Origin of the sequence: Thalassolituus marinus, assembly GCF_020320395.1 — a bacterium.
Classification (GTDB): domain Bacteria; phylum Pseudomonadota; class Gammaproteobacteria; order Pseudomonadales; family Oceanobacteraceae; genus Venatoribacter; species Venatoribacter marinus.
Genome location: NZ_JAEDAH010000102.1, coordinates 14,390 through 58,727 on the forward strand (window position 1 = coordinate 14,390; position 44,338 = coordinate 58,727).

The following is a 44,338-nucleotide window of genomic DNA, read 5'->3' on the forward strand; positions in this document are numbered from 1 at the left end:
CGGTAAGCTTCAGCCATAAAAAAACCGCGAATCTTTGCAGAATCGCGGTTTTAGAATAAGTGGCGGTGGTCGGGATGTAACGGCCTCCGGCCTCAGCAACAAGTTGCTGTATGTCGCTGCGCTCGGTGCGAACCCACGAGGGTTCGGCACCCTCCTCTCACCGCCATCAGGTCTGGTAAGCTTCAGCCATAAAAAAAACCGCGAATCTTTGCAGAATCGCGGTTTTTAAAATTAGTGGCCGCTACAGGGAAGCGGAGGGATATCCCGACTACGCCGCCAGAGGAGCACGGTCGGGATGAACGCCGTCGCAAGCTCCGGTCGTTTGTCGCTACGCTCGGTACGAACCCACGAGGGTTCTCACCCTCCTCTCACCGCCATTTGGCGCTAAGCTCCAGACATAAAAAAAGCCGCGAATCTTTGCAGAGTCGCGGCTTTTTAAGAATTAGTGGCGGTGAGGGAGGGATTCGAACCCTCGATACCTTTCGGTATACACACTTTCCAGGCGTGCTCCTTCGACCACTCGGACACCTCACCAAACTGAGTGCAACTCAGAGGCCGCGTAATATACGCAGACTCATTATGATCGTCAACCCATTATTCCGTAATTCGTTGTTTTTATGATGTTTTTGCCGTCCAGTCGGTTACAAAATCATCAATATTGAGCTCAGGCAAAGGCTTCAGCGAGCTGTTAATCTGGCCAACATATATAAAACCAACAATCTCTTCACATTCATCAAGCCCCAACGCCTCTGCGACTTTAGGGTTTACCGCCAGATCTCCCGTGCGCCAGATCGCTCCCAACCCCAGAGCAAAGGCCGCATTCAGAATATTCTGCACGCCAGCCCCCGTAGACAACAACTGTTCGTCGCGCGGCACCTTCTGATGCTCTGTAATCCTGCATACGGCGACAATAATCAACGGAGCCCGCATGGGCATATTGAGCAATTTATTCTTTTTGTCCTCTGCCAAACCCTGCCAATTATCAGAAGACTCAAGAAAAACACGCCCCAGAGTTTCACGAGCATCCCCTCTGACCGTAAGATAGCGACTCGGTCTCAACCACGCATGATCCGGTGCCCGCAGCGCCGCCGTCAGCATCAATCGCTGCTGTTCAGCTGTCGGCTCTGGCCCTGTTAACTGGGCAACGGATACTCTTTGCGTCAATGCCTCAATTGCATTCATAAGGTTACTCATATCAATGTAATTATCATTCGCGTATTGTAAGGTTCAGGCCAACGAAATAAAGCCTGACAAACCAGCCAGCGACTTGCTGTAACGAATTATTCTGGGTATATAGATGCTGTTGCTCGCGCCTATCGAAACGATCGTGCCACACGTTACAACAATAACAACAATAAAGAGCCTCGATCATGTCTAGCCTTCAGGACCCGTCTCACTTTTCTGAGACGACACTGCCAAAACAGGACTACATGGCCCGCATACTGGGTTATGGGGTAGCTGCCGTCACCGTTACGGTTGGCGTCCTCATGGGGTATTTTGAACAAAGCACAATGGCTGTCACCGTCATAGCCATTCTGTACCCACATCTGGTCTACGTACTCAGCCGCCCCTTCCGGGTGCGCCGCGCCTACACCACCCGCCAGTTCCTGATCCATGGCGATGCGATTCTGTGTGGTGTATTCCTCGGTTACATCCAGCTCCCGATCGAGCTGACAGTACTGTTTATGATCATGATCAACAGTAGCTTCATTATCGTCGGCAGCTTCACCGCATGGGCTTTCTGTATCATTTCCATGATCTCCGGTACTGCCGCCTCTGTGCTGGTGTTCGGCCACGAGACGCCGCCACCGGTTCCACTGGAACTGTTCCTCACCTGCGGCTTTGGCGTCGGCATGCACCTTGCGATTTCAGCATTCAACTCCAATCGCCAGGCACGCGATCTGATTCTCCTCAAGCAGAAGTTCCAGGGACAGGTTGAACGTTTCCAGGCATTGTCGCATCAGGTGTCCAAATACGTAGCACCACAGGTATGGGAATCCATCTTCAGTGGTCGCCGTCAGGCCAAGCTGGAAACCCAGCGCAAGAAACTGGTTATCTTCTTTTCAGATATCGTTGGCTTCTCCTCTTTATCCGAGCAGATGGAGGCTGAAGCTTTCACCGACCTGCTCAACCAATACCTGACCGATATGTCACGCATCGCCCTTAAATACGGCGGCACCATCGATAAATTTATCGGCGATGGCATGATGATTTTCTTTGGTGACCCGAAAAGCAAAGGCACCAAGCGTGATGCTCTCGCCTGCGTGTCTATGGCGATTGAAATGCGTCGCCACATGCTGAAACTGCGCAAACAATGGGCAGAGCATGGCATGACCGCCCCACTGCAGATTCGCATGGGCATCAACACCGGATACTGCACCGTCGGTAACTTCGGTACCGAAAGCCGCATGGACTACACAATCATCGGTAAAGAAGTAAACCTTGCAAGCCGACTCGAAAGCGAAGCTGAGCCGGGCGAAATTCTGGTGTCTCATGAAACGTACGCACTGATCAAAGACAAAATCATCTGCCGTCAACGGGGCAGCGCAATGGTAAAAGGCTTCCGCGACCCGGTACCTCTGTATCAGGTTATGGACTACCGTCGCGACCTGGGCTCAAACCCAAGCTTTATGAATCACGAATCAGAGGGGTTCTCGCTGTATCTGGAAAGCGACAAGGTACGTGATGAAGACAGGGATAAAGTGGCGGACGCCTTAGAGAAAGCGGCCACCAAACTACGCAGCCAGGGCATCGTACAGAAGCCGATCGCCAAGGCTGCAGACCTTCACTGACGAGACAGACGGAAGTTAACCGCCTTTTCACCGCACACGGATGTGCGGAACGGATTGATATCCAACCCTCCACGACGCACATAACGTGCATACACTACCAACTCCTCCGGATGACAGCGCAACGAGATATCCCGATAGGTGCGTTCCACACATTGCTCATGAAAATCCTGATGCTGACGCAAAGACACCACGTAAGCCAGTAGCCCTGCCTCATCTATCTTCGGCCCGCGGTAACGGATATACAATGAACCCCAGTCCGGCTGACCGGTTACCGGGCAGTTTGACTTGAGCAGATGACTGACCAACCAGCCATCGAACACTTCCCCATCCACCGTTGCCAGCAGAGACGGATCCGGAGAATAGCTAACCAGCTCCACATCCAGATCATCAATACACAGCGCATCCGGCGCCTGCGGATAACTGGCATCAACCGGATGAAACTCGACAGACACCTCACCACCGGCAGCCGAACTCAGATCCCTGACCATGGTCTCGCGCACAACATCTGCCGAATCAAAACGAGACTGGTTAAACGAGTTGAGATACAACTTAAAGGACTTGGATTCAATCAGAAAACGCGTGGTCGCTGGCAGACGAAATTCCGCCATGCAGACAATCGGCTTTCCACGACTGTTCAGCCAGGAAATTTCGTAACCGTTCCAGATATCCTCGCCATAAAACGCCACTTCATTGCGATCGAGACCATGAACCTTCCAGCTTTCTTCCCGTTCAATAGGGAACAGCAATGATGGATCATACTGGTCTTTGTAGTCCGAGCTTTTGCCCAGAGGGTTATGTTCGCTATTTACCGAACCCATACATTTTCCTGCCAATAATTAATGACGTAAGCCTTTACCCTGGCGCAACAACCACAGACTGAACGCGCCGAGCAACACAATAAAGAACACCAGCATACCCAGTGAAAACCAGACATTGACGTCTGAAATTCCGAGAATCCCGTAACGGAATGTATTTACCATATATAGAATAGGATTAAAGCGAGACACTGCCTGCCAGAACTCAGGAAGCAGTCCGATCGAATAGAAAACACCACCCAGATAGGTCAGCGGTGTAATGACAAATGTCGGTATGATCGAAATATCATCAAATTTTGTCGCATACACGGCGTTAATAAAACCACCCAGCGAAAACAGGATGGCCGACAGCAGAATAACGGTAATCACAACCAGCAGTGAATGAATCTGCAGATGAGTAAAATACAGTGACAACAGGGTCACGATAATGCCGACACCAACGCCACGAGCAACACCACCGGCAACGAAGCCTGCAAGAATGGTAATCGGCCGAATAGGCGCCACCATCATCTCTTCGACGCTGCGCTGAAACTTATTGCTGAAAAATGACGATGACACATTGGCGTAAGCATTAGTGATGACACTCATCATAATCAGGCCCGGCACAATAAACGCCATATAACCAACGCCATCCATTTCGCCAATGCGCGAACCAATCAGCTGCCCGAAAATAACGAAATACAGCGTCATCGTTATCGCAGGTGGCAACAGCGTCTGCTGCCATATGCGCATAAAACGCCGGATTTCCTTGGTAACAATCGTAGAGAACGCCACCCACTGGATTCTTGCCGGACTCATTTGGCACTCCCCCTGACCAGACTGACAAACAACTCTTCCAGACGATTCGATTTTGTACGCATGCTACGCACCTGCACATTACTCGCCGTCAACTGCGTAAAAACATCATTGATGCTTTGCCCCTTGGTAACGTCAACCTCAAGGGCGTCCAAGCCCGCGAGACGAACGGCATAGCCGTTAAGAAGCGGTGCAGCGTCAAGCGACTCATTCAGATCCAGAATGAAAGTTTCGGTATTCAGCTGTGACAGCAAACCGCGAACGCTGGTGTTCTGGACAATTTCACCGTGATTGATAATGGCCACGTTGCGACACAACTGCTCGGCTTCTTCGAGATAATGTGTTGTCAGAATAATGGTTGTTCCGGCGGCGTTAAGATCTTTCATAAAGGCCCACATAGAACGCCGCAGCTCAATATCAACGCCAGCCGTAGGCTCATCGAGTATGAGCACCTTCGGACCATGAATCAGAGCCCGGGCAATCATCAGGCGGCGCTTCATTCCACCCGACAACAGACGCGACTGCTGATCACGTTTTTCCCAAAGGTCGAGCGCTCGCAACAGCTCTTCCGCTCGCGGCGCCGCTTCCGCCTGAGTCATGCCAAAGTAGCCAGCCTGGGTAATGACAATGTCGATCACCTTCTCAAACTGGTTAAAGTTGAATTCCTGCGGCACAACCCCAAGGTACCGACGGGCGTTGAAGGCGTCGGCATTGACGTCTGCGCCCATTACTTCGGCACTGCCTGAAGTTTTCTGAACGAGCCCCGACAGAATGCCCAACGTGGTAGACTTACCCGCACCATTGGGGCCCAACAGGGCGAAGAAGTCCCCCTGCTCGACAGACAGGCTGATACCTTTCAGAGCCTGAAAGCCATTGTCGTACGTCTTGGTGAGATTCTGCACCACCAGAGCAGGTACCTTCATCTGACAACCTTTATTAGGAATTTCCGAACTATGAATGATCGACTCAACCTCCACATTAACATGCTTGAAAGCGTTAAAAGTCGCCTTGAGAACGCAGGCAAACAAGCTGAGGAGCTGGTCAGTGAAGAGATTCTACACCAGCTTGGCCAGGTAATTGACCAGCTCAGGGAACATTCTGATTCAGCGTACGACAGTGGACAGGACTGGTTGGCAGCTCTGTTTACCCACCACCCACAGCTTGCCCCCGCTGTAAACCGGGATCTGCTGTGGTTCTTTGGCGGTGAATGTCTGCATTTTCTGACCGATGCTGAGATCGACCAGTTTCAGCAACTGGATGAACTGGAGGCTCTTGCAAACGCACAAGGAGAGCCGTTTGACCGGGCGCTTACGCTGCAGACACTTAAAACCGGCGATCAGCAGCCATCCTGAATAAAAAGGGCCGGAAGTCGCGGCCCTAGCCTCCCCCAGCCATCAGCGCCTGCAGAATAACGACGATCAGAAGAATCAGGCTGATTCCTTGCCACACCAGCACAGGGTTACGCTCAGCAAGTGGCCGCTGCCGGTAGCGCTCCAGCAAGTGATCATTCGGGCGCGACAGGTCCATCTGAAACTCAGAGTATGACTCGTAGCGCAAACCGGCCTCTGGCGCGCAGGCTTTAGCCAGCGCAAGATCCAGCCACGGCGGAATATCCTCACGCAGCCCGGTCAAAGACCTGTAGCGCCACTCACTGATACTGCGTCCACCACGACGATGAACATGGGTCATATCGTAAGGCAATTTGCCGCCCAGCATCTCATACAGAATGACCGCCAGTGAAAACTGATCCGACGCCATGCCAAAGCTCTTGCTTACTACTGCCTCCGGGGCAACATAGTCTACGCTGCCTGGCGGGCACTCTTCATCAAATGCCGGGCGGATATCGGCCAGTCCTTTTATATAGACGGCACCGTAATCAATCAGCTTGATACTGCCATCCGCTAACAACATCACATTCTCTGGCTTCAGATCGCGATGCCACACACCCTGTCGCTGCAATGCGCGCAGCCCTCCGATAATTCCGGCAGCAATACGGCGCATATCCTGCAATGACGCCTGAGGATGATCGAACATCCACTGTCGCAGACTTATGCCATCCAGCCACTCACTGACATGGTAAAGAAAACGACTCTGCTCAAGGGCCGGATAGATTCTCATCAGATTCTCATGCTGTACCCGAGAACCAATCCACTGCTCACGATAGAATGCCTCAAGATAGATGAGATCATCCTCAAAGGATGCGGACGGCGCTTTCAGCACACACAATTCATCATTCCGCCGATTGCGACACAGATAAACATGGCTACGCACCCCCGAAAACAGCACTTTCTCGACCTGATAATGATCAATGGTATTACCCGGCTGCAGTACAGGCGGAATAACACGTACCTGCAGTTCCTTACGAGCTTCAGCAATATCCGGCGCAGCGACCGACTCCACCTTAACAAAACACAGGGTCAGGTTATCATCACTGCCCCGTGACATTGCTTCAGCAACAAGTTCCGTTGCCAGCTTTTCCAGCCGAAACTGATCGAACGCTTCTGCTGCAACCTTTTGCATGGCCGTGTTAAGTGCCTGCTCATCAATCCAGCCATGCAATCCATCGGTACTCAGAACAAATACGTCGCCCGGCTGAACAGCCACTTCCTGGTAATCGACATCCACTCGCAGGTCCATACCCATCGCCCTGCTCAGCATTTCGCGTCCACCAAAGTGGCGATGAACATGGTCGCGACTTATTTGCTCAAACTCCCCCTGGCGATACAGATAAACGCGTGAGTCTCCAACGTGACATACATGAGCGGTAGCAGAGCGCAGAATGAGCCCGCTAAAGGTCGAAACCAGACTATTATTCTGTGCACTGGCCTGCTGACCATGGTGATACAGCCAGGCATTGAGGGACGACAGGACCTTACCCGCTGCCGTTTTCACATCCCAGCTATCGGGCGTGCTGTAATAGTCCTGAATAAAATTGGTAACACAGGTCGCACTCGCCTGCTGAGCCTTTTCACTGCAGCTCACGCCGTCTGCCACACAGACAGCCACGCCCTTGTATTTCGCTTCTGAAGTCGTCGGCTGACAGGCTGCAAACGCATCCTGATTTTCATCCTTCACGCCAGCGGAAGAAAAGCCACCAATAACAACTGAGAGTTTAGGTTCCACCGTGCAGTCCACCTTGGATAGAGACATCAAGAGTACAGGGAGAAAAAAACTGTGTGAATGGCTATAACGTGACGGCACGTTATCAAAACAAGCCAGTGATGCCGGGGGAATGATCACTGAATTGCGCAGATACCCTGTAATGTAGTTATAGCTTCAGGAGAGAAAGCTGGTATCTGATTCTGATTTTTAACCTGGGCCAGTTCACACAGTGCACAGAGAGATAAAAAGGAGTCCCTGAAAATCCTAAAATTACTGATGAAGGAAAATTCAGGAGTGCAGCGATCAGAGACTCCAAACTTTGGTGCCCGCAGGCACCGGTATTATTATCCGACGGTAATCATCTCGACACTTCCGTCTTCATTCACTTCCGCAATATGACCTTTCGGCTCTTCCATAAACAGCAGAGCAACAAAGCCAACCACCGCAGTAGCCGCAATAACCATAAAGAAAGTTGAATAATCGACCAGCGACAGCACCGTCAGATAAGTCACAGCACCAACATTACCGTAAGCGCCAGTCATACCTGCAATCTGGCCCGTAAGGCGACGTTTGATCAGCGGCACCACTGCAAACACGGCGCCCTCACCCGACTGCACAAAGAATGAACAGGCCATTGCCGCCACAACTGCCAGCCACAGCGGCCAGCTGCCATCTACCAGAGACATTGCAAAGTAACCAACCGCCAGGCCTGCAGTCAGAATCAGTAGCGTCGGCTTGCGACCGAACTTATCTGATAACCAGCCACCGCCTGGACGTGACATCAGGTTCATAAAGGCATAGGCAGAAGCCACCATCCCGGCTATAACTGGCGTCAATTCAAAGGTTTCGGCAAAAAACAGCGGCAACATAGAAACAACCGCCAATTCAGAACCGAATGTAGCGAAATACAGTACATTCAGTACCGCAACCTGCTTGAACTTATAGCGGTGCATTTCTTCTACAGGCTGTTTAAATACCGTCTTATTTACCTTCCATACATGTGACACTTCGTACACATACAACAGTACCAGACCGGCATAACACATCATGGCCGTCGTTTCAGATAGCATCTTTACGCCAGCCGGAGACAGTTTCCAGGTAAGCAATGCCAATGCGGCATACATTGGAATTTTCATCAGTAACAGGAAGAAAAAGTCGCCCTTACTGGTTACTTCCATCGCACCAATGTGCTTTGGTTTGAAATAGGTAGAGCCTTTCGGGGTATCAGAAATATTCAGGTAGAAAACCACACTGAAGAGCAGACTCAGCACACCGGTAATACCGATGGCATAGCGCCAGCCATCGTCACCGCCAAATATCAGAGCCACCACGGGCAGAGAAAATGCGGCCGCAGCTGAGCCAAAATTACCCCAGCCACCATAGATGCCTTCAGCAGTACCCAGCTCATTAGCCGGAAACCATTCACTCACCAGGCGAATACCAATAACAAAACCGGCGCCAATAAAACCGAGCAGAAAACGCGCAATCGCAGCCTGTACGAAGTCATCAGCCAGCGCGAACATAAAACACGGAATGGAACAGACCGCCAGCAGTGCTGAGTAAACAATACGAGGCCCGAAGCGATCGGTCAGCATACCGATAATGACTCGCGCAGGAATGGTCAGCGCCACATTAAGAATCAGCAGCGTCTTCACCTCCGCTGGCGCCAGCCCGAGTGACGCGGCAATGGCCTGAAGCAAAGGAGCATGATTGAACCACACAACAAAGGTGATAAAAAAGGCAATCCAGCTCAGGTGCAGTGTTTTCATTTTTCCTTTAAAAGAAAAAATATTAAAAGCATCACTCATTCGTTTCTTTCCGTGTTTAATGCAAAGCAGTTTACAGGGTGGCATACACCACCCTTATTTATTATTTCAGGCAGCACCAAGCGCTACGACTCCGGCCTCCACTCTAACCGGATACACTTTGATAGATTTTTCAGTGTCTTCAAGACACTCACCGGTAGAAAGATCGAAGTGTTGTTTATACAAAGGCGACGCAACAACCGGACGTTCTCCAACTGAACCGATCAGACCGCGAGACAGTACATTGGCCTTACCGAACGGATCGAAATTGTTGATTGCGTAAACCGTATCGCTGTTACCCCAGCGAAACAGTGCAACCTGTTCACCGTTGAGCAAAGCACATACACCGGTATCAGGATCAATATCGGATAAATTACAAACAGAAATCCAGGTAGTCATATTAAAACCCTTTAGAAACTCAGATATTGGGGAGTAAAGGCTGCTTAATCAGCAGCCGTTTCCAGATTAACCAACTCAATTCGCTCCTGCTCAGTCGCAGGACGGCGCTGACCACGTTCGCGCACATACAGAAGATTATTATCTTCGTCAGTTGCGTTAATGTAGTGGCTGAAACGTTTGAGTTTCTCCGGTGTTTCGATGGTGGTTTTCCATTCGCACTGGTAAGTATCAACCACTTTGGTCATACCCGCTTCCAGTTCGTCACAGATTCCCAGCTTGTCATTGATAACCACGTCTTTCAGGTAGTCCAGGCCACCTTCAAGATTCTCCATCCATACCGACGTACGCTGCAGACGATCTGCGGTACGTACGTAGAACATCAGGACGCGGTCAATGTATTTAACCAGTGTTTCATCATCCAGATCGGTAGCAAACAGATCAGCATGACGCGGGCGCATACCACCGTTACCACACACATACAGGTTCCAGCCGTTTTCAGTGGCGATCACACCAATGTCTTTACCCTGTGCTTCTGCACATTCACGGGTACAACCGGATACCGCAAATTTAATCTTATGGGGTGCACGCAGGCCCTTGTAACGGTTTTCAAGTGCAATAGCCATGGATACGGAATCCAGCACGCCGTAACGACACCAGGTCGAACCAACACAGGATTTCACCGTACGCAGGGATTTACCGTAGGCGTGACCGGTTTCAAAGCCGGCATCCACCAGCTTCTTCCAGATATCCGGTAACTGGTGCAACTGAGCACCAAACAGGTCGATACGCTGACCACCGGTGATCTTGGTATAGAGGTCGTACTCTTTCGCCACTTCACCCAGCACGATCAGTTTTTCCGGAGTAATTTCACCACCCGCGATACGTGGCACGATGGAATATGTGCCGTCTTTCTGCATGTTACCAAGGAAAATATCGTTGGTATCCTGCAGGCTGATCAGCTCGTCTTTCAGAACATACTCATTGTTGAACGATGCCAGAATGGAACCAATGGTTGGCTTACAGATTTCACAACCATGACCACTACCATGATTCTCCAGCAGCTCACTGAAGGTGGTGTAACCCTTAACACGAACAATATCGGCCAGTTCAGCACGGGTGAAGGCAAAGTGCTCACACAGATTATTGTTTACTTCCACGCCCAGGGCAGTAAGTTCCGCATCCATAACCTGCTTAACCAGTGCAGCACAGCCACCGCAGCCTGTTGATGCTTTGGTTGCATCTTTGATGTCACCCATTGAACAACAGCCGCCCTGCACTGCATTGGCGATATCACCTTTGCTAACGTCGTAACAGGAACAGATCTGTGCCGTTTCTGGCAGTGCAGACACGCCCAGACCAACCGGCTCAGAACCATCGGAAACCGGCAGAATCAGATTCGCCGGATTACCAGGAATATCCATGTCATTCAGCTTGAGTTGCAGCAGCGTACCATAGGCTTCTACATCACCCACCAGCACAGCACCCACCAGCTTCTTACCGTCTGCCGATACAATCAGACGCTTATAAACCTGTTCAACATCGTCATTAAACACATAGCTCTGACTTCCCGCAGTATGACCGTGAGCATCACCAATGGAAGCCACATCGACACCCAGCAGTTTCAGTTTGGTGCTCATATCAGCGCCCTGGAACGAAGCCGCGGGTTCTTCATGAGTCAGTAAAGAACTGACGATGTGCTCGATCGCCACCTTGGCCATCTGGTAGCCAGGCGCTACCAGACCATAAATTTTGTTGTCCCACAGAGCGCATTCACCAATAGCATAAATGTCGGCTTCTGAAGTCTGGCAGTAATCGTTAATCACAATACCGCCACGCTCTCCCACATCCAGACCAAACTGACGCGCCAGTTCATCCTGAGGACGAATACCAGCAGAGAACAGAATCATATCGGTTTCAAGGAAAGAACCATCGGCGAAATTCATGCGATAGCGGCATTCTTCACCAGCAACAATTTCAGTGGTCGCTTTTTCGGTGTGAACAGATACACCCAGCTCTTCAATTTTACGACGCAGCAGCTTACCGCCGCCTTCATCCAGCTGAACAGCCATCAGGCGTGGAGCAAATTCAACAACATGGGTTTCCAGACCTGCCTGCTTCAGCGCATTAGCAGCTTCCAGACCCAACAGACCACCACCGACTACCACACCGGTTTTACTCACGGCAGCAGAGGCGGATATGGCTTCTAAATCTTCGATGGTGCGGTATACCAGACAATGGTCCTGATCTTTACCAGGAATCGGTGGCACAAACGGGAAAGAACCGGTAGCAAGCACAAGCTTGTCGTAACCTTCCACCCGACCACTGGCAGTTGTTACGGTTTTGGCGTGACTATCAATGGCAACGACTTTTTCGTTGAGCGTGTAAATAATGCCTTGTTTCTGATAGTCAGCTTCTGTGGTCAGTGCGAGGTCTTCGGCGGAGGCGCCGGAAAAGTATTTACTGAGCTGAACACGGTCATAAGCCAGACGGGCTTCTTCAGCAAAGGTGATGATATCAAACTGGGAAGCACACTCAGCGTTTGCCAGTGTGTCGATGAAATTGTGTCCCACCATGCCGTTACCAACGACAATAATGCGCTTTTTGCTCATGGGAATCTCTCTCTATGCTATGTGGTCATTTACGGGTTTTCTCCTGTTTGTGCATCGTTGCGCTTCTTCTGACCGCGCCGTTGCAGTCAAAAGCATCACATCCCACATAGCAAAGCAGATGCCAACTACGGCCAACCAAGCTACAACCCCCGAACCTAAAGGGCCTCCACCGCTTGCAGGGCATAAAAAAGGCGTCATTACCGGGTAATGACGCCACCTCATAGTGCACCGAAAACGCTAACCGCCGGCCGCATTTGCCTGCTTATGGTGCAGAATCCTCATCTTCCGAACTTACCACCACGCAGTTGCGCCCCTCTGCCTTGGCTCGATACAAAGCCCTGTCCGCCAGTTCAAGTACCGTATCCAGCCTCATACCCGGCTCGCAACGAGCGAGACCGCCGGAGAAGGTATAAACGAAACGCTCATCCGGCTGATTCTCAGCAAGAAACTCAGCCACCCGTGCCACGACCCTTTCGGCAACCACCAGCGTGGTTTCAGGAAACACGATCAGGTATTCCTCTCCACCCAGGCGACCAACCACATCGCCATCGCGTAACTTCGACTTCATCATCAGGGCAAAATGGCGAATTACCCGATCACCGACTGCATGCCCCCAGTTATCATTAATTCGTTTAAAATGATCCAGATCCACCAGCGCAACCGCCAGCTTGTTGCCATAACGCTGACAACGCAGCACCTCCTCTTCCAGTCGGCGCAGAGTCTCGCGCCGATTCCATAAGGAAGTCAGTGGATCCCGGGTTACCAGATTCCGAACAGCACGCCCCCTGCGGATGCGCGACTCAACGGCATACAGCAAGTCTTCAGGCTTCACCGGTTTGCACAGAAAAACGTCAGCACCGGTGACCATGGCCTGCACCTGAACATTCTGACTGCGTTCATTAGAGAGAAAGACGATGGGCACACTGAGCAAGCTTTCCTGTTGACGAATAACACCAGCCAACTCCTGCCCATTAAGACCGGGCATATACAGATCGAGCAGAATGAGATCAGGAATATTGTTCTGCAGGTAGGTCATCAACTCTGCAACCGGGTCAGTAATAATATCCGTACTGAATCCGGATTCCTGCAGCGCCTGGGCCAGGTAGCTGGCAACCGATTTCTGGTCTTCAATAATCAGCACACGGTACGGATCAGCCTCATAACGCTCAGTCAGCGAGATCAGCTCGCTGAGTACCTGATCATCGTTTATCGGCGTAGTAATAAAGGCGGTGGCCCCCCATACGAATGGCATCAATCCGTTCTTCGAGTGTCGATTGCGTACTGATAGCAATAACAGGCAGCTGCATCGTCTGACTCGCAAGCTGTAACATCCGTTATCGCTGCTTATCGGTAATAACATCAAGGTTAATTATCAGCGCACAGGTGTTGTTCCCCTCGTGAGTAAGCAGATGAGAAATACTTTCCACCGCTTTAAGGCGAAACCCGGCTTTTTCTATCCGCTGCCCCAGACTCGCCGGAACTGACTCAGTACCAAAGGTGAGAATGGTAATAGGCTTACCAGGAACAAAGTTCGGTATACGCCTACTCATGAGAGGGATCTCACTAAGAAGGCGCTGGATACCCGGATTATTCAATTCATCGTCCTGCATCGCATTACAACTTATTAGGCCTTTAGCAAAGTGTAGCAATGATTACAGGTTTGCCATGACGACCTTGGTAATGGCCAGGCCAGAACCAAAACAGTGCACATCAACGCCCGCATGCCCCACCCTCAGGCAATTCAATCAACAAATCAGACGATAAACGCCCTGAACAAAGGATTAAGAAGTTGGCACCAATCTTGATAGACCTATATCGAAAGGTGCACTCCTTCCTGTACCTCTCAGGCATCAGTGTTGATGCCATTATTGTCGTGTTGTGCAAAACAGAGCATTGGCGCTCACAGGTTCAGCCTGTGAGCGCTTTTTTTTTGCCAGCAACAGAGATCGGATGCTGAGGCCGGAACCATGAACAACAAAGCGCTAACCACAACTCAAACGACCTGCCCCTACTGCGGTGTTGGCTGTGGCGTTGACATCAACAGCGATGGATCACAGGTTGAACCGGTCTCAGGCACAGCAGCACATCCTGCGAATTTTGGCCGCCTGTGTGTCAAAGGATCCTCCCTGCACGAAACACTCAGTGAAGAAGGCCGCTTGCTGCACCCCACGCTTAACGGTAAGCGTGCCAGCTGGGATAAAACCCTCAGCCTGATCAGCGATAAAATCCAGCAGGTACTGAACACCCACGGCCCTGAAGCCATCGCATTTTACGGTGCAGGCCAGATGCTGACCGAAGACTACTACGTTGCCAACAAACTGATGAAAGGCTTCATTGGCAGCGCCAACATGGATACCAACTCACGTCTGTGCATGGCATCCGCGGTGGTATCACACAAACGCGCCTTTGGTGCCGACATTGTCGCTGGTTGCTACGAAGACCTTGAGTTGGCGGATCTGGTTGTGCTGGTTGGCTCCAATGCGGCCTGGGCACACCCAATCGCCTACCAGCGCATTGTCGCCGCCAAACAGCAACGCCCCGATATGAAAGTGGTGGTGATCGACCCCCGCCGCACGGCCACCTGTGACATTGCAGATATTCACCTGGCCATCCGTCCGGGGAGCGATGGTTTTCTGTTTGCCACTCTGCTCGCTTATCTCGAAGAGAACGATAAACTCGATCAGAATTTCATTGTCGCCAACACCCAGGGGTTTGACGAAACGCTTGCTGCAGCTCGCGCCGCCTGCATCAGCCTCGACCACAGCGCAGAGTTGCTCGATATCAGCCGCGATGCGCTGCTGTCATTTCTGACGCTGTTTGCCAGCACCGAAAAAACCGTCACTGTCTACTCTCAGGGTATTAACCAGAGCGCTACTGGCTCCGATAAAGGTAATGCCATTATCAATGTCCATCTGGCCACCGGTCGTATCGGCAAACCCGGTGCCTGCCCGTTCTCAATTACCGGCCAACCAAACGCCATGGGCGGACGTGAGGTTGGTGGTCTGGCCAATCAGCTTGCCGCTCACATGGACTTTGCGCCGTCAGACCGTGAGCGTGTGCGACGTTTCTGGGGCGCACCAGCATTGGCTGAGCGTCCAGGTATGAAGGCGGTGGAGCTGTTTCAGGCGGTACGCCGTGGCGACATCAAGTTCCTGTGGATCATGTCTACCAACCCGCTGGTCAGCATGCCCGATGCCGACGCCGTTAAAGATGCACTGAAGCACTGCGAGCTGGTCGTTCTGTCCGACTGCATGGGCAACACAGATACCGCCGCCGCAGCGCATGTATTGTTACCAGCCGCAAGCTGGGGCGAAAAAAACGGCACAGTAACCAATTCAGAACGTCGTATATCGCGCCAGCGCAGTTTCCTTCAGGCACCTGGCGAAGCGATGCCCGACTGGTGGATGCTGACTCAGGTAGCTCATCGTCTTGGCTTTGCCGAGCAGTTCGATTACCAATCGCCAGCCGACATCTTTGACGAACACTGCCGCCTGTCCGCTTTCGAGAACAACGGTAAACGCGACTTTGACCTGAGCGGCCTGACCGGTATGAGTCTGGCCGACTACGACGCACTGGCTCCGGTACAGTGGCCGGTAAACGCCAGCTACCCGGCCGGCCGCGCGCGTTTCTTCGACGACGGCAGATTTTTCACCGCTAATGGTAAAGCCCAGTTCGTTGCAATTTCTCCAGAGCTTCCAGAGCAACGCCAGGAAGGCGATCTGAACATGAATACCGGCCGTGTGCGTGATCATTGGCACACCATGACCCGCACAGGCAAGGCACCTCGTCTGGCCCAGCACATCAGCGAGCCCTACGCCGAAATACACCCCCTTGATGCGGCTGCTCGCGGCATTGCGGAAGACCAGCTGGTATCCGTCAGCAACAGCCGCGGCGCCATAACACTGCGTGCCCGCCTGAGCGAAAATCAGCGTCGTGGCGACATTTTCGTACCAATGCACTGGACCAGCCGTTACGCCTCCAACGCTCGCATGGGTAAGCTGATCAATGAAACCCGCGACCCGTATTCCGGCCAGCCTGAGCTGAAGATCACAGGCGTTAATGCCGAGCCCTTTGCTGCCGACTGGCAAGGCATGATTCTGTGTCGCGACGATATGGGTGCACTGGATTGCGAGTACTGGGCAAGTGGCGTCACTCAGGGTGGTTTTTACTATGAAATCGCGGGCCGCGGTGATGCCGCCCAGTGGCTGAGTACGGTAAGTCAGCAATTGCCACAAGGCGACTGGATAACTTTCAGCGATGCCAACAGCAATCATCACCGCCATGTCCTGCTGGTTAACGGCCGACTGGAGGCTGCCTTATTCACCCATAAAGAGCAGCGTTTCACTACCCGCCAATGGCTGATTGATCGTTTTGCTGACGAACAGATTTCAGCCAGTGACCGCCGGGCTCTGCTTGCAGGCCGCGCAGCAGACTTGCCCGACACTGGCGCTATTGTCTGCTCCTGCTATCAGGTCGGTGAAAAAGACATTATGAAAGCCATTGAAAATGGCTGCGACAGTGCAGAAGCACTGGGCGCAAAACTTAAATGCGGAACCAACTGCGGTTCCTGCGTACCGGAAATAAAAGCACTGGTAGCGACCCACGCCGTTGCCATGGAGATAAGCGCATGAAAAACCGTCACAACAACCAGAACGAATCCTTCGGTGAAGTATGGCTGGTCGGCGGCGGCCCCGGCGATCCGGAACTGCTGACCCTGAAAGCGATGCGCGTCATCAGCCAGGCCGATGCCGTACTGTACGACAGCCTGATTTCCGATGACATTCTCGCCATGCTGCCAGCCAAATGTTTACGCATTCACACCGGCAAACGCTGCGGTGCACACAGCATGACGCAGATTGATATTAACAAGGCGTTATTAACGGCTGCCCGTAAATACAAACACGTGGTTCGACTGAAAGGTGGCGATCCGTTTATTTTCGGTCGCGGCGGTGAAGAGCTGGAGTATCTGGAACAACACGGTGTCAGCGTACAGATCGTACCGGGCATTACCGCTGCTGGCGGTTGTGCCGCTGCAGCAGGCATTCCACTTACCCATCGCGAATACGGCAACGCACTGGTGCTGCACTCTGGCCACACCAAATTCAATGAATTTTCCCCCTGCCAGAACCCAACCCGGGTATTTTATATGGGGCTGCGTCAGGCCGGTGCTATTACCGCCCACCTGTTGCAGGAAGGCATTACTGAAGACACCCCGATTGCCTTAATTACCAATGGCACCCTGCCGACTCAGGAAGTACACAAAGGTGTATTAATGGACCTGCCATTTATCGCTGAGCGGGTTCTTACTGACACCTCTGGCCCCGGACTGATTTTTGTTGGCGAAGTGGCGGCCATGGCCAAAGTTCAGCAACAGTGCAATAACAGCCAGGCCGTAGCCTGAGGATCAGATAAAAGACAGACGTCTGCAGCCTGACGTCTGTCTTTCCCTTCCCATTGGTCTTCGATCAATGCGCCGCTTTCGCTCTGGCGGCATGCAGCTTTTTGTAGCTGTCGATCAGGCGCAGATGCTTATCCAGACCTTCGAGTTGCATATTGGTTGGCGTTAAACCATAAAAACGCACACTACCATCAACAGAGCCAAGCGCTGCATTCATACGCTCATCACCAAACATACGACGGAAATTAAACTCGTAATCTTCGAGTTCCATTTCATCATCCAGAGTCACTTCCAGCACCGCATTTAATGCCTGATAGAACAGACCACGATCAACGGTGTTGTCGTTAAACTGCATAAAGCTTTCCACCAGCTCCTTGGCTTCTTCCAGCTGACCAAGGGCAAGATAGCTCAGCAGTTTCAGCTCAAGAATGGTCAGCTGTCCCCACACGGTGTTGTCGTCGAACTCGATACCAATCAGGGTATTAATATCGGTGTAGTTATCCAGCTCACTGTCTTCCAGACGTTCCACCAGCGCCGCCAGCTGGTCATCGTCCAGTGCGTGCAGGTTAAGAATATCTTTGCGGAAATACAGAGCCTTATTGGTGTTATCCCAGATCAGGTCTTCCACCGGGTATACCTCGGAGAAATCCGGCACCAGAATACGACAGGCCGGCACACCCAGCTGATCGAACACCGCCATGTAAGACTCTTTGCCCAGATTTTCCAGAATGGCGAATAACGCATCGGCTTCCTGCTGATTAGCATCGTCGCCTTCAGCAGAAAAATCCCAGTCAACAAAGTCGAAATCAGAACGGGCACTGAAGAAGCGCCAGGACACCAGACCAGTGGAATCAATAAAGTGTTCGACAAAATTATTCGGCTCCTGCACCGCCTGACTCTCGAAGGTTGGCTGTGGCAGATCATTCAGGCCTTCAAAACTACGCCCCTGCAGCAATTCCGTCAGACTGCGTTCCAGCGCCACTTCAAAGCTCGGGTGAGCACCGAACGAAGCAAATACGCCACCAGTACGCGGGTTCATAAGTGTTACACACATCACCGGGTACTGACCGCCAAGTGAGGCATCTTTCACCAGCACCGGAAAGCCCTGCTCTTCCAAACCTTTAATACCGGCTTCAATGCCAGGGTAACGGGCAATCACCTCTGCTGGCACATCCGGCAATGCGATTTCGCCTTCGAGAATCTCGCGTTTAACTGCACGCTCGAAGATTTCTGACAGACACTGCACCTGAGCTTCGGCCAGGGTATTACCGGCACTCATGCCGTTACTGAGGTACAGGTTTTCAATCAGGTTGGATGGGAAGTACACCACCTCACCATCGGAATGGCGCACATACGGTAGCGAACAGATGCCGCGCTCAACATTACCGGAGTTGGTATCGTACAGGTGCGAGCCACGCAGCTCCCCTTCTGCATCAAAAATCCCCAGACAATATTCATCCAGAATTTCTGTCGGTAATTCATCGTTTCCACCCGGTTGAAACCATTTTTCGTTCGGGTAATGAACAAATTCTGCATTGGCAATGTCTTCGCCCCAGAACTGATCGTTATAAAAGAAGTTACAGTTCAGGCGCTCAAGAAACTCACCCAGTGCGGATGCCAGTGCACTCTCTTTCGTTGCACCTTTACCATTGGTGAAACACATCTGCGAGTCTGCATCACGGATATGCAGCGACCACACATTGGGTACGATATTACGCCAGGACGCCACTTCAATTTTCATTCCCAGACCAGCCAGTAGCTCGGTCATATTGGCGATGGTACGTTCTAACGGCAGGTCTTTGCCTAGGATATAGGTTTCCGTAGTGTTGTCCGGCGTTGCCATCAGCAGAGCCTGGGAACCGTCATCGAGACTATCAACGATATTGACCTGAAACTCAGGGCCGGTTTGTACCACTTTTTTAACGGTACAGCGGTCAATGGCACGCAGAATGCCCTGGCGGTCCTTCTCCGAAATATCTTCCGGCAATTCGACATCGATTTTGAAAATCTGGTTATAGCGATTTTCCGGATCGACAATATTGTTCTGCGATAAGCGGATATTTTCCGTCGGAATATCGCGCGCGAGACAGTACACCTTAACAAAGTAGGCGGCGCACATAGCGGACGAGGCCAGAAAGTAGTCAAACGGACCCGGGGCCGAGCCGTCACCCTTGTAACGAATAGGCTGATCGGCCACCACAGTGAAGTCGTCGAACTTGGCTTCGAGGCGGAGGTTGTCGAGGAAGTTAACCTTGATTTGCATATGCAGCTACCAGATAAAGCGTTTTCAGCACCCGGCGTCGTTGCCGGGCGGCACAATTGGGGCGCTATTATCCAGTTTTTCGCCCCCGAGTCTTGTGCCGAAGCAGCTCAGAGGCATTTGAGGTAAAGCTCAGTGATGAAAGACAGCCAGCCAGACGGTGTCCTGCTGCGGATCGGTCCAATGCACCCGGTGTTTTTCATGGGCCGGCAGGTAGACATGATCCCCCGCCGTCAGGCGTATCACAGAGCCGTCGGCCAGCATCAGTTCAGCAGCCCCCTGCAGCAGCAACACCCACTCGTGCTCATTCTGATCGTACCAGTCATCAGGGGGCGAACACTGCCCACGGGAGACAATACGTTCAATACGCAGCCCAGGACGCTGCAGCAACTGAGTGAATTGCTCAGTCTGGCGGGCATCCGACAGATCAGCCAGCAGATTTTCCGCCATCAGAACGACGACCCCGGTTGCTGCAGAAATGCCAGCTCTTCGGCACTGCTCTCTCTCCCAAGAATGACATTGCGATGCGGATAACGGCCAAAGCGATCGATTATCGCCTTGTGCTTAAGTTCATATTCATAACTTGAAGGCGCAGCAAAATCGCGAAACAGCATTTCAGCTTCGGCGTGAATGACCGCCGACTCGCTGTGCATGTACGGCATCAGCAGAAAACTGCGTTCACTTTCATCCAGATCGTTGAGTGCATCATGCAGAATCGCTTCCTGTGCCAGCGCCAGAGCCAACGGGTCCTGCGCAAATGCGGCGGGGGTTTCGCGATAGATATTGCGTGAAAACTGGTCGAGCACGATGATTTCCGCCAACCGCCCACGCGCTCCGCGGCGCCAGCTGGAGAGTTCACAACGTGAAGCCTGCTGCAACAGAGCACCAAATCGCTCCTTCAGTAACTGATCAAACCCGTCATCGCGCATAAACCGCTGCCGGGGCTCAATTTCCTCGAACCAGAAGTGAAGAACTTCCCTGAACATAACGCCTCCTGTGATTGTTACCGGACATGATTGCTGCCAATCGGAGCAGAATCTGTGTTTTCTCAGTGTGTTTCAGAAAACGGCTCGTCTACTTCAGCAGACCACTTCAGCCGACGATTGCGCGCCGACGCCCCCAGGTCAGATTTCGCTGCTGCGTTCCAGCACCCAGCAGCGTTCACTTTTTTCAAAACCGAGCGGGCCGTAATACTCAGCGGCAGCCGGCGCGGCCAGCAGGATCAGCTTTGTTTTCTGCCCCAGCGTCTGTTGCGTACGTCGGATCAGTTCGCGGCCGATGCCGAGACGCTGAAAATCTTCGTGCACAGCAAGATCGGATAAGTAACAGGCGAATGAAAAGTCGGTCAGCGAACGCGCCAGCCCTATCAGTGTTTCGCCCTGCCAGGCTGTAACCAGCAGATTGGCATTCGCCAGCATGGAATCCAGACAATCACTATCGTCCAGCGGACGGCGCTCTCCGAGCGAGGTATGACTCAGCAGCTCTGTAAACTGCTGACGGGTTATCGGGCGATTAACAACATACTCAACTGACATACAAACGGTATCCGGTAAACATTCAGCGGTTATCTGGGTGACAGGGGCAACTGGTCAGATGATCGTTGACCAGCCCCATGCTCTGCATAAAGGCATAACAGATGGTGGGACCAACGAAGGTGAAACCCGCTTTTTTGAGCGCTTTACTCATCGCTTTCGCTTCCGCTGTTTCAGCCGGCACTTCAGACAGCGAGGCAAAACGATTCACTTTCACTGTCGCGCCGACAAAGGCCCACAACCACTGCGAGAAATCTGTTCCCTGCGCTTCCAGCGCCAGTAAGGCACGAGCATTTTTGCGAATACCGTAAAGCTTCAGACGGTTGCGGATCAGGCCGGTATCCGTTAGCAGCACGTCTATCTGCTCATCACTCATGTCGGCTATACGCTCCGGGACAAATCCATGAAAACAGGCCCGGTAATGTTCGCGCTTGCGCAGAACCGTAATCCAGCTCAGTCCCGCCTGCTGCCCTTCCAGACACAGTTTCTCGAACAAGCGTTGACGATCGTAAACAGGCACACCCCATTCCTGATCGTGATACGCGAGGTAATCATCTCCCTTCGCCCAGGGGCAAGGGGCCAGTTGCTGCTTAATCTCAGGCATATTTCTGTAACACCAGCAGTCGATTGTTGGCCGGCATGGCAATATCACGAATCAGCTTCAGCTTTTCCCGACGGGCGGCCAGCATCACTTCGGCCACATCACGAATCCCCGCCTCACGGTCGCGTTCCTTCAGCCACTGATCCAGCGCTTCATCGCCGGCACTGTTAAAGCGATCGTTGTATTTAAACGGGCCGTAAAGGAACAGGCGTCCACGCTGATTGAGCACCCGGCCAATTCCGGAAAACATAGAGCGAAGCTTATCCCAGCCTACAAAGTGAACAAGGTTCGCGGCAAACACGGCATCAACCTGTTTAATCGGCCACAGGGTCTGAGCAATATCGAGTACCAGTGGGGGCAGAAGGTTGTCGCACCCGGCGTAACGGCGCCAGGCATTGATACCCGGAATGCGTTCCGCCAGCTCCGACGGCTGCCAGCGAATATGCGGCATCCGAGGTGCGAAAAATGCGCCGTGCTGACCACTGCCACTGGCGAGCTCGAGAACAGTCATGGGTTCCTTAAGCTCCTGCATCAGTGCCAGCAATATCGACTCCTGATTACGCAGACAGGCTTCAGACACAGGCAACTGATCCGCCGGTGCATCGGTTTGTAGTGCCATCATTGGCTACCCGCATAAAAAACAGGCTGGCAGTATGTCACAGCCACCTGCAGCCACAAGGCTACAAACGTGAAACTTTGTTTGCAGCTGAAGGCCAAATTGCCGCCCCCGCCCATAAGCGATAAAATCGCGCCTTATTTTGAACATACACGGGACTACTACCCCTTATGCGCGCCACTGAATTCCTGTTAGCGACCGAAAAAGAAACCCCGGCGGACGCCGTTGTTGTCAGCCACCAGCTGATGATGCGCTCCGGCATGATCCGTAAACTGGCCGCCGGCCTGTATACCTGGATGCCACTGGGTCTGCGCACTCTGCGTAAGGTCGAAGCCATCGTACGTGAAGAAATGAACCGTGCCGGCGCACAGGAAGTTCTGATGCCCGCAGTACAACCTGCCGAGCTGTGGGAAGAAACCGGTCGCTGGTTCCAGTACGGCGGCGAACTGCTGCGCGTAAAAGACCGCCACAACCGTGATTTCTGTATTGGTCCGACTCACGAAGAAGTGATCACCGATCTGGCGCGTAACAACATCAGCAGCTACAAGCAGCTGCCACTGAACCTGTATCAGATTCAGACCAAATTCCGTGACGAAACCCGTCCACGCTTTGGTGTGATGCGCTCGCGTGAATTCATCATGAAGGATGCGTACTCCTTCCACAGCACTGAAGAGTCGCTGGAAGAAACCTATAACCGTATGCACACCGCCTACAGCAATGTGTTCACCCGTCTGGGTCTGGACTTCCGTCCGGTATGGGCTGACACCGGCTCTATCGGTGGCGCTAAGTCACACGAATTCCACGTACTGGCCTCATCCGGCGAAGATGATATCGCCTTCTCCAGCGAAAGCGATTACGCCGCTAACGTTGAACTGGCCGAAGCACTGGCACCCGCGGGTGAACGCCCAGCGGCCACTGCGGCACTGGAAACCGTCAGCACCCCGGATGTAACCAGCATCGACGACGTTGCTGCCTTCCTGAAAACCGATGCAGCCAATGTGCTGAAAGCCATCGTGGTTCGTGGTGAACACACCACAGAGAAAGCCGAAGGCGAACCAGCACCTGTGGTGCTGTTCATTCGTGGCGACCACGAGCTGAACGAAATCAAAGCAGAAAAAATCGAAGGCGTTGCCAGCCCACTGCAGTTTGCCTCCGATGCTGAAATCGAAGCCATTGGCGGCGTTACCGGTTTTGTCGGCCCTCAGGGTCTGAGCGCCAAAGTGTACGTCGACCGCGCAGCCGCGCACATGGCTGACTTTGTTTGTGGCGCCAACAGCAAAGACGCACACCTTACCGGCTTCAACTGGGAGCGTGACTGCGCTCTGCCAGAAGTTGCTGATCTGCGTAACGTAGTTGCCGGCGACCCAAGCCCATGCGGCAAAGGCACCCTGGAAATCAAACGCGGCATCGAAGTGGGCCATATATTCCAGCTGGGTACTAAGTACTCTGCAGCCATGAACGCCACCGTTCTCGACGAAAATGGCAAAGCCCGCACCATGATCATGGGCTGTTACGGCATCGGCATCAGCCGTGTGGTTGCTGCTGCCATCGAACAGAATCACGACGACAACGGCATTGTATGGCCAGACGCCATTGCGCCGTTCACCGTCGGCATCGTACCAATGGGTTACCAGAAGTCAGAAGCCGTCACCAAGGCCACTGATGAACTGTACGAAGAGCTGAAAGCAGCAGGCTTCGACGTTTACCTGGACGACCGCGACAAGAAAACCAGCCCGGGCGTTAAGTTCGCCGATATGGAACTTATCGGTATTCCGCATCGCGTGGTGGTTTCTGACCGCAGCCTGGAAGCAGGCAACGTTGAATACGCAGCGCGTCGTGATGGTGAGAAACACCCTATCGCCATCGGTGACATCATCAGCCACCTGAAAGCGCAGGTAGCCAACTGATTCTGTCAGTGAGCTTGCGTAAGGCCAGAGTACGCAGCCTGCGTACTCTGGCCTTTTTGTGTCTGCTGCTTGGCCTGACACTGCAGAGTCAGGCACAGGTATCGGCTAAAGCCGACCCAGAGCTGCGTAAAGCGTTGATGGACGCCGTGAACAATACCGAATCGTTCGCTGACCAGTACGATGCGCAGGTTTGGCTGGTTGATATGTCCGCCCGCCTCAAACGCTATATGAAAGATGATCGCAAACGCATGGAGTTTCTGCGTCTGGTGCATCAGGAAGCGACCCGGGCAGAACTATCGCCGGAACTGGTGATGTCACTGATTCATGTGGAAAGTGCGTTCGACCGCTTCGCTCTGTCTTATGTTGGGGCTCAGGGCTATATGCAGATCATGCCGTTCTGGAAAAAAGAAATCGGCCGCCCTGACGACAACCTGATGAACACCGCCACTAACCTGCGTTATGGCTGCACCATCCTCAAACACTACCTTAAGCGTGAAAAAGGCGATTGGATACGCGCCCTCGCCCGCTACAACGGCAGCTTAGGCCGCACCAAATACCCGGAAAAAGTAATGCTGTTCTGGGAAAAATACTGGTTTGTGAATTACTAACGCCGCCCCACTATCGGTCAACTCAGCAGTTTAACCCGAGGCCATCAGGCCAAGGTCACCAGCGCACCTTTAGCAACCAGTACAAAGCCCATCAGCAGCAACACACTGACTTTGCGCCACATCATCAGCACCAACCCAAGCAGCACCAGCAGCACATCAGTGACACCATAAATGGCACCCGTGACTACCGGCCCCAGCAGTGTCGCCAGCAACAACCCGACCACCGCCGCATTAACAGCCGCTACTGCGGCAGTCGCCTGCGCTTGCTGACTGAGCCAGCGCCAAAATGGCAGAACCGCCAGCATCAGCAAAAAACCCGGCAAAAAGATCGCCAGTGTGGCAACCAGCGCGGCACTGAATGGCGCTTCCGGCTGCATAATCGCTGCCAGCCAGGTGACCATTGTGAACATAGGACCTGGAACCATCTGTGCTGCCGCATAGCCCGTCAGCAGCGTTTCGCTGTCGAGCCTGCCCGCCAGTGTTTCAGCCAGCATGGGCAGCACGACATGCCCCCCGCCAAAGACAAAGCTGCCGGCCTGATAAAAACCCGACCACAGGGCAGAAGGCAGCAGAAAGCTAGCGACAAGAATCAGCAGCCACAAAGCCAGCCACAGCAGAACCTGATTTATTGCCAGCGGTTCTGTCGGACACTCAATGCTGGGGGCTGCCGGGCCCGGTAACGAAGCCGTATTACCAGCTTTCAGCACCAGCGCCCGGGCCAAGCCGGCCACACCAGCCCCTGCAATAAGCACCCATGGAGTCAGCCCGGCCAGTAAAACCAACCCTGTTGCCAGCAGAGCGACCACACGCGTGAACCAGTCGTTGCAAAAACTGGCCGCCATGGAGCGCACGGCATCCGCAACAACCACCACTGCGAACAGTTTCATGGCAGCCAGAATCACGTCCAGCTGTTCCGGGGTTACCAACAGCAGCAGTTGCAAGGCCATTGCCAGCATCAACAGCACCGATGGCAAAGTAAACGCAACAAAAGCAATGATCGCGCCTGCGAAACCAGCCCGCAGAAAGCCAATAGCAAACCCAACCTGACTCGACGCTGGCCCCGGCAGAAAGTGTGCCTGGGCCACCAGCATCTGGTACTGCTGCGCCGATAGCCAACCGAGTTTGCGTACAAAGGTTTGCTCAAAACGTGCGATGTGCACGGCCGGTCCACCAAAGCTTGTCAGCCCTAAAAACAGAAACGCTCTGGCGATGTCGATCAGTATTTTGCCCACCGGTATTCCTGCCTGCATCCGTTCAAATACCTGAAAAGATCACCGCATCCGACCAAAGTCTTAACGGCTTTCCACAGCCGCAAACGCCGACCGGATGAGGTCGTATGTTTAGCGAAGAAACACATCCAACCCTTTGAAATGGCGAGGGTTTCCAGCTTTCTTACGATAAGAAACAAACGCCCCGATCTTTTCACATATGCGTATTTTTACTTAAAGCCGAATTGGAATTCTACTGATAAAACCGCAGTCCCCCGGATAGCCGTTTGAGAGCTTGTTGGCGACCATGAATGAGTCAGAAAGTGCTCTGATGCATTCATGCTCTGCAACACAGAAAAGGATAATAACCATGATCCGTTTAACCCATCTGAAAAAAGTGGTGATTGCTGCCGCTTGCTCGATGGCCATTTTTGGCAACGCCCAGGCTGATGACAAAGTGTATCGCCTGAAAATGGCTGAAACCTGGCAAACCAACTTTCCTATCTTTGGCGATGCGCCACGTAATATGGCCGCCATGGCGGAGAAGATGTCCAATGGCCGCCTGAAGATCACCATCGACTCAGCGAACAAGCATAAATCGCCTTTCGGTGTGTTTGATATGGTACGTGCAGGCCAGTATGACATGGGACACTCTGCGTCCTACTACTGGAAAGGAAAGGTTCCGAACACGCTGTATTTCACCACTATGCCATTTGGTATGACAGCACCAGAGCAGTACGCATGGTTCTATCAGGGCGGCGGTATGCAACTGATGGAAAAAGTATACGGTGAGTTCAATCTGATGAGCTTCCCGGGCGGTAACACCAGCAACCAGATGGGTGGTTGGTTCCAGAAAGAAATCAACAGCCTGGATGACCTGAAAGGTCTGAAAATGCGTATCCCGGGTTTCGCCGGTGAGGTTCTGGCGAAACTGGGTGCCAGCCCGACCAACATTCCGCCCGGCGAGCTTTATACCGCACTGGAACGTCGTACCATTGATGCGCTGGAATGGGTAGGCCCGTCTCTCGACCTGCGCATGGGCTTCCACAAAATTGCTCCCTACTACTACACCGGCTGGCATGAGCCTGCGACGGAACTTCAGTTCCTGATCAACAAGCGCAGCTGGGACCGTCTGCCAGCCGATTTGCAGGAAATTCTGCGCGTCGCTATGCGTACTGCAGCGTATGACATGTACATTCAGTCGTACCATGAGTCTGCAGAAAATCTGGCCGTTATCGAAACCGAATACCCTAACGTAAAAATCCGTACTTTCCCGGATGACGTTATGAGTGCTCTGCGCAAAGCCAACGAAGAACTGCTGGCCGAAAAAGCAGCCGCTGATCCGGTAGCCAAAGAAATTCTCGATTCCCAGGCTGCTTACCTGAAGAAGGTACGCCGCTGGACCGATATTTCTGACAAGGCTTACCTGAACAGTATCTCAGTATCTAAATAATAATGACCCATGCACCCGCACAGCGGGTGCATGCATCATGGGGAGAACACCATGCTGATTAAGGCCGAAAAAGCCATTAATCGCTTTTCCGATTTTCTCGGTACCGTTTCTGCGGTGCTGTTTCTGCTGATGCTCGCCAACGTTTTTATCGACGTGGTGATGCGTTATGTATTCAACGATGTATCCATCGCGATGCAGGAACTCGAATGGCATTTTTTTGCCGCCATGTTCATGCTCGGCGTGCCCTACACATTGCGCACCGGCGGCCATGTTCGTGTCGATCTGGTGTATGAGCGACTGTCTGCGCATAAGCAGTCTGTTATTGATATTGGCGGTGGTGTATTACTCCTGCTGCCCTTCTGTTTACTGGTCGGCTGGTACGGCATCGACTTTGCCCACGAAGCATTTGCACTGGGCGAAATGTCCGGCGACCCGGGTGGTTTACCGCAACGCTGGATCATAAAAGCCGTCATTCCATTCGCTTTCTTTTCCACGGCCATTGCCGGCGTGGCAATGATTCTGTCGAGCATTATTACTTACAGAGAAAACACCTTACATAAAACCGACCGGGGCCTCTTATGATTGGTATTGTGATGTTTTTTGTCGCCCTGCTGATGCTGATCTTCGGCTTCCCGGTGGCATTCACATTTGGCGGCGTTGCACTTATTTTTGGTGTCATTGCTGAAGGCCCCGATATGTTCGCCTTCATGCCGTTCCGCATTCAGAGCATCATGGAAAACGTCACCATGATGGCTGTACCACTGTTTATTTTTATGGGCATCGTGCTGCAGAAGACCCGTCTGGCAGAGCAACTGCTGGAAGCCATGGGCAAACTGTTTGGCGGTGTACGTGGCGGCCTGGCAATTTCAACCGTACTGGTTGGCGCACTGCTGGCGGCCTCTACCGGCGTCGTTGGCGCTTCAGTCGTAGCAATGGGTCTGATCTCGCTGCCGGTGATGCTCAAGTACAACTACGACAAATCCCTGGCCTGCGGCACAATCTGCGCCTCTGGCACACTGGGGCAGATTATTCCACCGTCGATTATTCTGATTATTCTTGGCGATGTACTGGGCATTCCGGTTGGCGACCTGTTCCAGGCAGCGCTGGCGCCCGGACTGGTACTGATTGGCTGCTATGTTGCCTACATTCTGGTGTACAGCTGGCTTAAGCCGGAATCCGCTCCCGCACTGCCGATGGATGATGATGTTTCCAGCCGCCGCGAAATGTACCTGCGCGCTCTGAAAGCCATCATTCCACCATTGGCATTGATTCTGGTCGTACTGGGTTCCATCTTTGCGGGCATTGCCACACCGACCGAGTCTTCTGCTCTGGGCGGCGTTGGCGCCTTGTTCCTCGCCGTTCTGTATCGTCAGTTCAGCTGGGGCATGGTGTATGAATCGGCGCAGGAAACAGTAAAAATTACCGCGATGGTATTCGCCATTCTGCTGGGTGCCACGGCGTTCTCAATGGCATTCAGCTACACTGGCGGTGACTACATCGTCGAAGAAGTACTGTCGGATCTTCCGGGCGGCCAGATGGGCTTCCTGATCCTGTCGATGGTAGCGATTCTGATTCTCGGTTTCTTTATCGATTTCGTCGAAATCAGTTTCATCATCGTGCCGATTCTGGCGCCAGTAGCCGCTGCACTGGATATTGCGCCGCTGTGGTTTGCCATTCTGATTGCCATGAACCTGCAAACGTCCTTCCTGACACCACCATTTGGTTTCAGTCTGTTCTATCTGAAAGGTGTTGCACCTCCGCAGGTACGTACCATGGATATCTACAAGGGCGTGATTCCTTTCATCATTATGCAGGCCGCAGTGGTTATCTCCCTGATGTTTGCCCCTGAGTGGTACGGCCTGACTCACTGAGTCGGCCGTACATCATACCTTGGTAGGAACCGGGCGATGCCCTGCACTCGCACCGGTTTCTTTCAGCAGGAACATTCTTTAGCATGAATATTCTGATGCCACCAAGGCAGCCGGGTATGACCCTGACGCTAAAAACAAAAATACTACTGTTAACCATACTGCCTCTGGTTGCCCTGACAGCCACCATCACCTGGGTTACCCAACGTCAGGCGCAGCAACTGGCGGAACGTCAGGTTGCCATGCTTGAAGAAAACATCATGGCGCAAAAACGCCAGGCATTGCTGGACTATGTCAGTCTGGCCATGACCTCCATCTCACCGGTGCTTGAAGAACTGGAATTCGGGCTTGAGCGCTCCCGGGCAGAGTACGAAATCAAACGCATACTCTCTGGTCTTACCTATGATCAGGACGGCTACTTCTTCGCCTACGATCAGCAGGGCAACAATCTGGTACACCCGGTTCAACCCAATCTGGTTGGCCAGAACCTGATCAATCTGCAGGACCCGGACGGCCGCTATGTGATTCAGGAATTACTGAAACTGGCCGCCCGTGGTGGTGGCTTTTATCAGTACATCTGGAATAAACCCTCGCTGTCCGGCGAACGCCATAAGCTCAGTTACGTCGTGAATATTCCGCAACTGGGCTGGATGATGGGAACCGGCCTTTATGTCGATGACATCGTGTCGCAAACCCAGGACCTGCGTAACCGGGTCGATAACAACGTGCGCCGTACTTTTGTTGCCGCCACCGTACTTCTGATCGTCACTCTGGTACTGGTTGTCATGATCGTTATCGTCATCAATATGCACGCGACTCAGCTGGCCGATGACCGCCTCAAAGACCTGGCACAGCGCTCTGTCGCCTTTCAGGTGATGCAACGGCGTAATTTTGCGCGCGAACTGCACGACGGTATTAATCAGATGCTGGTTTCCGCCAAGCTCCGGCTGAATCTGGCCGACAAAAAATGGCCGGCTGATGATGCCCATGAGCACCTGCACAAAGCTACCGAGATGCTTAACATGTCGATACAGGAAGTGCGGCGGGTGTCGCATAACCTGCGACCTGTAATGCTTGATGACCACGGGCTTGAAGCTGCTCTGCACAGCCTGTTGGACGAGCTTAAAGACAACGACAGCATCGACGTAAAGCGCAGAATCCGCCTGCCCGAAACGCGCCTGCCAGATGCCATCGAAATGACTCTGTATCGCCTGGTACAGGAAGCCATCACCAACATCCGCAAACACGCTCGTGCCAGTCAGGTTTGCCTGCGCATTTCACACACCCTGCACAGCGTGCTGGTTGAGCTGGAAGACAATGGCTGTGGCTTTCACCACGAGGATGAACAACAGCAGGGAATCGGCCTGATGAATATGCGTGAGCGGGTCGAGCTTGTAGGCGGAAAGTTTAGTGTCCGCAGCAAAAGAACACAGGGTACACTGATCAGCGCTGAGTTCCTGTTGAATCCGGGAGCAACGATCAGCCGGGAGAATAATAAAATATGACACAACCGATTCGAGTAATTATTGCCGACGACCACCCGATGGTGCGCGAAGGCCTGAAAGTCAGCCTGGAAAATGAAGGCATTCATGTCGTTGCCGATGTCAGTAACGGCCAGGAAGCTCTGGACGCCACAGCCGAACACAATCCTGATGCGGTACTGCTGGATATATCCATGCCGATTATGAACGGTATGGAGGCCTGTGCTGCCTTTCAGCAACAGTTTCCCGATACCCGCCTGCTAATCATCACCATGCACGATGATCGCGAGTACATTCTGAAAGTCGTTCAGGCAGGCGCTGCGGGCTATGTTCTGAAAGACGCGGCCCCGGAAGAACTGGTACTGGCGGTACAAACTGTATGCCAGGGTGGCACCTACTTCAGTTCCAGTGTGGCCAAAACGCTGTTTAATGAGTTCAACCGGCCCCGTAACAGCCATGCTGAAGACGTTCTCAGTCCAAGAGAAGAAGACGTTCTGGCACTGCTGGCCGAAGGAATGGGCAACAAGGAAATAGCGCGGGAACTGGATATTTCTGTACGTACCGTGGAAGCCCACCGAGTGAAAATCAAACAGAAACTGAACATTAATAACTCAGCCGGTTTGATTCGCTACGCCATCGATAACGGTGTGGTTCGCCGCTAAAAGCGGATTTCCGCCGGCGCCCGCATATCGTCCGACAGCCACTGACGCCAGTGAATATTCAGTGTCTGTCGGCCACCGATATAGTGCTCGTCGAGCAAATAGTAAGACCGGACATTCACGCCACGTTTATAGTCCTGCAACAGCCGGGTAATCAGACTACGGCCATACGGACGCGACAGTAGAAAATACACCAGCTGCCCCGCCATGGATTGATTGGTACCTTCAGCCAGATTGGCTTTCTGCCAGCGGTCGCTTTTGATTTCCACGAATGCCAGCACGTCACCGACACGCTGTCGACGCTGCAAACACACAGCACGATTATTTCTGTGGGGCAAAATGGCCAGCTCGCCATCTGTCGCGACCAGCGTTTCCATCTGCTCTGCCATACCTTCGTTAAGCCACAATGGCATGCGCTCAGCCAGAGAATGCAGAATGGCGTGGCTGGCTTCGTGGCGAATGGTTGCGTAGGTGCTCTCCAGTCCACCGATCTCGTCTTCGTGAATGTAGACAGCAATTTCGTGAAGGGACGGCACATACAGCCCAAGCGACTGACTTCCATCAGCACCCATTGCCTTTCGAACAAAGGCAATATATTCCGCGCGATTCGGCAGCAGATGAATTTTTACCGGTACCTGGCGATAAAAATCGAAGTAAATCACTTCATCATAAAAGCGATAAACCAGATTCACATCGCGCTGCACTTTTGCTTCGTCAAGGCGGGCACTGCCGCCCTGCAGACTTCCCTGCTGAATAACTTCAATATTCAGCGGCTTCCAGCCACTGGCGGATGAACGCAACTTAACCACCTCGGCTTGCTGAGAATGCGGTTTGTCTGAAAACTGCACACGGCCATTGTCATCCACCCAGCGATAGATCTGGGCGGATGCACTGGCCGCAAACAGCAGCAGACTAAGAGATATTGCGACAGCGTTCAGCCGGCACATATAACTGCTCCAGCAGATAGCGACGAAAGTCTTCGGCGTATGGTTGCTTAGCCGCCGACACTCGCATACACGCCAGCCAGGCATCACGACGTTCGGCGTCAATCGCAAACTGGCGATGAAACACCGGTATCGCAATACTGCCGTATTTTTCAGAATAGCGGCGCGGACCGCCAAGCCAGCCACTGAGAAAACATGCCAGCCGATCTTTGGCATCGGTCAGTTCTTCAGGGTACATAGCACGAATGGGGGCCGCCTCCGGCAACGTATCCATCGCCTGATAGAAGTCTTCTACCAGCTGGCAGATTCCCTCAAAACCACCGGCGGCCTGATAGGAGGCGTCACCGGTGCCATACGGACGCTGTTGCTGTCCACTGCTCATCAGGCAAACTCTTCCATAAAGTCGAGGCCCGCCTGATGACGAATGGTGCGACGATGATTCGCCCACAACTCCTTCACTTTTTCCTGGTTACACTGCTGACGATCCACCAGTACACGGGTCTGCAACTCACCCTTCGTCAGGCCGCCGGCCAGAGGCACTTTAGAGAACACAAACTGGTTGGAAATCAGGTCCATAAACGGACCAGACTTACTGGTCGGCATAATAAACAGCAGTTGCAGACCAAGGCTTTCGGTCAGGTAATTAATCACTTCTTTCGAACGGGTTTCATCCATTTTCGAGAAGGCTTCATCGACCAGCACCACACGCAGATGAGTATCGCCTTCGTTAAAACGGAAGGCCGAGGTAATGGCCGCCGAACGGATAATATAAGCTGGTGTTTCCAGCTGACCACCGGAACCGGTACCGTACTGACTCAGAGCGATAGGCTCTTTATTCGCAGGCTGCTTATAAATTTCGTAGGAGCGGTAATTACGGTAGTCGGAAATACGCTCAAGTTCGCGCATCGCTTTCTGCTCGTCCTCATCGAGCAGCATACTCATCATATGATCGCGCACACGCTGAGCGTTTTTCGACAAATCGGCAGTAAACAACGTAGCGCCATCGCCCAGGGTTGGGTTCTTGATGATTTCATCGAAGAACTGCCAGTACTCCTTGTACTCAGGCACCCACTCCCAGTCGAACCAGTAGGTTTCGCGGTCAGCACCAAACTGGTGATGTGCCAGCTCTTTGTTCAGGTCTTCAAGGATACGTTTACCGTCGTTAATGGCCTGATAAATTGAGTGACACAGGTTAGTCACGAAAGCGTTATTGAAGCTTTCACGCAGCTGAACCAGCTTGTCCTGTTTTTCCACCAGAATGTTGTTTTTCAGGCGGTTGTATACGCGTTCAACTTCACGCTCCAGACCACACACGGTTTTGAAGAAAGCAATGCCGTGTTCCTGACGATAGTCCGGCGTATACACGATAGAATCGACCGTCTGACAACGCTGGTTATGCTCAGCGATGTTGCGCTCAATTTCGTAAGCCGTAGAGTTCAGTTCCTGACTGATGGTCTTACGATGGTTTTCGATGGCCTCAGCAGGGCTTTCTTCGGCTTCTTTATCAGCAGCCTGCAAGCGCGCTTCGGTATCGAAATCCGGCCACACACTGACAATAAAGCGCAACGCTTCTTCTTTTTCGTCGGCCTGTTCTGAGGTTGCTTCCTGTTGATCACTGAGCTGCTTGCACTGTTTCTCGCTGTCATTCAGCTGCTGCTGCAAACGACCCAGCTCGCCATCCAGTTCTTTAATCTGTGCATCGAGATCATCGCCTTTTTCTTTCAGTGCTTCGAACTCGTGCTCCAGATGTTTAAAGTCAGACAGGTCAACATTGTTCAGCGCCTGCTCGGCATTCTGCATCTGATACTGAACATCCAGCATCTGACGCATCTGATCGGCGAAAGTAACGTGGCGCAGCAGATTAATTGCATCCAGTAACTGCTGTACCTGCTTCAGCTGATAGGAGGCTTCATTCGCCTGCTCGGCAATACTCTGCACTTCTGCTCGCTTGGCCGCCAGAGCACGTTCACGTGCACCCAGACCGAACACCAGCTCCGAATCTTCAAGATCACAGCGATACACCGAATAGGCACCGGAACCCAGCCCCTCTTTGGTTACCCCTCGACGGGTCATACGCAGCGCCTGAGTATCGGCAACCTGCTCAACCATGCCATAGCTGGCCTCAAGATAAGCTCGGGCTGTGGCATGTTCAAATTCCATCAGATGAGTAATGGAATTCGCTGGAATGCGCAGACGCTCGGCATCACGTTTGGCTTTTTCGCCCTGAATTACCCGGGCACGACTGCCGCCCGGAATGGCACGCAGAATACGCGCTGCTTCCGCTTCGTAATCGCTGTCCACGAGGATGCTGAAACGTGCACCACCGATATAACCTTCAATGGCACTCTGCCACTCAGAGTCGGTAATTTCGACGTAGTCTGCCAGTACTCGTGGCTCGCACTCCGGACACTCACGACGCAGATATTCCAGCGCCTGACGGACGTATCCCGGATAGTTCAGCTGACGAGCTTCCAGACTGTCGACGTCCGCCTGTTTCTGCGCCATACGCGCCTGAACCTGCTGCAATTTCTGCTCGCGCCGGTCGACCTGTTTAGCCACCTGATCGCGCAGAGAAATACCGCTGCTTTCCAGTTCAGTAGAATGGAAGCGTTCGCGCCATTGGTTAACCACCATCTGCTGATGCTGCGCATCATCCAGGTGAGCTTCCAGCGGCGACAGATCGACCCAGTCTTTACCCAGCAGTTTACGCAGGTCGACCGCGCCCTGATCCTTAATGGCCAGAACCTCTTTCGCCTGCTCAATAATTTTCTTCTGACCCAGCGTTGGGATTTCCAGACCAATCGACGTTTTCTGCAGTGCACCGTAAACCAGCTCAGTGGCGCGCAGCGATGCCTGCAGCATCTGGTCCTGTTCCAGCAGCGGAATCGCCAGTTGCTGTAACTGTTTCTTACCATCGGCAATGGCCTGCTCGGCAGAGTCTTTATCCTGCAGCGCGTCGATACCACGACGCTGAGCTTCCATGCTGATCAGCTGCTCACGCAACTGCTTACGGCGCTCCTGCGACATTTCACGTTCTTTTTCTGCTTTATGCAGACGTTCACGAATGCCCTGCTGTTTCTCTTTAGCCGTTAAATAGGCACGCTGATCGTTAATGTAGCGGCTACGGGCAGCGGTGTATTCGAGCACGTTGTAATCAATCCACTGATCGATATAACGCTGCGATGCCGCTTTAGTGTTGTTCAGGATACTGATGGTTTCCGCCAGGGTGTTGGCGTCGGATTCCATCGCATAAATGGTTTTCATCAGATCCGATACAGTACGAATCGCATCGCCCAGATCTTTCTGTTCGAGAATTTCGTTAGCCACGAAGCCATTGATGCTTTTCACTGGCTTGTAGGCCATAAAGCGCGAGAAAGTGCGGGCCGCGTTCATCGCTTCACGTTCGCTGACAGCATCATGACGGCCACGCAGAGCACCGTACAAGCGACGCAGATACTGCTTCTTGGTGTCGTACTTCTCGATATTGTTAGCATCCATACGCTTTTTGAGGTGCGCTGGCAGCTTATTCAGATCGAGGACATTACGCTGACCGTCTTCTTCTTTGAGAAAGTCCGACAGGCCCAGTGCTTCGTTAACAATATAAAACTGCAGATCGTTCTGCCGCGCCACCGGCTGACTGCCGGCTCTGTCGATGCTGGCACTGACACCGATAATGGCTGTAAAGGCTTCACCACTTTCACCCTGAGTCGGATGAAAAACAGCCGCCAGATAACCCACTGCGCCGTTAGGACGGGCATAACTGCCATCGTCACAACCCAGAACATAAGACGCCAGCGTTCGCACGTTTTTACCACGACCACGCTGAGTCGCTTCATCCTGACCCGGGTTGTAGTGGAACAGCGTATCGTGCGCTGCGGTCATGATGGTCTGAATCGCATCCGCGGCGGTGGTTTTACCCGAACCGTTACCACCTGAGAACAGGTTGATCGGTCCGAAATCAAATTCTGATGCCGGGATATTGCCCCAGTTAACGTAAATAAACTTCTTCAGAAACATGGCAATTATTCCCCAAACAGACTGGCGGGTTGCTTGGCATCCGCCGCCGTCTCTTGTTCTGTGTCGTTCACGGATGCCACCAGTTCTTCGCTGGCTTCATCGATTTCCTGCGCAGATTCTTCGCTTTCAGCCTGTGCGCTGTCTTCTGCTTCGGCTGCAGTGCTATTTGCGCCTTGCTCATCAGCGTCAGCGCTTACCTCCGCGGCTTCGTCATTGGCAGTTTCGTCAGCGTCTGAGTCATCATCGGCTTCCTCTTCAGACTCGGATTCAGCTGTCTCTGCAGAATCAGACTCTGGTGACGTAACCGCAGCACCACTTTCTGCCTGCTCCTGTTCTTCGCCTTCTTCTTCCATCAGTTCTGACAGAACCTGATCCGATACGTAGCTCATGATCATCGGCCGTACTTTCAGCCACATATCGCTGTCGGAAAGCTGTTCGTCATTGGCAATCTGAACCAGTCGCAGCTGTTTCAGGCGACGGAACAGCGCTTTACGGTCTGTCAGATTTTCCGGCAAGGTGCGTTTCAGCAGGTTTTTCATTGCGATACTGAGCGCTTCCAGCGACACCATGACGCAGCCCTGCTCGTCCACCATGCCTTCGCGCAGCGCCTTATCGTACTGCGCGCGCAGCACCAGAATCAGGGCAACCTCATTCTGGTTCAGACGACTGCGGAATGCCTGAGCACCGGTATTCTGCGGATCATCCACCATCCCCGGCACCTGGGCACCCGGCGGAAACAGTCGCACGAACTGAAAGCGGCGGTCATGCTGAATACGAATGCCGAGCATGGTCAGGTAATCACCAACCAGCTCTTCCAGACGCAGATAGCGGTCGTACAGCTGCTGTTCAATCTGGCTTTCGTCACGACAGATAACGCCGTAATCCAGCAGGCGAACCAGCAGTTCAGATAAGTCCCTCTGGCTGAGGCCTTCTTTTTCTAATGATTTTTCGATGGTCTGTAACATGCTCAGGACTCTTTCTGCACCAACTCAAAGGTGAAGTGGTCTTTCTTAATAAAATACTGCCCGGCGTCACCGCCGTTGCCGGCGCTGTCATCAGGTTCAATACGGAATTCGAATTCGCTCGACAGGCCATCGGATGCACCGATGCCAATGGCATGAGCCACGGCGAGGAAGTCTTTGGCATTTTCAATTGGCAGCTCACGGGTGGATACCCGCTTGCCATCACGCAGATGACCCGCCATATAGCTTTTCAGTGCCTGCTGATTCACCAGGAAGGCCTGATCCAGTACCTGCTGGATGTAAATTTCCTTACGGGCGTTAACGTCAAAGTCACCTTTGCCATCATCCAGCGCGGCTTCGATGGTGCGACGCTGACGCGGCGCCGCCAGACGTACCTGAGCTGGATCGACCAGGCCAATTTCTGGTACTGCCATACGTTCACCGGCACGCAGCAGTAATTGCTCCTGCTCTTTTTCCGGCATCGCAGCCAGACGCTTACACACGGCCAGCACATCGTTATGTTGCTGCGACGCGAGGTAGCTCATCTGGCGGATAATGATGTCGGCACGCTTGGTGAAACTCTGCAGGGCACGACGCAGGGCCGGAAGCATAATGTCGGAGGCATTGCGCAAACGCATATCGATGCCGTCAAGCAGCACCCACAGCACTGACTGCCCTTCATGCGCCAGCTCTGGCAGCACTTCGCGCAGTCGACGCTCTGCATTGGCTTTAAATACTTTATCCTGCTTGCGAATGGCGTGAATCAGGCTGCTGATCTGATCGCGGTGTTTTTCGACGTTATCCGCCGATAAACGCACCGACAGATCGGGCTGGAAACGGTTTTCCATGAAATCGAAGAAGGCTTCACTGGCACGCTGCACCAGCAACTGATCTTCCATTTCACGCACCAGATCACGTTTACGCTCTTCCAGTTCTGCGATCACATCAGTGAAGTCGCTGATGATACGCTCGGAATACTCGTAAGCATCAAGCAGATCGTAGATATCACCGCGTTCAACAAAGGATTCCAGCGCGTTGCGCGTATTTCGCGTATTACGATGACGGGTTCGTGCCGTTGTTCGGCTTTCCGCGACAAATGGCTCAGTAAACTGGCGGCCATAGCGGGTAAAAGCAAACGTACTCTGCAGCGTGGCCTCATCGACCTGCTTTTCCAGCCAGCCATGCTCAATCAGCTGATTCAGCACCCAACCAGCCTGCTCACGACTGGTGCGGAAGCGGCCTTCCTGAGTGTCGGTGGCTTCATCCTGCGCCTCGGCCAGTTCGTCCGCCAGCACCGGAGCACGCACCAATGCCTCCTGGAAAATCTCAATCAGAGTATCTCTGGCCAGAGCCTGACCGTAGTCCGCACTGCTGGAGCTGTAGAGTCTCTGGTACAGCTCTTTCAGGCACTCCATAACCTGCGCCCGGTACTTACCGGTCAAAGGGCGGAAAAATTGCCCGCGTTCCTGTTCAAAAAACATACATTCCCGGGTGAGTGTATCAACGCAAATGACCGGTTAGAGTACTGAAACCGATGACGGAAAACCAGCACCTGAATGCGTCTTTATGATCCGTGTCCGTAGCGGGTAAAGCGTGTATTTAAAGCGCACCAGTCAGGGGATATACTGGCCGCGATCATTCCCGGAAATATCTCATGCAAGCAAGCAATGCAGGCCCCCGCAACGCCGCCTTCTATCAGGTAGGGACAGAAAAGTTTATCGAGCTGAGCCTGGTGACATTCGGTGTCTATGGCATTTACTGGACCTGGGCCAACTGGAAAGCCATCCAGCAAGCCGGTGAACCGGTCAATCCGCTGTTGCGCACTCTGTTTGCCGTATTCTGGCAGTTCAGTCTGTACCAGCGTATTGCCGTCCGCGCCGGAACAGAAGATATGGGGCCACGCTGGAAGCCTGTCAGGCTGTTTGTGTTGTTTGCTGCTTTTTCCGTGCTTCCCATATGGATGCTGATTACAGCCCATCCATGGGCAGCCCTGGCCGGGTTGCTGACTCTTCTGCCCAATGTACTGGTAAATCAGAGCATTAATGCTATCAATGAGAAGTACCTGCCGTTTTACGAACAGAACACTGAGCTGAGTGCCAGCAACTGGACCGCCGTTGTGGCTGGCGTGGTTGGCTGGCTGACATTACTTACACTGGCGCTGACCAGTGACCTATAACCAAACACGGGAACGCATCATGGCACGTGCCAATGTTCTTCAGACTCTGGCTGTACTGATCACTCTGGTACTGGCCTCGCTCAACCTTAATGCCGCACAGCCGGCGGCAACACTCAGTCTGGAGGCACCCGGAGACTACAGCATTGGCCTCTACAGTCAGTGGCTGGAAGACCCAACGCTTAACCTCAGCATCGACGATGCCATGCAGGCAGAAGGCTGGCAGACCTCAACCGAGGCCTCTCTCAACTTTGGTTACAGCGACTCCGTGTACTGGTTACGCACCCGCATTCACGCCGGCAGCCTGCACGACTGGGCACTGTGGATTCGTTACTCATTACTCGATTACGTCGAGTTCTACCTCTGCCCGCAACCCTACGATGGTGAAGCTGGCTGCCAGAAACGACTGGCTGGCGACGAAGTGCCGTTCAAACTCGGTCGCGACGTTAATCATCCGAACCTGATCGTGCGCTTCCCGATGGAACAGGGTCAGGAATATCTGCTTGTGATGCGCGTTCAGTCAAACGGTGCTTACCAGATCCCTGCCAGTCTGGTTGACGAAAAAACCCTGCAGAACGAGCTGGAAACCAACAACCTGATTCGTGGCGGCTACTACGCCACCATGCTGGTAATGGGTCTGTACAACCTGTTCATCTTTTTCCAGACCCGCGAGCGCAGTTACCTGTACTACACCCTGGTAACAGTCACCTTCCTGATCTTCCACATGACCTACGAAGGTTCGGCATTCCAGTATTTCTGGCCGGAAACCCCATCGCTGAATCAATACGCCCTGCCGTTGATGTTCCTTGTCAACCAGATATTCCTCAGTTTATTTGTGCCGAACTTCCTCAATCTGAAGAAGCACAGTCCCGGCGCACACCGACTGTTCCGCGTATATACCGCGATTTCCGGCATGCTGCTGATCATGCTGCCGCTGATCCCATACGCAGTCATGCTGCCGGTTATCAACCTGCTCAGCACTGTTGTACTGATCTCTGCCCTGTTAATTGGCATCGTATTCTGGGTGCAGGGGCGCCCGGCGGCGCGCTTCTTCACCATCGCCTGGGTGTCCCTGATTACCGGTCTGGTACTGGCCAACGCCCGCAGCCTGGGCCTTATCCCGACCAACACCTTCACACTGTATGCCTACCAGATCGGTTCCTTTATGGAAGTTGTACTGCTGTCTATGGCACTCGGTGAGCGCATCATGCGTCTGCAGAAAGAACAGCTTGAAACCCGCAAAGCGATGCTGAAAACCCAGGAAGAGGCCATTCAGTATCTGCGCGATTATGAAGACCTGTATCAGAACTCCCTGACCGGCAAGTTCCAGCTCGACAGTGACGGTTACTTTATAAAATCCAACCCAGCCTGGCGCCGCATGCTGGGCTTTGGTGAACTGTCACGCTTTGTCTCCGACAACCCACCTTTCGACAGCCTCTTCACCAGCGGAACTGAGCGCCGTAACTTTTGGCGGCGCATTAAGGAAAGCGGACACGTACAGGGGTTTATTGCACAGCTGGCGCAACCCAACAGTGGCGAAAAACTGATGGTTTCCATCACCATGCGCGCCTCAACCAACAACGGCCGCTCAGCCTGGATTGGTTCCGGCCAGAACATCACAGAGGAATACCAGAAAGAGCAGGCACTGAGTCACCTGCAGAAAGAGAAAGCCCAGGCATTACGCCAGTTGGTAATGGGTATCGCCCACGAGATGAACACCCCACTGGGTAATATTCGCATGGCCGAAACCTTCCTCGCTGACCAGCGATCCGACTGGACCGAAGATGAGTTACAGGCACATCTGGGTTCAGGACTTAAGCACATCCACGAAGGTATTGACCGCCTCAACGGCCTGAACCAGCTGATGAAAAATGCCATCGTGCAGGAAAACCAGTACGCTCAGGAACTGCTGCCGGTTCGCCCATGGCTGAAAACCTGGTCTGCCCAGATGCTGGAGAAGTATCCTCAGCTCAGTCTGAAAACGGCCATTCACAGCTACATTACCGAATGGGATACCTATCCGGACGCGCTCAACATTATTTTCAGTCAGCTGGTCGATAACTCCTGCAAGCACAACGCCGATAAAGCCGAGCAGGGAACACTGGAAATTGGCATTGAGTTCCGCGAGCGCGGCGAGCATCTGGAACTGCATTACCGCGATAACGGCAAAGGTATCGATGAAGAACAGCGTGACGCTATCTTTATGCCGTTCTACACCACACAGCGCCGGTTAGCTGAAAGCAAAGGACTAGGTCTTTATCAGACCTACAACCTGCTGACCGACCTGCTGCATGGTCAGATCGAATGGCCGGCGGATGCTCAGGGCTTCTATCTGGTGGTGCGCTTCCCTCTGCCACAGGAAGAATCGGCACCGACTGCAAGTTCGGCGTCCACCGCGACAGAAGAAGAAACACCCGAGTAAATAAAAAACGCCGCTTAATGCGGCGTTTTTTATTATCAGAGCGCTGTTAACAGACAACGCAGGGAAACAGACCAGCCGAGAGCGATCAGTCCTTCAGCGCCTGCATATCGCGCCATAGATCCAGCGTCAGCTGCTGCACCCCAACAGTGCGGCAGGCGGCCCGGTTTTCTCCCGCCCACATAGACGAAAAATCACCCCGTCCCCGCGCTTCTGCAGCTGCTTTTAGCGGCGCCAGTGCGGCTGAGGCATAAGGGAACGGCGCGACATCATTATTGATATTACCGAGATCGCGCATCAGACGATTACAGATTCCCCGCGCTGGACGACCGGAAAACACATTGGTTAGCGCAGTTACGGATGTTTCTGCAATTAATGCCTGACGATAAACTTCACTGGTTTTCGCCTCATCACACAACAGATAGGCGGTACCCAGCTGTACATAACTGGCGCCCAGCTGCAGCATTTGTTCGATATCTGCGGCGCTACTGATACCGCCTGCGGCTATAACAGGCACAGAAACCCTGCCCTGCAACTCCTGCAGTAAAGTACGTGTTGATTGCTGGCTGGCCAGATCCTGGCTGAGAAACATACCGCGATGCCCGCCTGCCTCAACACCCTGAGCGATGATCATGTCGACACCATGATCCTGCAGCCACAGCGCCTCCTCCAGCGTGGTCGCCGTCGATAACACAGTGACACCGGCAGACTTAAGCGCATCGACTTTACCTGCATCAGGCAGGCCGAAATGAAAACTCACCACGTCAGGCTTCAGCTCAGCCACAACCTCTGCCATGGCATCGTCGTAGGGCATGCGCAACGCACCCGCTTCTGATGGCTGCAGCGAGAATTCGTCGTAATAACCTGCCAGCATTTGCTGCCAGCGCAACGCAGCCACTTTGCTTAACGGTGCCATGGTGTGACAAAAGAAATTCAGATTCAGAGGCGCGCTCGTCGCCTGGCGAAAAGCAGCAACTTCAGCGACTACCTGATCAGCCGACAGCATACCGCACGGCAGGGAGCCTAATGCGCCTGCACTGGCGACAGCGGCCGCCAGACGCCAGTCCTGAACACCGGCCATCGGTGCCTGAATAATCGGAATCGTTATATTCAGGGTAGAAGCCATAATCACCTGCCTGAAGTAGTCCCAGTGAACCGACAGCCACTATATCTGTTTCTGAAATTCAGCGGCGCTATAACTGATATTCGATAAAAAAATAAAGAACTGGCAGAGCTTAAGGCTTGCAACAAGCACAGCGACAAAGCACTGGTATTATTTCCGGCCAGCCAAAATCCGGATATCGTCAGAACCAAGCCAGGCACGCAAAGCAGACAACACAAGAATCGTACTGGCAATAAGCAGCATGCTCCATTCTGAATTGCGAACATGAGTAATCACCGCCCCGACCATCAGCAACGCCAGACAGCCTCCTGCCAGTGCCGATAAACGACGTACCAGTAAGCCACAACCACCTGCTACTTCCAGCGCCCCGGTGAGGTACATAAACCACAACGGATAACCCCATCGCTCAAAAGCGGCTAGTTCAAACGACAGCCCGGCCAGCTTTGCGCCACCGGAAGCAAGAAAGACGAGCGCCAGCACAATGCTGAGCACCTTGGTATTCATAGGCAGCACCACTGAAAAATATTCCACAAGGGGCACTAGTGTCCCACAGTTTTAAAGATATCGGTTTTCTATAAACGACTTTTAAATCCGCAATGCCTGCTGCCTCCCAGGGGAACTTATCGAGCGTCGGACCGCCCCTGGCCGGCAGGACCGACCCCAGCTTTTCGCTTCTGGAGCGTTCCCCCTCATTCTCTCGATTTTTCGGGCCACGCGCCCATGCGACATCCCTGTCGCCGTCCGCTCGTCGGGCATCCATGCCCGGTGGACCGGAAAAATCATCGTTCATTT

At 53.0% G+C, this 44,338-nt stretch carries 37 protein-coding genes and 1 tRNA gene; 13 read left to right on the forward strand and 25 right to left on the reverse strand.

Features of this window, described 5'->3' with window-relative positions:
• Positions 1–446: 446 nt before the first annotated feature.
• Positions 447–534 (reverse strand) — tRNA-Ser (locus tag I9W95_RS16515).
• Positions 535–615: 81 nt separating this feature from the next.
• Positions 616–1,182: a nitroreductase family protein gene (locus I9W95_RS16520; protein ID WP_225676884.1), complete on the reverse strand. Its 567-nt coding sequence runs from the start codon at positions 1,180–1,182 to the stop codon at positions 616–618.
• Positions 1,183–1,370: 188 nt separating this feature from the next.
• On the opposite strand from I9W95_RS16520, the gene I9W95_RS16525 reads away from it, so the two are divergent.
• Positions 1,371–2,792, forward strand: a complete 1,422-nt coding sequence (locus tag I9W95_RS16525) for an adenylate/guanylate cyclase domain-containing protein (RefSeq protein ID WP_225676886.1) — start codon at positions 1,371–1,373, stop codon at positions 2,790–2,792.
• On the opposite strand, the gene queF is transcribed toward I9W95_RS16525, so the two are convergent.
• From queF to I9W95_RS16540, 3 genes are read right to left on the reverse strand one after another with little or no spacing between them, the layout of a single operon-like run.
• Complete coding sequence (gene queF / locus I9W95_RS16530) at positions 2,786–3,610, reverse strand: NADPH-dependent 7-cyano-7-deazaguanine reductase QueF (RefSeq protein WP_225676888.1); 825 nt, start codon at positions 3,608–3,610, stop codon at positions 2,786–2,788. The two genes, I9W95_RS16525 and queF, sit on opposite strands and share 7 nt — an antisense overlap.
• 18 nt (positions 3,611–3,628) lie before the next feature.
• Complete coding sequence (locus I9W95_RS16535; protein ID WP_225676890.1) at positions 3,629–4,405, reverse strand: ABC transporter permease; 777 nt, start codon at positions 4,403–4,405, stop codon at positions 3,629–3,631.
• Complete coding sequence (locus I9W95_RS16540) at positions 4,402–5,325, reverse strand: ABC transporter ATP-binding protein (RefSeq protein ID WP_225676892.1); 924 nt, start codon at positions 5,323–5,325, stop codon at positions 4,402–4,404. The genes I9W95_RS16535 and I9W95_RS16540 overlap by 4 nt, the downstream gene beginning before the upstream one ends.
• A gap of 30 nt (positions 5,326–5,355) precedes the next feature.
• Here I9W95_RS16540 and I9W95_RS16545 point away from each other — a divergent pair, with 30 nt between their 5' ends.
• A complete protein-coding gene (locus tag I9W95_RS16545; protein WP_225676894.1) occupies positions 5,356–5,754 on the forward strand; it encodes a PA2817 family protein in 399 nt (132 codons plus the stop codon).
• A gap of 25 nt (positions 5,755–5,779) precedes the next feature.
• Here the strand turns inward: I9W95_RS16545 and I9W95_RS16550 are convergent, their stop codons facing one another.
• From I9W95_RS16550 to I9W95_RS16575, 6 genes are all read right to left on the reverse strand, one after another.
• The gene (locus I9W95_RS16550; protein ID WP_225676896.1) at positions 5,780–7,525 is read right to left on the reverse strand and encodes a protein kinase domain-containing protein; all 1,746 of its coding nucleotides are present in this window, start codon (positions 7,523–7,525) and stop codon (positions 5,780–5,782) included.
• Positions 7,526–7,848: 323 nt separating this feature from the next.
• Positions 7,849–9,312 carry a NarK family nitrate/nitrite MFS transporter gene (locus I9W95_RS16555; RefSeq protein WP_225676898.1) on the reverse strand — a complete coding sequence of 488 codons (1,464 nt, stop codon included), beginning with the start codon at positions 9,310–9,312 and terminating at the stop codon, positions 7,849–7,851.
• A 66-nt stretch (positions 9,313–9,378) separates the two neighbouring features.
• Positions 9,379–9,708 (reverse strand): nitrite reductase small subunit NirD, encoded by a 330-nt coding sequence (gene nirD, locus I9W95_RS16560; protein WP_225676900.1) that lies wholly within the window; start codon positions 9,706–9,708, stop codon positions 9,379–9,381.
• A 44-nt stretch (positions 9,709–9,752) separates the two neighbouring features.
• Positions 9,753–12,317 (reverse strand): nitrite reductase large subunit NirB, encoded by a 2,565-nt coding sequence (gene nirB, locus I9W95_RS16565; RefSeq protein WP_225676902.1) that lies wholly within the window; start codon positions 12,315–12,317, stop codon positions 9,753–9,755.
• 262 nt (positions 12,318–12,579) lie between these two features.
• Positions 12,580–13,569 carry a GGDEF domain-containing response regulator gene (locus I9W95_RS16570; protein WP_225676904.1) on the reverse strand — a complete coding sequence of 330 codons (990 nt, stop codon included), beginning with the start codon at positions 13,567–13,569 and terminating at the stop codon, positions 12,580–12,582.
• Between the two features lie 82 nt (positions 13,570–13,651).
• Positions 13,652–13,867, reverse strand: a complete 216-nt coding sequence (locus I9W95_RS16575; RefSeq protein WP_225676906.1) for a hypothetical protein — start codon at positions 13,865–13,867, stop codon at positions 13,652–13,654.
• Positions 13,868–14,284: 417 nt separating this feature from the next.
• Here I9W95_RS16575 and I9W95_RS16580 point away from each other — a divergent pair, with 417 nt between their 5' ends.
• Together I9W95_RS16580 and cobA are read left to right on the forward strand one after the other, a co-directional pair.
• The gene (locus I9W95_RS16580) at positions 14,285–16,948 is read left to right on the forward strand and encodes a nitrate reductase (protein WP_225676907.1); all 2,664 of its coding nucleotides are present in this window, start codon (positions 14,285–14,287) and stop codon (positions 16,946–16,948) included.
• Positions 16,945–17,718, forward strand: coding sequence for a uroporphyrinogen-III C-methyltransferase (cobA, locus tag I9W95_RS16585; RefSeq protein WP_225676909.1), 774 nt, complete (start codon positions 16,945–16,947; stop codon positions 17,716–17,718). The genes I9W95_RS16580 and cobA overlap by 4 nt, the downstream gene beginning before the upstream one ends.
• A gap of 64 nt (positions 17,719–17,782) precedes the next feature.
• Here the strand turns inward: cobA and I9W95_RS16590 are convergent, their stop codons facing one another.
• The 6 genes from I9W95_RS16590 to I9W95_RS16615 all read right to left on the reverse strand — a co-directional run bounded on the left by I9W95_RS16590 (position 17,783) and on the right by I9W95_RS16615 (position 22,730).
• Positions 17,783–19,978 (reverse strand): OsmC domain/YcaO domain-containing protein, encoded by a 2,196-nt coding sequence (locus I9W95_RS16590; RefSeq protein WP_225676911.1) that lies wholly within the window; start codon positions 19,976–19,978, stop codon positions 17,783–17,785.
• A 129-nt stretch (positions 19,979–20,107) separates the two neighbouring features.
• Entirely contained in the window at positions 20,108–20,425 is a 318-nt protein-coding gene (locus tag I9W95_RS16595) for a cupin domain-containing protein (protein WP_225676913.1), read from the reverse strand.
• Positions 20,425–20,961, reverse strand: coding sequence for a DUF924 family protein (locus I9W95_RS16600; RefSeq protein WP_225676915.1), 537 nt, complete (start codon positions 20,959–20,961; stop codon positions 20,425–20,427). The genes I9W95_RS16595 and I9W95_RS16600 overlap by 1 nt, the downstream gene beginning before the upstream one ends.
• A 138-nt stretch (positions 20,962–21,099) precedes the next feature.
• Positions 21,100–21,510 (reverse strand): GNAT family N-acetyltransferase, encoded by a 411-nt coding sequence (locus I9W95_RS16605; RefSeq protein WP_225676917.1) that lies wholly within the window; start codon positions 21,508–21,510, stop codon positions 21,100–21,102.
• Between the two features lie 22 nt (positions 21,511–21,532).
• Positions 21,533–22,111 (reverse strand): DNA-3-methyladenine glycosylase I, encoded by a 579-nt coding sequence (locus I9W95_RS16610; RefSeq protein WP_225676919.1) that lies wholly within the window; start codon positions 22,109–22,111, stop codon positions 21,533–21,535.
• Complete coding sequence (locus tag I9W95_RS16615; RefSeq protein WP_225676921.1) at positions 22,104–22,730, reverse strand: DUF938 domain-containing protein; 627 nt, start codon at positions 22,728–22,730, stop codon at positions 22,104–22,106. The genes I9W95_RS16610 and I9W95_RS16615 overlap by 8 nt, the downstream gene beginning before the upstream one ends.
• A gap of 164 nt (positions 22,731–22,894) precedes the next feature.
• Here I9W95_RS16615 and I9W95_RS16620 point away from each other — a divergent pair, with 164 nt between their 5' ends.
• Both I9W95_RS16620 and I9W95_RS16625 read left to right on the forward strand, forming a co-directional pair.
• The gene (locus I9W95_RS16620; protein WP_225676923.1) at positions 22,895–24,631 is read left to right on the forward strand and encodes a proline--tRNA ligase; all 1,737 of its coding nucleotides are present in this window, start codon (positions 22,895–22,897) and stop codon (positions 24,629–24,631) included.
• Between the two features lie 8 nt (positions 24,632–24,639).
• Positions 24,640–25,239, forward strand: a complete 600-nt coding sequence (locus I9W95_RS16625; RefSeq protein WP_225676925.1) for a lytic transglycosylase domain-containing protein — start codon at positions 24,640–24,642, stop codon at positions 25,237–25,239.
• Between the two features lie 44 nt (positions 25,240–25,283).
• On the opposite strand, the gene chrA is transcribed toward I9W95_RS16625, so the two are convergent.
• A complete protein-coding gene (gene chrA / locus I9W95_RS16630; RefSeq protein WP_225676927.1) occupies positions 25,284–26,471 on the reverse strand; it encodes a chromate efflux transporter in 1,188 nt (395 codons plus the stop codon).
• Positions 26,472–26,817: 346 nt separating this feature from the next.
• Here chrA and I9W95_RS16635 point away from each other — a divergent pair, with 346 nt between their 5' ends.
• The 5 genes from I9W95_RS16635 (at position 26,818) to I9W95_RS16655 (ending at position 31,911) form a co-directional block, all read left to right on the forward strand.
• Positions 26,818–27,900, forward strand: a complete 1,083-nt coding sequence (locus I9W95_RS16635) for a TRAP transporter substrate-binding protein (RefSeq protein ID WP_225676929.1) — start codon at positions 26,818–26,820, stop codon at positions 27,898–27,900.
• 51 nt (positions 27,901–27,951) lie between these two features.
• A complete protein-coding gene (locus I9W95_RS16640) occupies positions 27,952–28,482 on the forward strand; it encodes a TRAP transporter small permease subunit (protein WP_225676931.1) in 531 nt (176 codons plus the stop codon).
• The gene (locus I9W95_RS16645; protein ID WP_225676933.1) at positions 28,479–29,771 is read left to right on the forward strand and encodes a TRAP transporter large permease; all 1,293 of its coding nucleotides are present in this window, start codon (positions 28,479–28,481) and stop codon (positions 29,769–29,771) included. Before I9W95_RS16640 ends, I9W95_RS16645 begins: the two co-directional genes overlap by 4 nt.
• Before the next feature lie 83 nt (positions 29,772–29,854).
• A complete protein-coding gene (locus I9W95_RS16650; protein WP_225676935.1) occupies positions 29,855–31,273 on the forward strand; it encodes a cache domain-containing protein in 1,419 nt (472 codons plus the stop codon).
• Positions 31,270–31,911 (forward strand): response regulator transcription factor, encoded by a 642-nt coding sequence (locus I9W95_RS16655; protein WP_225676937.1) that lies wholly within the window; start codon positions 31,270–31,272, stop codon positions 31,909–31,911. The genes I9W95_RS16650 and I9W95_RS16655 overlap by 4 nt, the downstream gene beginning before the upstream one ends.
• On the opposite strand, the gene I9W95_RS16660 is transcribed toward I9W95_RS16655, so the two are convergent.
• The 5 genes from I9W95_RS16660 to I9W95_RS16680 are packed head-to-tail and all read right to left on the reverse strand — an operon-like array spanning position 31,908 to position 39,312.
• Positions 31,908–32,855: a DUF4124 domain-containing protein gene (locus I9W95_RS16660; protein ID WP_225676938.1), complete on the reverse strand. Its 948-nt coding sequence runs from the start codon at positions 32,853–32,855 to the stop codon at positions 31,908–31,910. The genes I9W95_RS16655 and I9W95_RS16660 overlap by 4 nt on opposite strands.
• Positions 32,821–33,234, reverse strand: a complete 414-nt coding sequence (locus I9W95_RS16665) for a group II truncated hemoglobin (protein WP_225676940.1) — start codon at positions 33,232–33,234, stop codon at positions 32,821–32,823. Before I9W95_RS16665 ends, I9W95_RS16660 begins: the two co-directional genes overlap by 35 nt.
• Entirely contained in the window at positions 33,234–36,869 is a 3,636-nt protein-coding gene (locus tag I9W95_RS16670; RefSeq protein WP_225676942.1) for an ATP-binding protein, read from the reverse strand. Before I9W95_RS16670 ends, I9W95_RS16665 begins: the two co-directional genes overlap by 1 nt.
• A gap of 5 nt (positions 36,870–36,874) precedes the next feature.
• Entirely contained in the window at positions 36,875–37,834 is a 960-nt protein-coding gene (locus I9W95_RS16675) for a DUF4194 domain-containing protein (RefSeq protein WP_225676944.1), read from the reverse strand.
• 2 nt (positions 37,835–37,836) lie between these two features.
• Positions 37,837–39,312 (reverse strand): Wadjet anti-phage system protein JetA family protein, encoded by a 1,476-nt coding sequence (locus tag I9W95_RS16680; protein ID WP_225676946.1) that lies wholly within the window; start codon positions 39,310–39,312, stop codon positions 37,837–37,839.
• 173 nt (positions 39,313–39,485) lie between these two features.
• On the opposite strand from I9W95_RS16680, the gene I9W95_RS16685 reads away from it, so the two are divergent.
• Positions 39,486–40,007: a hypothetical protein gene (locus I9W95_RS16685; protein ID WP_225676948.1), complete on the forward strand. Its 522-nt coding sequence runs from the start codon at positions 39,486–39,488 to the stop codon at positions 40,005–40,007.
• 19 nt (positions 40,008–40,026) lie between these two features.
• Positions 40,027–42,426 carry a 7TM diverse intracellular signaling domain-containing protein gene (locus I9W95_RS16690; RefSeq protein WP_225676950.1) on the forward strand — a complete coding sequence of 800 codons (2,400 nt, stop codon included), beginning with the start codon at positions 40,027–40,029 and terminating at the stop codon, positions 42,424–42,426.
• 85 nt (positions 42,427–42,511) lie between these two features.
• On the opposite strand, the gene I9W95_RS16695 is transcribed toward I9W95_RS16690, so the two are convergent.
• Positions 42,512–43,549 carry an NAD(P)H-dependent flavin oxidoreductase gene (locus I9W95_RS16695; RefSeq protein ID WP_225676952.1) on the reverse strand — a complete coding sequence of 346 codons (1,038 nt, stop codon included), beginning with the start codon at positions 43,547–43,549 and terminating at the stop codon, positions 42,512–42,514.
• Between the two features lie 147 nt (positions 43,550–43,696).
• Entirely contained in the window at positions 43,697–44,050 is a 354-nt protein-coding gene (locus tag I9W95_RS16700) for a DoxX family protein (RefSeq protein ID WP_225676954.1), read from the reverse strand.
• Positions 44,051–44,338 lie beyond the last annotated feature (288 nt).

Coding starts and splice junctions, on each gene's coding strand:
- queF (WP_225676888.1), bottom strand. CDS start 3,610: ATGGGTTCGGTAAATAGCGAACATAACCCTCTGGGCAAAAGCTCGGAC.
- I9W95_RS16590 (WP_225676911.1), bottom strand. CDS start 19,978: ATGCAAATCAAGGTTAACTTCCTCGACAACCTCCGCCTCGAAGCCAAG.
- I9W95_RS16680 (WP_225676946.1), bottom strand. CDS start 39,312: ATGTTTTTTGAACAGGAACGCGGGCAATTTTTCCGCCCTTTGACCGGT.
- I9W95_RS16690 (WP_225676950.1), top strand. CDS start 40,027: ATGGCACGTGCCAATGTTCTTCAGACTCTGGCTGTACTGATCACTCTG.
- I9W95_RS16600 (WP_225676915.1), bottom strand. CDS start 20,961: ATGTTCAGGGAAGTTCTTCACTTCTGGTTCGAGGAAATTGAGCCCCGG.
- nirD (WP_225676900.1), bottom strand. CDS start 9,708: ATGACTACCTGGATTTCTGTTTGTAATTTATCCGATATTGATCCTGAT.
- nirB (WP_225676902.1), bottom strand. CDS start 12,317: ATGAGCAAAAAGCGCATTATTGTCGTTGGTAACGGCATGGTGGGACAC.
- I9W95_RS16650 (WP_225676935.1), top strand. CDS start 29,855: ATGAATATTCTGATGCCACCAAGGCAGCCGGGTATGACCCTGACGCTA.
- I9W95_RS16570 (WP_225676904.1), bottom strand. CDS start 13,569: ATGCCATTCGTATGGGGGGCCACCGCCTTTATTACTACGCCGATAAAC.
- I9W95_RS16695 (WP_225676952.1), bottom strand. CDS start 43,549: ATGGCTTCTACCCTGAATATAACGATTCCGATTATTCAGGCACCGATG.
- I9W95_RS16580 (WP_225676907.1), top strand. CDS start 14,285: ATGAACAACAAAGCGCTAACCACAACTCAAACGACCTGCCCCTACTGC.
- I9W95_RS16545 (WP_225676894.1), top strand. CDS start 5,356: ATGAATGATCGACTCAACCTCCACATTAACATGCTTGAAAGCGTTAAA.
- I9W95_RS16665 (WP_225676940.1), bottom strand. CDS start 33,234: ATGAGCAGTGGACAGCAACAGCGTCCGTATGGCACCGGTGACGCCTCC.
- I9W95_RS16520 (WP_225676884.1), bottom strand. CDS start 1,182: ATGAATGCAATTGAGGCATTGACGCAAAGAGTATCCGTTGCCCAGTTA.
- I9W95_RS16525 (WP_225676886.1), top strand. CDS start 1,371: ATGTCTAGCCTTCAGGACCCGTCTCACTTTTCTGAGACGACACTGCCA.
- I9W95_RS16595 (WP_225676913.1), bottom strand. CDS start 20,425: ATGGCGGAAAATCTGCTGGCTGATCTGTCGGATGCCCGCCAGACTGAG.
- I9W95_RS16610 (WP_225676919.1), bottom strand. CDS start 22,111: ATGCCTGAGATTAAGCAGCAACTGGCCCCTTGCCCCTGGGCGAAGGGA.
- I9W95_RS16540 (WP_225676892.1), bottom strand. CDS start 5,325: ATGAAGGTACCTGCTCTGGTGGTGCAGAATCTCACCAAGACGTACGAC.
- I9W95_RS16645 (WP_225676933.1), top strand. CDS start 28,479: ATGATTGGTATTGTGATGTTTTTTGTCGCCCTGCTGATGCTGATCTTC.
- I9W95_RS16655 (WP_225676937.1), top strand. CDS start 31,270: ATGACACAACCGATTCGAGTAATTATTGCCGACGACCACCCGATGGTG.
- I9W95_RS16670 (WP_225676942.1), bottom strand. CDS start 36,869: ATGTTTCTGAAGAAGTTTATTTACGTTAACTGGGGCAATATCCCGGCA.
- I9W95_RS16555 (WP_225676898.1), bottom strand. CDS start 9,312: ATGAGTGATGCTTTTAATATTTTTTCTTTTAAAGGAAAAATGAAAACA.
- cobA (WP_225676909.1), top strand. CDS start 16,945: ATGAAAAACCGTCACAACAACCAGAACGAATCCTTCGGTGAAGTATGG.
- I9W95_RS16685 (WP_225676948.1), top strand. CDS start 39,486: ATGCAAGCAAGCAATGCAGGCCCCCGCAACGCCGCCTTCTATCAGGTA.
- I9W95_RS16640 (WP_225676931.1), top strand. CDS start 27,952: ATGCTGATTAAGGCCGAAAAAGCCATTAATCGCTTTTCCGATTTTCTC.
- I9W95_RS16575 (WP_225676906.1), bottom strand. CDS start 13,867: ATGAGTAGGCGTATACCGAACTTTGTTCCTGGTAAGCCTATTACCATT.
- I9W95_RS16605 (WP_225676917.1), bottom strand. CDS start 21,510: ATGTCAGTTGAGTATGTTGTTAATCGCCCGATAACCCGTCAGCAGTTT.
- I9W95_RS16535 (WP_225676890.1), bottom strand. CDS start 4,405: ATGAGTCCGGCAAGAATCCAGTGGGTGGCGTTCTCTACGATTGTTACC.
- I9W95_RS16660 (WP_225676938.1), bottom strand. CDS start 32,855: ATGTGCCGGCTGAACGCTGTCGCAATATCTCTTAGTCTGCTGCTGTTT.
- I9W95_RS16620 (WP_225676923.1), top strand. CDS start 22,895: ATGCGCGCCACTGAATTCCTGTTAGCGACCGAAAAAGAAACCCCGGCG.
- I9W95_RS16635 (WP_225676929.1), top strand. CDS start 26,818: ATGATCCGTTTAACCCATCTGAAAAAAGTGGTGATTGCTGCCGCTTGC.
- I9W95_RS16700 (WP_225676954.1), bottom strand. CDS start 44,050: ATGAATACCAAGGTGCTCAGCATTGTGCTGGCGCTCGTCTTTCTTGCT.
- I9W95_RS16615 (WP_225676921.1), bottom strand. CDS start 22,730: ATGATGGCACTACAAACCGATGCACCGGCGGATCAGTTGCCTGTGTCT.
- I9W95_RS16675 (WP_225676944.1), bottom strand. CDS start 37,834: ATGTTACAGACCATCGAAAAATCATTAGAAAAAGAAGGCCTCAGCCAG.